Source organism: Aminobacter sp. P4_D5 (assembly GCF_056401815.1).
Map to the genome: position 1 here is coordinate 1 of NZ_JBFUIP010000001.1, position 57,671 is coordinate 57,671.

Consider the following 57,671-nt stretch of genomic DNA (forward strand, 5'->3'; position numbering starts at 1 on the left):
GAGCCGCCATAACCCAGGCCGGGATAGATGAAGTGGTAGCCGATGCGCGGGTCCGAGCCGATGCCCTTGCGCACCTCCTCGATGTCGGCGCCGAGCAGTTCGGCGAGGTTGGCCATCTCGTTCATGAAGCTGATCTTGGTCGCCAGCATGCAGTTGGCGGCATATTTGGTGAACTCGGCCGAGCGCACGTCCATCACGATCATCTTTTCGTGGTTGCGGTTGAACGGCGCGTAGAGTTCGCGCATCACCGCCTCGGAGGCTTCGCTCTGGGTGCCGATGATGACGCGGTCGGGCCTCATGCAATCGGCGACCGCCGAGCCTTCCTTGAGGAACTCCGGATTGGAGACGACGTCGAAGGAGAGATCCGCGCGGCCCCTTTGCTTGAGCACCTCGGCGATCTTCCGGGAGACCTTGTCGGCGGTACCGACCGGTACCGTCGACTTGGTGACGACGATCTTGGCACCGGCCATCTCGCGGCCGATCACTTCGGCGACCGACAACACATATTTGAGGTCGGCCGAGCCGTCCTCGCCCTGCGGCGTGCCGACCGCGATCATCTGGATTTCGCCATGCTTCACCGCCATCGCCGCATCGGTAGTGAAGACGATGCGSCCCGCSGCRTGGTTKTCGCGCACCARMGCTTCGAGRCCCGGCTCGAAGATCGGGATGAAACCCTGGTTCAGCCGCTCGACCTTGGCSGCGTCGACATCGACGCAGACCACGTCATGGCCGACCTCGGCCAAAACCGCAGCCTGCACAAGCCCGACATAGCCAATTCCAAATACCGTCAAGTTCATCCGGTCAAATCCTGTTGTTTGTGATGTTGCAAGTCCGGCGTCGGACTGCTCGTCGTTTGGAGATCACTGCAGCTTGCAGGCGACCGATTCCTTGAACTGGCAAGGCTCGCCGAGCGCGGTGAACGCCACCCGGTCGACGGCCATCGTCACCGGCTTGCCGGGATCGGAGAACGGCCCCATCCATTCCTTGAGCGTATCGGTGCCCCACAGGCTGAAGAATATCTTCTGCGGATGGCTGGGCAGTTGCGAGGCATCGGTCACCTCATGCACGAGTTTGCCGTTGACGTACCAGCGCAGCCGCTGCTTCTCCCAGACAAAGGCGTAGTCGTTGAATCCCTTGTCGGCGCCGCCTGTAACACCGACCAGTTTTTCGTCGTTCGACTTGCCGCCGACATATGCATTGACCTGTACCTTCGAGGGGTCCTTGGTCAGCACCTCGAAATCGATCTCGTCATGCGGCTGTTTATGCACCGGCCCGATATAGGTGAAAAAAGCCGCGTTGAGCCCGGAGCCGGTGCCGGTCTTCATGCGCGCCTCATAGGTGCCGTAGCCGAAGCGTGCCTTGGTCTGCACTTCGGCGCAGGAATAATCGCGGTTTTTGAACTGCTTCTTTTCGAAGCTCAGTATCAGCTTGCCGTCGGCGAGCTTGAGCTGGTTTTTCGACCAGGTGCAGTTCTGATGCTTGCCGTTGTCCCATCCATCGGAGACAAACCAGCGAGAACCGCTGAGGCTGTCGAAATTGTCGACGAATGACGCGCCAGTGGCATCCTGTGCGAGCGCACCACCTGTTGCACCAAGCAGACCGACGAGCGCGACCGACAGTTGCAAGGCGCCGAAGCGGCCAGCAACGTGATTTTTGTTCAAGTTCATAGCCAAGTCATCCTTGTGCCTGCATGCCTCCCGCCCGGGAACCACATCCTAACACCCGGCCAGGGTTGCGCCCGGCCGGCAACTTGTTCCTCCATCCTCCCTGAATCCGTTGCCGACGATCGCCGGGGCAAGATCGCTCCCGCGTCAACTTGCGCTGTCGGCTCCCCCAGTCGAGCGACCTTCGGCAGTAAACATGTCGACCGAATGACGAAGCCCTGAGACGAACTCGGTCTGCCTGCCCAGTTCCTCGATGCGACGAAGGCAGTTCTTGAGCGCTTCGGTCAGTTGGTCCATTTCAGCCGCCCGCCGCGACGACACCGCGTCATTGTCCATGGCTTCGACCAGGAAAGCCGCATTGGCCGAGACCGCCTCATAGCGGCTCCTGATGCCAGTTCTCTCCGCCTCGATCTCGGAAGCGAGTTGATCAAGCGAGCGCGCGAGCTGTTCGAAACGCACGCGATCCGTCCCCTGATCGCGGTCAGGGGTGCGGGTGCGGAATGCCAAGATCGATGTCATGCATGCTACTCCGCGTTTGGTAATCGAACGTCATTTCAGCCTAGCGCCCGCATGCTCGCCGACAACCGTCGTGCCAGGCATCAAATAGTGGTAGCGTGCATCGCCCGCTGAAGGCGCGCGTGACAATGCCCGGCGCAGCGGTTCGATCTTGTCCATGACCACACCACCCACGACACCGGCAAAATTCGCCGGAGAGCGAAGAGCAAACGTCGCTGCGTCGGCGAGCCCGCTGGCCGCCTTGAGGTCGAGGAAGCGACGCAGGCGATACTTGTCCCTGACATGGCGCTCGTGCCGGCGTAGCACCGGTTTGAACTCAGCCGCGATTTCTGGATTGCCCAGAAGCGAAAGATCTGTGTCGGCGAGCCGTCGCAAATCTTCAGTGCGATGTCGGCCACTGAGCGATTGCGGCCGCACGACCGCGCCGTAGCCACAGGACCGGATCAGCTTGAAGCGCGCGCCATGCAGCATCGCCCTGGCATAGAGCGCGTAGTCTTCGCCCAGGCGCAGCGATTCATCGTAGCTGAGGCCATGTTCCTCAAGCGTCGCGCGCCGGATCACGGGCTTGAGGAAGCCGAGTTCGCCGCGCTGGGCGCCGCGCCGAGAGATGTTGCCCTTGATGAACTGCACCGGGTCCAGGAACTCTGGAGCAGACACGAAGCTTGGCACCTTGCCCGAGAGAACGTCTCGGGCAGAGTTCGTTTGAACAAAGACGATGTTGTCGGCGATCATGTCCCAGTCGGAGCCGCTCAATAGCTTGTTGAACCTGCCCGGCAGGAAAAAATCATCTGCGTCGAGGATGCTTATCAACGGCGCCTTCGACTGCCTTATGGCCAGGTTGCGTGCGGATGAGGGGCCGCGATTGACTTCGAGCCTCAGCACCAAAAGCCGACCACTGCCATCCCCGGCGGCGCGCGCCACCGCTTCGGTCGCATCGGTCGAGGCATCGTCCACGACCACGACCTCAGCCACTTCGGGCTCACGCAGCGCCGAGGCAATAGAAGTCGCAATCGTCTCCGCCGCGTTGTGCGCGGCAATGATGACACAGACGTCGGTTCCGCTCACGTCGGTTGCCTTTCCGTCACAGTCCCGCCCCGGCCAGAGCTATATTGCACCTGCGAACATGGGAACCCCAACTTTTGTTACGGCGATTCACGTCCCGGCTCGCGGAAGAACGCTCCAGGTCGGGTCACCCCCAGCTCACCAAGGCGTGCAGCCAGATCCCGGTGATCACATCGCGGTGCCCCGATTTTCGCAACAAGCGCAATGCAAAGTACCCGCGTCAGCTCGGGCAACGATTAGCTAGCAGCGATGGTTGTGGAGGAGGTGGCGCGTGATTCCGCCAAGGTCCAATGTGCTCAGTGAGCGCTGCCTTTGGGCGTCAGGTCGTCGGCCGGCACGATCGTGCCGGCCTCTGCTGCAGCCTTCGCGCCATCCCGGCTTTCGAGAGGTTTAGGCGCGCTGCGAAGCACCATCGCAAGGACTGCCAGAAAGTATCCGACCTGCAGAATCACGGCGCAGATGACGATGCGCAGGAAGATCATGCTCCAGCTGGCAGCATCCAGATAAGACCACAGCGCAACGATCACGATCACAATCGCCAGACCGAGGATAAACTTGGGCAAGGTCATTGCGGTTGACCGCCTGCCTGGAGCAGCGKCGTCAGATTCGTCGTGAGTTTACTTGCCATGCCCCTAGCCCTCGCAAGCTTCCGCTAGCGCCCATTTCCCACATCTACCTTGGCACAGACGTATTGATGGCCGGTCAATCCGAGGAACGTCGTGCCATTATATTGGTCGGCCTGGAAGTCAGCAAGCCGAGCACGCTGTCGCAGCTTGCCGAGCAGGTGCTAACAAATGTTGCACTGCACAGAACTTCGAAACGGCGGGTTGCCCCATGCTTCCTGCAATAGAACTATTTCCGCACATTGGCCAAATTCGGCCATGCATTTCAACAATCGGCGTCATCTGCCGCGAAACGTAAGGCGCGGCGCCAATAAATACTGAATTTACTTAGGCAAAACCAACGCATATCCGCATATTCGCTTCTTCTGAAATACAGAACGCGATAGCCTCGAAACTGTCACCATGTCTTTTTCTTGTGCAACCTACGGTCGCCAATCACCCAGGAATTGGCATCATTGTTTCAAACGCCAAGAAATCGTGTTTTGCAGCGCAGCATACCCTGGCTATCTTTGCCCTGGGCGGGTMATTGACCAACTGGAGTAGCAGCATGAGGGATATTGCCAAGTCGACGAGCTTGGAATTTCCGCACGCGGCCATGGAATTTCCGCCGCTGGGTGGGGCAATCAAGCGCGGTTTCGACGTCGTTGGCGCCAGCGCCGGGCTCATCGTTCTCGGCCCGTTGTTCCTGATGATCGCCTTGCTGGTCAAGGTTTCCGATGGCGGGTCTGTGTTCTATGGCCATCGCAGGATCGGCCGCGCCGGCCGGATTTTCCATTGCCTCAAGTTCCGAACCATGGTGCGGGACGGCGATGCGGTTCTTGCCACGCATTTTCGCGACAATCCCGAGGCTAAGGCTGAATGGGAGGAGACGCGGAAACTGAAGGAAGACCCACGCGTCACACGCGTTGGTGCCGTGCTGCGCAGGCTCAGCCTTGATGAGCTGCCGCAGATCGTCAACATCCTGCTGGGTGACATGAGCATCGTCGGTCCACGCCCCGTCGTGCGCGACGAACTCGAATATTACGGCAAGGCGGTGGTGTTCTACTTCAAGTCGCGTCCGGGCCTGACGGGCCTGTGGCAAGTCAGCGGACGAAACGACGTCTCCTATGACAGCCGGGTGGCGTTCGACCGCCAGTATGTCGAGAACTGGTCGCTCGCCGGAGACATCCGCATCATCCTCAAGACGGTTCCGGCCGTCTGCATGTCGCGCGGCAGCTACTGAGCTTGCCGCAATCGAGGCTGCGCTTGAATGGGAGCGCAGCGTCTCCCCTCACCCGCAAACGCCCTTGGATTTCTTCGGCACAGGAACGGAGGACAGATTTGAGATTGCACCTCGCACACTTTCCCCGCAGCCGCGCAAGCCGGCTGCTGAACGGTATCGTTTGTCTTACGCTGGCCTTCTCGGCGTCGGAGGCGTTCGCCGACGATTACCAGCTCGGTACCCAGGACAAGCTGACCATCCGCGTCGTCGAATGGCAGACGGTCGAAGGCGCATTCCGCGACTGGTCGTCTGTCAGCGGCGATTACACGATTGGGCCTTCCGGCAAACTGTCGCTGCCCTTCGTCGGTGAAACGCCTGCATCGGGCAAAACCACAGCCGAGATCGCCGAGACGATCGGCAAGACGCTGCAGGAGAAATTCGGCCTTTCCGATCGGCCGGAGGCATCGGTCGAGGTCGCGCAATACCGCCCGTTCTACATCTCGGGCGACATCAAGACGCCGGGGCAATATCCCTACGCCCCGGAACTCACAGTGCTCAAGGCGATCAGCATCGCTGGCGGCATGCGCCGCGGCACCGAGGGTGCGCGTACCGAGCGCGACTTGATCACCGCCGAAGGTAGCCATGCCGTCCTCTCCGACGAACAGCTCCGCCTGATGGTGACCCGCGCGCGCATCGAGGCCGAACTCGCCGGCAACACTGTGGTCGAAGCGCCCAAGGACATCGCCTCCCTACCTGCGGTGCCCGGAATGGTCGCCGACGAGACCGCCATCATGGTGTCGCGCCAAAAGAAGATCACGCTCAGGCTGCAGGCTCTCGAAGACCTCAAGGGCCTGCTCGAACGCGAGATCGTCTCGCTGGGGCAGAAATCCGAAACGCAGAAGCGCCAGGTCGAACTTGCCCGTAAGGAACTCAGCGGCATCGACACGTTGGCGCAAAAAGGCCTGGTGGTGAACACGCGCCTGCTTTCAACCGAGCGCGCCATCGCCGAGATGGAAGGCAAGATCCTCGACCTCGACACGGCAATGCTTCGGGCCAAGCAGGACATCAGCAAGGCCGAACAGGAAGCCATCGACCTCAAGAACGACAACGAGTCCGAACTTGCCGTCCAACGCCAGAAAGTGGTGGCTGAACTCAATGCCGTGACGCTCAAGCTTGGGATGCAAAACGGCCTGATCTCGGAGGCGGGAGGCGTTGCGCCCTCAGCCGGAGGTGCCGAACAGGCACTTTCTTACGTGCTTGTCCGCAAGACTGGCGACAAGACCAAGGAAGTCGCAGCGACCGAGGATACTCCGGTGTTGCCCGGCGACGTCCTGAAGGTCGAGCGAGCAAGCGGCCCGCTCATCCAGTAGCGGCGGCAAAAATGCGGATCAGAAAGGCACTGCTGGTCGATCCAGGCCAAAACACGCTTTACGGTGCCTTCGCGGTCGCCGTGTCATTTTTCGTCTTCGCCTATTCGTTCCGCCTCGGCCAGGTTTCGATCCTGATGTATTACGCGGTCTGGCTGCCGCTGATCCTGGTCGACTATCGCTTCACGCTCGGGCGTCTCGCCCGTTCGCCGCAGCTCCTGGCTTTCGCGTTGATCGCGTGCCTTTCCTATTTCTGGTCCGACGCGCCAGATGTGACCAGCCGCGCTGCGCTGCAATATCTGTCGCATGTCGTTTGTGCCGTCATCGCTGCCCGCGTGATCGACGCCCGCACGCTGAGCATCGGCGCCATGGCCGGCATCGTCGTCGTGCTCACCTATTCTATTCTTGTCGGCAGCTCGGTCTACGACGCGCTCGACGGCACTTACAGTTTCGTTGGTGCCTTCGGCTCGAAAAACCAGCTTGGCTTTTACGCATCGCTGGGCGTGCTTCTCGGCTGCTACTTCGGGCTGTTCCTCACCCGCAGCCGCATCGCGCGTCTGCTTGCTCTCGGCGTCGTGCTCCTGTCGGCAGCGCTTCTGGTGATGTCCCACTCGGCAACCTCGATGCTGGCGACGCCCGCGACTGTTGCTTTGGTGATTGCGATTGCAGGTCTCGAAGCGTTCTCTCCCACGCATCGCAAGATCTTCTTTCTCGGAGGCTCCGTGCTCGCCTGTGCGGCAGTGCTCGCAGCACTCAATATCGGCGCCGTCGACATGGTGCTTGGCGCGTTCGGCAAAGACACGACTTTGACGGGACGTACCTATCTCTGGCAGCAAGGGCTGGACGCGGCATCTTACGCACCCTGGCTCGGCGTTGGCTACCAGGCCTATTGGGTGCAAGGCTTCTCCGAGGCGGAGCGGCTGTGGAACGAGTTCTACATCGCCTCGCGAACCGGTTTCCACTTCCACAACACCTATATCGAGGCGCTGGTGGAACTCGGCTATGTCGGTACAGCAGCGATCATCCTGCCTCTGCTTGCCGTGCTCCGGCTCTGCATATGGCGGCTTCTCAATGAAAGGGACTGGACCGAGCCGCTGCTGCAGACGGGCCTGCTGGCGCTGCTCGTCATCCGCTCCTTCTTCGAGGTCGACATCCTGCAGCCCTACGCGATCGGCTCGTTCCTGCTCTATTACTGCTGGGCTCGCGTCAAGGAACCGGCACCTAGGCGCATGGTTGCACAGTCGCCTGCATCGAAGCAGTTTTCTGGAGCCATTTGACGGACCTGCGCGACCGGGACCGCAGCTCTATCCTGATCTCTGAAGCAATCGACCCGGGCGTCGAAGTGACACCCGGGCCGATCTCTCATTCTAAAAGAGGCGCCTGCGCGGAAACTCCCGCGCAAGCGGTATCATGCCGACAAGCGGAATTTCGTCTCGTCGATCGCCGCTGCCATCAGCGTCTTGGTGTAGGTTTCGCGTGGCTCTCCAAAGATCTCCTCGGTCGGCCCCTCCTCGACGATCTTTCCCTGCTTCATCACGATGATGTAGTCGGCCATAGCCCTGACCACCGCCAGATCGTGGCTGATGAACAGGTAGGAAAGGTCGTGATCGGCCTGGAGCTTGCGCAACAGCTCGACGATCTGCTTCTGCACCGAGCGGTCGAGCGCCGACGTCGGCTCGTCAAGCACGACGACCTTCGGCTTGAGGATCATCGCTCGCGCGATCGCGATGCGCTGGCGCTGGCCGCCCGAGAATTCGTGCGGATAGCGGTTTCGCGTGTCAGGCGAGAGGCCGACCTCGAGCAGCGCTTCTACCGCCCGCTTGTCACGATCCTTGGACGACAGCGACGGCTCGTGCACGAGCAGCCCTTCGGTGATGATCTGCCCCACCGTCATGCGTGGAGAGAGCGAACCGAACGGGTCCTGGAAAACCAGCTGCAGCTCCCGGCGCAGCGGGCGCATCTCGGCACGATCGGCTTTTGACAGGTCCTTGTCGGCAAAGCGGATCATGCCCTCGCTTGGCAACAGCCTGAGCAAGGCGCGGCCGAGCGTCGACTTGCCCGACCCTGACTCGCCGACGATGCCGATCGTCTGGCCACGCTTCAGCGAGACCGATATGCGATCGACCGCCTTGAGCAGCATCGGCGGACCGGCAAGGAAGCCGCCGCCGATCTTGAACTCCACCTCGACATTGCGTCCTTCAAGCAGGATCGGCGCGGTGTCGGCGGGTGCTGCCTTGCGGCCGGTCGGTTCTGCGGCAAGCAGCATCTTGGTGTAGTCGTGATGCGGATTGGCAAACAGCTCGTCCGCGTTGCCCTCTTCCACCACCTCGCCGTAGCGCATGACGTAGACCCGGTCGGCAAAGCGCCGGACGATGCCAAGGTCATGAGTGATGAAGACGATGGCCATGCCGAGCTTGCGCTGCAACTCGGCCAGCAGCATCAGGATCTGCGCCTGGATCGTCACGTCGAGAGCGGTCGTCGGTTCGTCGGCGATCAGAATGTCCGGGTCGTTGGCAAGCGCCATGGCGATCATCACGCGCTGGCGCTGGCCGCCCGACATCTCGTGCGGATAAGACTTCAGGCGTCGCTCGGGGTCGGGAATCTTGACCAGTTCGAGCAGCCTGAGTGCTTCGGCGCGAGCCTCCGCACCGCTCAGCCCACGATGCCTGCGGATCGGCTCCATCAGCTGGTTGCCGATCGTATAGAGCGGATCGAGCGAGGTCATGGGCTCCTGGAAGATCATGCTGATCTTGCGGCCGCGGACCTTGTTGAGTTCCGATTTGCCGAGCGTCAGCAGGTTCTTGCCACGATAGTCGACGACGCCTGTGGCCTCGCCGTTGGATGCCAGCAGGCTCATCGCCGCCATCATCGTCTGGCTCTTGCCGGATCCGGACTCACCGACCACGGCAACCGTCTCGCCGGCATCGACGTGAATGTTGATGCCCTTGACCGCTTCGACGACGCCGTCGAGCGTACGGAAGCGGACGCGCAGGTCCTTGACCGAAAGGATTGTTTCTCCAGCCATCTCACCTGTCCTTCGGATCGAGTGCATCGCGAAGTCCGTCGCCGACGAAATTCAGCGCAAACAGCGTTGAGACCAGGAAGAATGCCGGGAATAACAGCAGCCAGTTGGCGGTGCCGATGTTCTTGGCGCCAGCGGAAATGAGCACGCCCCAGCTGGTCATCGGTTCCTGCACGCCGAGCCCCAGGAACGACAGGAAACTCTCCAGGATGATGACCTGCGGTACCAGCAAGGTCATATAGATGACCACCGGCCCGAGCAGGTTGGGGATGACGTGCCGCAGTACGATGCCGCGCGACCTGACGCCGAGCGCTTCCGCCGCCTGGACATACTCCTGCCTGCGGATCGACAATGCCTGGCCACGCACGATACGCGCCATGTCGAGCCACAGCACCGCTCCCACAGCTAAAAACATCAGCACGAAGTTTCGCCCGAAGAAGACGACAAGCATGATGACGAAGAAGATGAAAGGCAGTGAATAGAGCACATCGACGATGCGCATCATCACCTCGTCAGTCTTGCCGCCCAAGAAGCCAGCCGTCGCGCCATAGGTAACGCCGATGACCACCGCGACGATACCGGCCAGAAGGCCGATCGCCAGCGAGATGCGGCCTGCCATCAAGGTTCGCGACAGCAAGTCACGACCGACATTGTCTGTGCCAAACAGGAAATACTGTTGTTTGATCGAGGCACTCATCACCGCCGTCAAACCATCGGGTGATGTGCTTTCCAGTTTGCCATCGTCGAAGGTATCGGAACGATCGAGATAGCGGATGTTGCGGGCATCGAGCGGCTTTGCCGACGTCACGGTTATGAACACGCGCTCGCCTTCCTGCCGCCATTCCTTGACGTCGACACGCATCCGCCTGACGGCGTCACTCATCGCCTTTTCGATCATGTCGGGCTTCGGATAGGCAGAAATGCTCGGCGGGATTCTTACATAGTCGGGATAGATCGTTGTGTATTGATGCGGCACGAAGAGCGGGCCAACAATGCACACTGTTGCCATCGCGATCAGATAGAAGAGGCTGAACATTGCAGCCTTGTTGGCCTTGAGGCGCGCCCAGGCGTCGCCCCAGAGCGAGCGCCCAACGACCGGTGCGGTAATGGCTATCTCAGTCATATCGCACCCTCGGGTCAAAGAAGGCGTAGAGGACATCGACGATCAGGTTGAAGGCGATCGTAAACAAGGCGATCACCACGACAGTACCCATCACCAGCGTATAGTCGCGGTTGAGTGCGGCATCAACGAAGTAACGACCCACGCCTGGAATGGCGAAAATGGTCTCGACGATGATCGAACCCGTCAGAAGTGCCGCCGCCGCCGGGCCAGCATAGGACACGATGGGCAGGACAGCGCCTCTGAGCGCGTGCTTGATCACCACAGACCAGTCGGAAAGGCCAAGCGCTCTAGCGGTGCGGATGTGATTGGAATGCAGCGACTCTATCATCGAGCCCCGCATCAGGCGCGCCACGATGGCAATCTGCGGCAGTGACAGGGTTAGGATAGGGCCGATCTTGTTGATCAACGCACCATCGCCCCAGCCGCCGATCGGCAAGAGCTTCCAGGCCAAGCCAAAGGTCAACTGGATGATTGGCGCAATAACGAAGGTAGGAATTGTGCTGCCTGCCGTCGCCACAGCGATGACCGTGTAGTCGCCCCACTTGTTCTGGTTGAGGGCTGCAATCACGCCAAGCACGGTTCCAACTGCAAGAGCCAGCAGCAGCGCGGAAAGGCCGAGCTGAATGGAAATTGGCAGGCCCTTGGCGAAGAGCTCGCCGACGGTAAAATCAGGCAGATTGTAGCTCGGCCCGAGACTGCCATGCAGCAAGTTGTTGAGGTAATTAAGATATTGTCTCCAGAGCGGATCACCGAGGCCGAATTGAGCTTCGAGATTAGCCTTGATTTCCGGACTGAGCCCGCGCTCCTGGTTGAAAGGGCCACCGGGAGCAACACGCATCAGGAAGAACGCCAGCGTTACGATGACGAATAGCGTTGGGATGGCGGTCAGCAACCGCCTTAGTACATAGAGCAGCATCTTATGTCCGCCTTCTTTAAGAAAAGCCGCCGCCCCAACGCGGGGCGGCGGTTCGGCTGGACTTAGTTCTTGCTCATGAACCGGCTCGGATGGCGGTCCATCTGATTGTCCTCAAAGCCTGCAAGCTTCGGGGAAACGATGTTGTGGTAGTTGTAATAGAGCAGCGGAATGTTGCCGACGTTGTCAACGAGCTCCTTTTCGGCCTCGCTGAGCAGCTTGAAGCGCTCTTCAGGCTTGCCACCGGCGGCGGTTGCAGCCTTCATCAACTCCTCAAACTTCGCATCGTTGAAGTTCGAGTAGTTGTGACCGTCAGCCTTGAGAGAAATCTCAAGGAACGTTTCTGGATCGCTGTAATCGGCGATCCAGCCCGCGCGAGCGACGTCGAAGTCGCCCTTCTGCTCAAGATGGCCGTAATGGGTCTTGGTGTCGGTGTTCAGGAGCGTTACTTCGATACCCAGCGGCTTGAGTTGCTCCTGGATAGCGACCGCCGTGTTCTTGTGGTTCTCCGAGGTATTGTAGCGGATTTCCATCTTCAGCGGCTTGTCAGGACCATAGCCGAGCTTTTCGAGAACCTTCTTGGCTTCATCTTCGCGATCAATCTGCGATTTGTCCGCGAATGCAGCCGGCGACGTCGTGTAACCTTGAATACCCGGAGGAACCATCGAATAGGCCGCGGACATGGAATTGCTCCAAACCTTCTCGGCCAGGAAATCACGATCAATGGCCATCGAGACTGCGTTGCGCAATTCGACGTTGTCCCACGGCGCCTTGTCAGTCTTGATCGCGTAGTAATAGGTCCCAAGATAAGGGGCGACGCGAACCTGATCACCAAACTTCGCCTTCAGATCGGCAAGCTGCTCAGTGGGGAGATCGTCATAGCTGTCGAGCTCGCCAGCCTCAAAACGCTTCATAGCCGACGAACGGTCCTCTGTAGGAATATAGTTTACCGTATCGATCTTGACGTTCGCAGCGTCGTAGAATTTCGGGTTCTTGACCAGTTTGATATGGTCATTCGGAACCCATTCAGCCAACGTGTAAGCGCCATTGGATACGAGATTGCCCGGCTTGACCCAATCAGCGCCCAGCTTCTCGATCGATGCCCTGTTGACCGGGTAGGTCGACTGATGAGTCAGGACTTCAAGAAAATAGGGAGTCGGCGCTATCAGCTTGATTTCGAGCGTGTTTGCGTCGATCGCTTTTACACCCAGCTCTTCCGGCTTCTTGCTGCCAGCATTCACTTCCTTTGCGTTGACGACCTTCTGGAGCATCGACGCATATTCCGCCGCGGTCTTGGGGTCCTGGAGGCGCTGGAACGCATACACGAAATCCTCGGCTGTCACCGGGCTGCCATCGGACCAGGTCGCGCCCTGGCGCAGCTTGAAGGTGTAAACGGTGCCATCGTCTGAAACGGTCCAGCTCTCGGCGGCTCCCGGAATAACTTCAGACTTGGCATCTTCCGTCACCAAACCCAGGAACATGTCACGCAGGATGTGGGCTTCGTAGACAGTCGAGGTCTTGTGTGGATCAAGCGATTCCGGCTCCGCCGCACTACCGCGATTGTAGACGACCTCGGCAAAGGCCGGCATCGAAATCGCGCCTGTAGCCAATGCAAGCGTCGTTGCGAACACTGTCGCTTTCAGCATGTTCTTCAGCATGTTTTCCTTCTCCCAAATAGGCGTGTTCCCCGTAAACACGGCCTCGCCTGGTTAGCGCCCGAATGCCGGATTTTTCCGGTTTCGTTGAGCGAGCCGGCAGCTCCCTACCGCCAGCGGTGGCTGAGACTAGACACGACTTTTTTTATTTTCAACACGACTCGTGCTCACCTAAAGTCAACTTGAGCGAGTTCAAACTAAGCTCCCGATAAAGTAATCGAGCGGGGCCAAGATGATACGGTCTTTTTCGAGGTCGCGTAAAGCTCCGGGAAACGCCATTGGGCTTAGGCCGCCAAGCCCTGCCGGCACCGGCCAGGAAGCGGGTTTTTCGGCAAAATTGAAAACGCAGAGCAGCCGCTCGTCCTGCGACTCCCGCACGAAAGCGAGCACGTCGCMCTTTGCCTCCAACAGCGCAATCGAGCCATGGATGAGTGGCGGAAGCGTCTTTCTAATAGCGAGTATGGCACGGTAGCGAGCCTGCACGGATTCCGCTTCCTGTTGTTGCCGATCGGCCGCGAGGGCACGATGCTCGGCCGGAATCGGCAGCCACGGCTTGCCGTCCGTGAAGCCGCCCTGTTCTGCCTGGGCTTCCCACACCATCGGCGTGCGGCAGCCGTCGCGGCCCTTGTAGCCCGGCCAGAAGCGAATGCCGTAGGGATCGCGCAAATCCTCAAAGGCCAACTCGGCTTCGCCAAAGCCGAGCTCTTCGCCTTGATAGATACAGATCGAGCCGCGCAAGCACGCAAGCAGGGCAATCGAGAATTTCGCCACCGCCTCGGGGTCGCCTCCGGGCCTCGTCCAGCGCGTCACATGGCGGATCACGTCGTGATTGGAAAAGGCCCAGCAGACCCAGCCGTCGGTCACGGCCGCCTCGAAATCGGCAATACATTTGCCGACATGTTCGGCCGAGAATTTCGGACCAAGCAGGTCGAATGTGTAGCACATATCGAGCTTGTCGCCGCCCGACGTGTAGGCCGCCACCGTCTGCAGCGAGCGCGCGCCATCGCCGACTTCGCCTACCGAAGCGCGCGCTCCATATTCATCGAGCAACGAGCGGAAGCGCTTGAGAAATTCAAGATTTTCCGGCTGCGTCTTGTCGAAGAGATGATCCTGATATTCGTAGGGATTGGGGTCTTCGTTTTCGCCGGCAATACTCTTCGGCAAGGGCGGGTTGTCGCGCAGCCACTTGTCGTGAACGTAGAAATTGACGGTGTCGAGCCGGAAGCCGTCGACGCCGCGGTCGAGCCAGAAACGCACCGTCTCCAGCAGTGCGTCCTGGACTTCGAGATTGTGGAAGTTGAGGTCGGGCTGCGAGGCCAGGAAGTTGTGCTGATAATATTGCCTGCGTGTCGAATCCCACTCCCAGCCCGGCCCGCCGAAGATCGACATCCAGTTGTTTGGGGCGGTGCCGTCGGGTTTTGGCTGCGCCCAGACATACCAGTCGGCCTTGGGATTGTCGCGGCTGGCACGGCTCTCCAGAAACCAGGGGTGCTTGTCCGAAGAATGCGACAGCACTTGGTCGATGATGATCTTGAGCCCGAGACGATGGGCTTCGCTGATCAGCGCATCGAAGTCGGCAAGCGTGCCGAACATCGGATCGACATCGCAATAATCCGAGACATCGTAGCCCATATCGGCCATCGGTGACTTGAAGAAGGGCGACAGCCAGACGGCATCGACACCCAGCGAAGCGATGTACGACAGGCGTTGCGTTATCCCGGCAAGGTCGCCGCTACCGTCGCCTGTCGTGTCCTGAAATGAGCGCGGATAGACCTGATAGATCACACAGCCGCGCCACCAGTCGGTTGCCGACGTTGCTCCGTCTTTCGGCGTCATGACGACTCTCCTTGGCTGTCATTCGCAGGGCGTTCGATCGCAAACAAGACGCAGCGCGCTGGCACGGCGAAGCGGTCATTCGCCGGCCCATGCTCATCGAATTCCGATTGCCACAGGAAGCCGGGACGAGCGGGCAGCCTAAAACCCGCGTCGCGTCGTGAGCCATTGATCATCACCGCCAGCCGCCCGCCAGAAGCGTCGCCGTTTGCGACGAGCATCGTCAGGCGATGCCGGTCGGGCTCATGCCAGTTGGCGTCCGACATCGGTCGGCCAGCCTCGGTCAGCCATTCGACATCCGATACGGCTTGGCCATCGCGGGGTGCACCTGTGAAAAACTCCAGTTGCGCCAGCGCCGGGACCGCTCGCCTGAGCCTGGACAGACCGGCGACGAAGTCTTCGAGCGCTGTGTCGCGATCGGCCCAGTCGAGCCAGGTCAGTTCGTTGTCTTGCGCATAGGCGTTGTTGTTGCCGCGCTGGCTGCGGCCGAATTCATCGCCTGCGGTCAGCATTATCGTGCCGCGCGAGGCAAACAGCGTGGCCAGCATGGCGCGCACATCGCGGTCACGGTTGGCCACAATGTCCGGGTCCCGGCTTTCGCCCTCGACGCCATTGTTCCAGGAGAAATTCTCATTGTGGCCGTCGTGGTTGTGCTCGCCATTGGCCTCGTTGTGCTTGCGCTCGTAGCGAACGATATCGGCCACGGTCATGCCGTCATGGGCGGCGATGAAATTGACGGTTCGCGTCCGCGCATCGCCGCCAAAGATGTCAGATGACCCAGCCAACCGTGTTGCCAGCGCTCCAACCATTGCACGGTCTCCGCGCCAGAATCGTCTGACGTCGTCGCGGTAGCGGTCGTTCCACTCGAGGAATTCTTGCGGAAAGCCACCGAGCCGATAGCCATTGTGGCCGATATCCCAGGGTTCGGCGATCAGGATTCGGTCGCCGATGATCTTGTCGTTTTGCATCGCCTGCAGCAGCGGCGCATTGGCGGTGAACGCGCCACCGACCCGGCCCAGCACTGGCGCCAGATCGAAGCGAAAACCGTCAACGCCGGCATGCACGACGAAGTGCCTGAGACTGTCGAGGATCAGCTCCTGTACCGCCGGATGGTCGCAGGCGAGCGTGTTGCCAGTTCCGGTATCGTTGGCATAGCGGCCGGGATCGCCTACCGCCTCGCGATAATAGGCGCGATTGTCGAGGCCGCGCAGGGAGAGCGTCGGGCCAAGCTCGTCGCTCTCGGCCGTGTGGTTGAAGACGAGATCGAGGATGACGCCAATACCGGCCTCGTGCAGCGCGGCGGTGGTATGGTGCAGGTCGTTGATGCCGTCGGGCGCCAGCCGCGGATCGAGCGCCATGAAGGACACAGGATTGTAGCCCCAGGCATTGCGCAGCCCGAGCGACGGCAGATGGCGCTCGTCCATCGTCGCCGTCACCGGCATGAGCTCGACGGCCGACACGCCGAGCTTCAAGAGGTGCTCGATGACGACAGGCTCGGCCAGCGCGCGGATAGTTCCACGAAGCTTCTTTGGAACAGACGGATGGCCCATCGAAAAAGCCCGCACCTGAACTTCGTAGATCAGCCCACCTTGCCGGAAGTTCGGTGGCGTAGACGGCACGGCCTGAAGCGTGGTCGCCACCGCTTTCGGCATCAGTTGGGCAGTGTCGCCGGCCTGCCCGCGTGGTGCAGCCAACCGGCCATCGTATCGATAGGCACGGTCGATGCGTTTTGCGTAGGGATCGACCAGCAGCTTGTCGGGATCGAACCAAAGCCCCTCGTCTGGCGCGTATCGCCCGTCGGCGCGGAAGCCATAACAGGCTCCTTCGCCCAATCCGGCAACCGACAGCACGAAGACACCCTCGCCTTCGCGCTGCAACTCCAGCCTGTCGGTTTCGGTCTTGCCCTCGGCGTCGAAGACCGACACCCACATGCGTTCGGCGGAACTCGACCAGGCAGCGAAACGGATGCCGCTGTCGGTAATTGTCGCGCCCAGCGCAGTGTTGGCGCGACGCGAGTTCATTGGAAAGCGACAGCGAGGCAGTCCAATCTCCCCCCTTGCGGGGGAGACGTCCGGCGGGACAGAGGGGGGTGCGAGAAAACACACCCGATCCAGGATTGGCGGCCTTGTCGCCTTTGGAAGGTGCGCACTTCGCGGATCGCAGGCGCCCTACGTTGCCCCCCTCTGTCCTGCCGGACATCTCCCCCGCAAGGGGGGAGATCAGCCGTCATCCCCAATCTCACGTAATCACGCTCGGCTTGTCGCGACCGGTGTGGCTGCGGATGCCGGCAATGTCTTCGGCCGCCTGGATCAGGTCGGCAAGCGCTGCCTGCGTGTCGAGGCCATGCCGCGCCGGATCGGCCTCGTAGCGCTCGATATAGACGCGCAGCGTAGCACCTGACGTGCCCGTGCCGGACAGACGGAAGACGACGCGCGAGCCGCCCTCGAAGAGCACGCGGATGCCCTGGTTCTTGCTCACTGATCCGTCGACCGGGTCGTGGTAAGCGAAGTCGTCGGCGCTGGCGATCTTCATGCCACGCACGTTCGTGCCCGGCAGCGAGCCAAGCTTCGCCCTCAGCTCATCGACCAGCGCGTTGGCGCGATCGGTCTCGACTTCTTCATAGTCGTGGCGCGAATAATAGTTCTGGCCGTAGGTCGCCCAATGCTTGGCGACAATGTCCTTGGCGCTTTCGCCGCGCACGGCAAGGATGTTGAGCCATAGCAGCACCGCCCACAGCCCGTCTTTTTCGCGGACATGGTCTGAGCCGGTACCGGCACTCTCCTCGCCGCAGATCGTCGCCATGCCGGCGTCGAGCAGGTTGCCGAAGAACTTCCAGCCGGTCGGCGTCTCGTACATGCCGACGCCGAGTTTTTCAGCGACCCGGTCGGCGGCGCCGCTTGTCGGCATCGAACGGGCAATGCCCTTGAGGCCCGACTTGTAGCCCGGCGCGAGATGGGCGTTTGCAGCCAGCATCGCCAGCGAATCCGAAGGCGTGATGAAAATGCCGCGCCCGATGATCAGGTTGCGGTCGCCGTCACCATCGGAGGCCGCCCCAAAATCCGGCGCGTTGGGGCCCATCATCTCGTCATAAAGGTGCTTGGCGTGGACCAGATTGGGGTCTGGATGATGGCCGCCGAAATCCTCGAGCGGTACGAAATTGCGCGCGGTTCCGTTGGCAGCGCCAAGCCGCTTTTCCAGGATTTCCTTGGCATAGGGACCGGTCACGGCATGCATGGCATCGAAGCGCATGCGGAAGCCCGATTTGAACAGGGCGCGCAGCGCGTCGAAATCGAACAGCGTCTCCATCAGCTCGGCATAGTCAGTCACCGGGTCGACGATTTCGACCTTGATGCCGCCAACCTCGAAGGTGCCCAGGCGGTCTATATCGACCGGTGCGACATCGGCGATCTTGTAGCTCGAGATGACCTTGCTGTGGGCGTAGATCGCATCCGTCATCTTCTCCGGCGCCGGGCCGCCGTTTTCGGCATTGTATTTGATGCCGAAATCTTCGTGCGGGCCGCCGGGATTGTGGCTGGCCGACAAGATGATGCCGCCAAAAGCCTTGCGCTTGCGGATCAGGTGGGAGGCCGCCGGCGTCGACAGGATGCCGCCCTGCCCCACCACCACGCGGCCGAAGCCGTTAGCCACCGCCATGGCGATGACCTTCTGGATCACCTCGCGATTGTAGAAGCGGCCGTCGCCGCCGACCACCAGCGTCTTGCCGGCAAAACCTTCAAGCGAATCAAACACCGACTGGATGAAGTTCTCGGCATAGTTCGGCTGCTGGAAGACGGGCACCTTCTTGCGCAGGCCCGAAGTGCCGGGCTTCTGGTCGTCATAAGGCGAGGTAGAGACTGTACGAATCATCAGGCATCCCTTTTGGAGAGAAGCTTGCGGTAAAGTGCGGCATATTTCTGGGCGCTTCGATCCCAGGAAACATCCGATTTCATGCCCTGCCGTTGCAGCGAGGTCCAGCCGGCCGGATCTGCATAAAGTGCGTTGGCGCGAAGAATAGCATGCTGGAAAGCGCCAGCATCTTCCGGCGTGAACTGGAAGCCGGTGGCGACACCAGCCGCCACCGCCGCTTCATTTGCATCGATGACGGTATCGGCAAGCCCACCGGTGCGGGCGACGATGGGCACGCAGCCATAACGCAGGCCGTAGAGCTGGGTCAGGCCGCAGGGCTCGAAACGTGACGGAATCAATATGCCGTCGGCACCGCCTTGCAGCAGGTGCGACAGCCCCTCGTCATAGCCTATGACGACGCCGACCCGGCCACGATGCCGCGCCGCGGCCGCCAAAAGCGCGCCTTCCAGCCCGGCATCGCCAGAGCCCAGGATTGCCAGGCGTGCGCCGGAGGCGATAACCGGATCGATGATGGACGCCAGGATGTCGATGCCCTTCTGCCAAGTCAGGCGGCTGACGACGCAATAGATCGGGCCATCTTCACGATCGAGCGTCATGCGCTCCTCGATCGCGCGTTTGTTGACCTTGCGCCCCTTCAAGGTCTTGGCGGTGTAGGTCGCGGCGAGATGCTTGTCGGTCTCGGGGTTCCAGATATCGTCGTCGATGCCGTTGACGATACCGTGCAATTCGTCGGCCCGCAGGTTGATCAGCCCGTCAAGGCCCATGCCGAAGGCCGGCGACCTGATCTCCTGGGCATAGCTCGGGCTTACCGTGGTGACCGCCCAAGCGGCCTGAAGGCCTGCCTTGAGGAAGCCCACGCCGCCATAATATTCGACGCCGTCGAGCGCCATCGCCTGCTGTGGCAAGCCCAGTCCATTGAATATGCTCACGCCAAACTGACCCTGGAACGCCAGGTTGTGCACCGTCATCACCGAGGGCACATTCGCCGCCTCGCCGTAGCGCATGTAGGCAAGCGTCATCGCCGACTGCCAGTCATGCGCATGCACGATATCGGGCCTGTAGTCCTTGATTGCACCCGCGGCGATGTCGGCGCCGACACGACCCAGCGCCGCAAAGCGCCGCCAGTTGTCCTGCCAGTCCGCACCTGTGGCGTCACCATAGGGACCACCTGGCCGGTCAAACAGATGCGGCGCGTCGAGTACCAGCATATCGAGGCCCGCGACCTCGGCGGCGTGCAATGCCGCCTTGCCGCCCTGCAATGCCGTGTATTGATGGAGCGCCTTTTTCTTCTTCAGCCCAGCCATCACCACGGGATAACCCGGCACGAGACTGCGCGTCCGGACCCCTAGCCCAGCGAGCGCCACTGGCAGTGCGCCGGTCACGTCGGCCAGCCCGCCGGTCTTGATCAGCGGAAAAATCTCGGGCGTGACCGAAAGCACCTGCACCAATTACAACTCCAGCCTGTTGATCATGTCCTGGGTGATCAGGCAGATGCCCTTTTCCGAGACGCGGAAACGCTTGGCGTCGAGCTTGGGATCCTCGCCGACGACCAGCCCCTCGGGGATGTGTACGCCGTGATCGATGACCACGCGATTAAGCCTGGCGTAGCGACCGACATGGCAGGCCGGCAGCATCACCACATCCTCCAGCGTCGCGTAGGAGTTGATCCGCGCGCCGGTGAAAATCAGGCTGCGCTTGAGCGAAGCGCCCGAAACGATGCAATCGCCCGAGACGAGCGACGACACCGCCGAGCCGCGCCGACCGTCCTCGTCGTGGACGAATTTGGCCGGCGGCGTCAGTTCGGAATAGGTCCATATCGGCCAGTCTCGATCGTAGAGGTCGAGTTCGGGCGTAATATCAGTCAGGTCGATATTGGCCTCCCAATAGGCGTCGACAGTTCCGACATCGCGCCAATAGGCCTCGCCTTCCGTACTCGAGCGCACGCAGGATTTGGCGAAGCGATGCGCCACCGCTTTGCCGTGCTGGACGATGTAAGGGATGATGTCCTTGCCAAAGTCGCGGCTCGATTCAGGCTCGGCGGCGTCGCGGCGCAACTGTTCCATCAGGAACTTGGTCTTGAAGACATAGATGCCCATCGAAGCGAGCGCATAGTCGGGCTTGTCGGGAATGCCGGGCGGATCGGCCGGCTTTTCGATGAAGGAGATGATGTTGTCCTTCTTGTCGACATGCATCACGCCGAAGCCTGACGCCTCGAGGCGCGGCACTTCGAGGCAGCCGACGGTGACGTCAGCCCCCGCGTCGACGTGCTGTCGCAGCATCAGCTCGTAATCCATCTTGTAGATGTGATCGCCGGCGAGGATGACCATGTATTCAGGGCCATATGCCTCGATAATATCGATGTTCTGGTAAACCGCGTCGGCGGTACCCTCATACCACTGCGTCTCGGAGACACGCTGGCTCGCCGGCAGGATGTCGAAACTCTCATTGCGCTCGGGCCGCAGAAAGTTCCAGCCGCGCTGCAGGTGGCGGATCAGCGAATGCGCCTTGTACTGGGTGGCGACACCTAAACGGCGGATGCCCGAGTTGAGAGCGTTGGACAGCGCGAAATCGATGATGCGCGTCTTGCCGCCGAAATAGACAGCAGGCTTGGCGCGCCGGTCGGTCAGTTCCTTGAGTCGGCTGCCGCGCCCCCCCGCCAGAACATAGGCCATGGCATCGCGCGCCAGCGGCTGGTTTCTCTTGATTTCCATGGCACCCTCCCTGCTCAGTCCGCCACAAATTCAAGCATGATCGTCGCCAGCGGCGGCAGAAGCAGCGTCGCGGCTGCCCCTCCTCCATCCGTCGGCCGTGCGGTGACCACGCCGCTGTTTCCCTTGCCCGACCCGCCATAATCCAGCGCGTCGGAGTTGAAGATTTCCCGCCAGGTACCGGCTTTGGCCAGCGGCACGCGATAGTTTTCGCGCATGATCGGCGTGAAGCTTGAAATGACGGCAATAGGGGCAGCACCCGGCGCCTTGCGCAGCCAGGCAAAGACCGAGTTCGCCGCGTCATCGACGATCAGCCACTCAAAACCCTCGGGTTCGCAATCACGCGCGTGAAGTGCCGGGCGCGAGCGGTAGAGAGAGTTGAGATCGCGCACCAACGTCTGCACGCCTCGATGCGGTGGGTAGTCGAGCAGGTTCCAGTCGAGCGCCTTCGCTTCGTTCCACTCGGCGCGCTGGGCGAACTCCTGGCCCATGAACAAAAGCTTCTTGCCGGGGTAGCCCCACATGAATCCGTAGTAGGCGCGCAGTGTCGCGAACTTCTGCCAGTCGTCGCCGGCCATCTTGCTGAGCAGCGTGCCTTTGCCGTGCACGACCTCGTCGTGGGACAGCGGCAGGACGAAATTCTCGCTGAAGGCGTAAATCAGCCCGAATGTGATCTCGCCGTGGTGATGTTTACGATGGATCGGCTCTTTCGAAAGATACTCCAGCGTGTCGTGCATGAAGCCCATATTCCATTTGAAGCCGAAGCCGAGCCCGCCCTCATGCACCGGTTGCGATACCTTGGGCCACGACGTTGACTCCTCGGCAATCGTCATCACGCCGGGATGCGTGCCATAGACGGCGACATTCATCTTCTGCAGGAAACGGACCGACTCCAGGTTCTCGCGGCCGCCAAACTCGTTGGGGATCCACTCGCCTTCCTTGCGCGAGTAGTCGAGGTAAAGCATCGACGCCACCGCATCCACGCGCAGGCCATCGACATGGTATTTCTCGGCCCAGAACAGCGCGTTGTTGACCAGGAAGGACACCACCTCGCGTCGGCCGAAATTGTAGATCGCGGTGCTCCAGTCGGGGTGGAAACCCTGGCGCGGGTCGGCATGCTCATAGAGTGCCGTGCCATCGAAATGCGCAAGCCCGTGCTCGTCGACCGGGAAATGCGCTGGCACCCAGTCGAGGATGACGCTGATGCCGGCTTGATGGGCGCCGTCGACAAAACGGGCAAAGCCATCGGGGTCGCCAAAGCGGGCCGACGGCGCATAGAGCCCCGTTGTCTGGTAGCCCCATGAGGGATCGTAGGGGTGCTCGGAGATCGGCAGGAACTCGATATGGGTGAACCCAGTCTCGGCGACATAGGGGATCAGCCTGTCGGCCATCTCGTCCCATGACAGGAAGCCGCCATCATCACGCCGCTGCCACGAGCCGGCATGGACCTCGTATATGCTGATCGGCTGGCGGCGATGGTCGGCCGCTCTCCAGTAAGCGCGGTGCGCATCGTCGGCCCATTCATGCGCCTGGGGCCTGTCGGTGACCGATGCAGTTGCCGGCCGAAGCTCGGAGCGGATGGCGTAAGGATCTGCCTTCAGCGGCAGCCTGACACCACGGGCACCGATCAGCTCGAACTTGTAGGGCCGGCCGGGGCCGATATCGGGAATGAAAATTTCCCAGATGCCAATGTCCTGGCGCAACCGCATAGAATGGCGACGGCCGTCCCAGTCGTTGAAATCGCCAACGACCGAGACGCGATGGGCATTGGGCGCCCACACCGCAAAATGAACGCCATCGACGCCCTCATGCGAAATCAGATGCGCCCCGAGCTTGTCGAACAGCCGGAGATGCGAACCCTCGGCGATGAAATAATCATCCATCGGTCCAAGCACCGGGCCGAAACTGTAGGGATCGATAAGCCACCAGTCGCCGCCGGCGTTGTGGGCGTACAGCCTGATCGGCTGGCGCTTGCGGATTGTCAGCTTGCCTTCGAAGAAACCGACATCGTTGCGTCGTGCAAGCTCGCCGCAGGCTTTGCCGTCCAGCGTATGTGCCGTGACGGTTTCGGCATGGGGCACGAAACAGCGCGCGAGGAAGCCCTTGCCCAATTGCTGAAGCCCCAGAACCGCGAACGGATCGCCATGGGTTCCGTTGACGATCGCCTCAACATCGCTGTCCGCCGCTCTTTCAAGCTCCGGTTTCGTTTCGGCGGCGGCGCCGGGCTTCAGCATGTTGCGGTGTCCCCTCCCAGGGTTCTTCGTGAGGTCAGTTCATGCAATCACATCAGGCCGGTACGTTCCAGATTTCTTTGGCATATTGTCGAATGGTGCGGTCGGAAGAAAACCAGCCGACTCGCGCGACATTGCGGATAGCACGCGCATACCACTCCGGGCTGTCGCGCCAGACCGCATCAACCTGCCGCTGGGCGGCCGCGTAAGCATCGAAGTCTGCCGCGACCATGAACCAGTCGTGCTGGTAAAGCCCGTCCATCAGCTCACGGTAGCGCGTGGGATCGTCGGGCGAAAACACGCCGGACGAAATCGCCGCCACCGCCTGCTTGAGTTCTGGCGAACCGTCGATCACCGCGCCCGGCTGATATCCGCCGCTGCGCCGCTGCTCGACCTCCTCGGTGGTCAGGCCGAAGATGAAGATGTTGTCGTCGCCGACATGTTCCTTGATCTCGACATTSGCGCCGTCGAGCGTGCCGATGGTGAGCGCGCCGTTGAGCGCGAACTTCATGTTGCCGGTGCCCGAAGCYTCCATGCCSGCGGTYGAAATCTGCTCCGAAAGGTCAGCTGCCGGCATCAAGATTTCGGCGGCGCTGACATTGTAGTTCGGCACGAAGACGACTTTGAGCAGTCCGCGCACCGACGGGTCGCGGTTGATCACCTTGGCGACGTCGTTGGCCAGTTTGATGATCAGCTTGGCGTTGTGATAGCTCGGTGCCGCCTTGCCGCCGAAGAATTTTACGCGCGGGATCCACTCGCGTTCGGGATGCGAGCGGATCTGGTCGTAGAGCGCCACCGCCTCGATGATGTTCAGAAGCTGGCGCTTGTATTCGTGGATGCGCTTGATCTGAATATCGAACAGCGCCGACGGATCGACCTTGATGCCCAATCGCTCGGCGACGAGATTAGCAAGCCGCTCCTTGTTGGCGCGTTTGACAGCTGCAAACTTCTCCCGGAACGCCGCATCCCCAGCAAACGCGTCGAGCTCCCGTATCGCCTCGATGTCGTCGAGGAAGCGGTCGCCGATAGCTTCCCGCGCGAGGCCGGTCAGGCCGGGATTGCACTGGATCAGCCAGCGGCGCGGCGTGATGCCGTTGGTCTTGTTGTTGATGCGTTCGGGATAAAGGCTGTGGAGATCGGCGAACACCGTCTCCTTCATCAGTTCGGTGTGCAAAGCCGAGACGCCATTGACGCTGTGCGAGCCGACAAAGGCCAGATTGCCCATGCGCACGCGCCGCTCGCCGTTTTCCTGGATCAGCGAGATGCGGGTGATCTGTTCGCCGGTGAAGCGGCCGGTCGCCCGCGCTTCCAGCAGCACTTCGGCGTTGATCGCGTAGACGATCTGCATGTGGCGGGGCAATAGCCGCTCGAACAGCGGCACCGGCCAGCTTTCCAGCGCCTCCGGCAGCAGCGTGTGGTTGGTGTAGGCGAAGGTGCTTTTGGCGATGCCCCAGGCCGTATCGAAATCGAGCCCGTGCACGTCCATCAACAAACGCATGAGTTCAGGCACAGCCACAGCCGGGTGTGTGTCGTTGAGATGGATCGCCGCCTTGTCGGGCAAGGAATTCAGGTCGCCATATTGGCTCAGATGCCGTTGAAGGATGTCCTGTAGCGAAGCGGTGGAGAAAAAATACTCCTGGCGCAGCCGAAGCTCCTGGCCTGCCGGGGTGGCGTCGGCCGGATAGAGCACGCGCGACAGCGCATCGGCCTTGTTGCTCTCGGCGAGCGCACCGATGTGGTCGCCGGCGTTGAACTTGTCGAGCAGGATCGGGTCGAGCGGCATGCCGGACCACAGGCGCAGCGTGTTGACGCGCGCTCCGCGCCAGCCGACTACTGGCGTGTCGTAGGCAACGGCCAGCACGCGGTCGGTGGGCTTCCAGACGTGGCGCTCAAGCCGCCCGTCCTTGGCGGTGACGGATTCGACCGATCCGCCGAAGCCGACCTCAAAAGCACGTTCGCGGCGCTCGAATTCCCACGGATTTCCGTGTTCCAGCCAGGTTTCCGGCAGCTCGACCTGCCAGCCGTCATGGATCTCCTGGCGGAACATGCCGTTGGCATATCGAATGCCGTAGCCATGGGCGGGAATGTCGACGGTCGCCATGCTTTCCATGAAGCAGGCAGCGAGACGGCCAAGRCCGCCATTGCCAAGCGCCGCGTCGGGCTCCAGCTTGGCGATGACATCGAACTCGACGCCGAGCGAGGCGAGCGCCTCGCGCATCGCTTCCATCAGGCCGAGATTGGAAAACGCATCGCGCATCAGGCGGCCGATCAGGAATTCCAGAGAGAGGTAATAGACCCGCTTGGCGCTCTGGTCATAGGCCTCCTTGGTCGAAGAAATCCATTCGTCGACGATGCGGTCGCGCACGACCTTGATCGACGCTGTCAGCCAGTCATATTCCGTGGCAACCGTGGCGTCCTTGCCGAGCCGGTATTTCAGCGCGCTCAGAATTTCGGCTGCAAGTGCCTCAGGACTGGTGTCGCCAAGCGGCTGGGGGATATTCGGGGTCACTGCGCGGGTCATGTCGCCTCTCGCATCCTGTTCGGCCACCTAGATGTTTCCTCCCTCGCCGACACCTATCCTCCCGCACTCATGTTAGCCATTAAGAATGCGATCTCAATCGATTTAAACCTCCGCGTCAATATCGCGCGACGCGGAGACTCAGGGTTGTAGCCAACCACTCAGGCGGCGGCGAGCGCCGCCTCCGGCGGGGCCTTGGCTCCGGTCATGAAGGCCACGGCATCCGACATCGTGTATTCCTTTGGATCGATGACGGTGAGCCTGCGGCCGAGCCGGTGGATATGGATCCGGTCAGCCACTTCGAACACATGCGGCATGTTGTGCGAGATCAACACGATCGGCAGCCCGCGCCGCTTCACGTCGAGGATCAGTTCCAGCACGCGACGGGATTCCTTGACACCCAAGGCGGCCGTCGGCTCATCCATGATGACGACCTTGGAGCCGAAGGTGGCGGCGCGCGCCACTGCCACGCCCTGGCGCTGGCCGCCAGACAGTGTCTCGACCGACTGGCTGATGTTCTGGATGGTCATCAGCCCAAGTTCCGTCAGTTTATCGCGGGCGCGCTTTTCCATGGTCGTTCGGTCGAGCATGCGGAACCAGTTGCCCAGGATACCTGGCTTCCTGATCTCGCGGCCAAGAAACATGTTATCGGCGATCGACAGGGCCGGCGACAAAGCAAGGTTCTGGTAGACCGTCTCGATGCCGGCATCCCGGGCTTCCATCGGCGCCTTGAAGTTGATCACCTTGCCTTCGAGACGGATTTCGCCTTCGTCGGGCGTCATCGCGCCTGAGATTGCCTTGATGAGCGAGGATTTGCCGGCACCGTTGTCGCCGATCACGGCGAGGATTTCGCCAGGATAGAGGTCGAAATCGGCCTGGTCGAGGGCGGTAACGCGGCCATAACGCTTGACCAGGCCGCGGGCGGTGAGAAGTGGTTCGGTCGACATTAGCCTGCAACCTTTCTGATCCACTGGTCGATGGCGACAGCGATGATGATGAGCGCGCCGATCAACAGATAGGTCCATTGCGGGTCGGTGCCGATCAGCCGCAGGCCGAGCTGGAACACGCCGACAATCAGCGCCCCAAACAGCATGCCGAGGATCGAGCCACGCCCGCCGAACAGCGAGACACCGCCGATCACTACCGCAGTGATGGATTCGATGTTGGCGAATTGGCCAGCGGTCGGTGAAACCGAGCCGATGCGTCCGATGAGCACCCAGCCGCCGAGCGCGCAGATGAGCCCGGAGATGACGTAGACTGAGATAAGTACCCTGTTGACGCGCACGCCGGAAAGCTGGGCCGCCTCGGGATCGTCGCCGATGGCGTAGACATGCCGTCCCCAGGCGGTGTGGTTCAAGATGTACCAAAGCACCATGACCAACAGCACCATGGCGATCACGCCATAGGTGAGCACGGCATTGCCGAGCTTGAGCGTCGTGCCGAACAATTTGAGGATGGGTGCCTGGGCGTCGATATCCTGGGCTCGGATCGTCTCATTCGCCGAATAGAGGAAGTTCGAGGCCAGCACGATCTGCCACATGCCGAGCGTCACGATGAACGGCGGCAGCTTCATGTAGGCGACCAGCACGCCGTTGACCCAGCCGCAGAAGGCGCCGACGGCAAAGCCGCACAGGATCGCCAGCGACGGCGGCAAGCCGTAGCGGAAGGTGAACTGCCCCATCACCACCGACGAAAGCACCATGATGGCACCGACCGAGAGATCGATGCCGGCGGTCAGGATGACCAGCGTCTGTGCCGCACCGATGATGCCGGTGATGGCGACCTGCTGCAGGATCAGCGTCATCGAGAACGCAGAGAAGAACTTGCCGCCGACGAGGATGCCGAAGGCGATCAGCGAGGCGACGAGCACGATCAGCGGCACCGCCGCCGGATTTGAATGCAGGAAGTGCTGGACCTTTTCTACCGGCGAGCGGGTGTGGGTGTCGAAGCTTGCCACTGACGTGTCGCTGCCCGAGAGAACCTTCTCGAACTCCTGCGGTCGCCCGGCGTTTGCCGATGCGTCAGACATGTCGATTTCCTCCCAATGAGGGATTTTTATCCCTCTTGTAGGAAGGGCGACCAAGGGGCCGCCCTTCGTCTGAAGAGAGTGTCACGCCGTCAGGCGCTCAGATCAACCCCAGCACTTCTCAAGGCCAGACTTGACGTCGATGGATTCAACACCGGCAGCCGGCTTGTCAGTCACCAGCGACACACCGGTGTCGAAGAAGGCCTTGCCTTCGGTCGGCTTGGGCTTTTCGCCGGTGTCGGCAAACTTCTTGATCGCCTCGATGCCGAGGGCAGCCATGGCCAGCGGATATTGCTGCGAGGTTGCGCCGATGACACCGGCCTCGACGTTCTTGACGCCCGGGCAGCCGCCGTCGACCGAAACGATCAGCACGTTCTTTTCCATGCCCACTGCCTTGAGCGCTTCATAGGCACCGGCAGCGGCAGGTTCGTTGATGGTGTGCACGACATTGACGCTGGGATCCTTCTGGAGAAGGTTTTCCATCGCCTTGCGGCCGCCCTCTTCATTGCCGTTGGTGACATCATGGCCAACGATGCGCGGATCGACTTCGTCACCGATCTTGTTGGGGTCCTTCACGTCGATGCCGAAGCCCATCATGAAGCCCTGGTCGCGCAAAACGTCGACGGTCGGCTGCGACGGGGTCAAATCGAGGAAGGCAATCTTTGCGTCCTTGGCCTTGTCGCCAAGGGTCGCGGCTGCCCACTGGCCGATCAGCTTGCCGGCGAGCAGATTGTCGGTAGCGAAGGTCGCGTCAGCAGCTTCAGCCGGCTCAAGCGGGGTGTCGAGCGCGATCACCAGAATGCCCGCATCGCGCGCCTTCTTGATCGCCGGGACGATACCCTTTGTGTCGGATGCGGTGATCAGGATGCCCTTGGCGCCGTCAGCAATGCAGGTCTCGATCGCCGCGACCTGGCTTTCGCTGTCGCCGTCGATCTTGCCGGCGTAGCTCTTGAGGCTGACGCCGATCTCCTTTGCCTTGGCGGAAGCGCCTTCCTTCATCTTGACGAAGAAGGGATTGGTGTCGGTCTTCGTGATCAGGCATGCGCCAACATCGGCAGCCGAAGCGGGCGCTGCAAAACCGGCAAGTGCTGCAACCGCCGCACCAAAGACGGTCGTCTTCAGAACTGAAAACTTCATCGGGTACTCCTCCCAAAATCAAACCATGCGGTCCCCTCCACCGGGCACCGCCCCGGACACTCATGCACTCTTCCCAGTCGAGTATCCGGCATCAACGAAACACCAAACGCAACCATGAGTCAATAATTAAATCACTCTTATTTATTATTGACAGGATTGCAGTCGGCCCGCATTCTGTCCCAAAACGACAAGATGGAAATTACGGGGAGGAAGCCGGTGGAGGCCGGGAGTGTGAGGCACGGTTCGCCAGATGCTGCGGAGAGCCCGCAGCCGCGCGGCACCAACCAAAGTGGCATGCGCGATCACAACGAGCGGCTGGTGCTGTCGCTGGTGCGGCAAAGCGGTGCGCTGGCCAAATCCGACATCGCGCGGATGACTGGCCTGTCAGCCCAGACGGTCTCTGTCATCATGCGCGAGCTGGAGGTTGAAGGCCTCTTGCTCCGACAAGCGCCGGTGCGCGGCAAGATCGGCCAGCCATCCATCCCGATGGCGCTCAATCCCGATGGCGCCTATTTCATCGGCCTCAAGATCGGACGACGCAGCGCCGAGCTCGTGCTCATCGATTTCTTGGGCAAGACACGCGCGATGCTGCAGAACTCCTATCGCTACCCTACCCCGCGCGACACCATCGACTTCGTCAAAACGGGCATCGCCCAGATGCGCGCAACGCTGAAGCGCGAGCAGGACCAGCGCATCGCAGGCCTCGGCGTCGCCATGCCGTTCGAGCTGTGGAACTGGGTCGACACAGCGGGCGCACCGCGCGAGATCATGGACGAATGGCGCAACCGCGACATTCGCGCTGACCTGCAGGCGCTGTTCGGGTTCCCCGTCTATCTGCAGAACGATGCGACCTCGGCCTGTGGTGCAGAGCTGGTGTTCGGCGACATCGGCACGCTGCGCGACTTCGTCTATTTCTACATCGGCGCCTTTGCCGGCGGCGGCGTGGTGCTCAACGGCAGGCTCTATGGCGGCCCAACGGGGAACGCCGGCGCATTAGGCTCGATGCCCGTCCCCGGCCCCGGCGGCAGGCCGACACAACTTATCGACGTCGCGTCGATCGCGGTGCTCGAAAAGGCGCTGAACGCCAAAGGCATCGAAGCCGCCTATCTCTGGACCTCGCCGGAAGAATGGGGCGATCTCGGCCCGGAGCTGGATGCGTGGATCGCAACGGCATCGGATGCGCTCGCCTACGCCATCGTCGCGTCGGCATCGGTCATCGATTTCGAATGTGCCGTCATCGACGGCTGGATGCCTTCGACGATCCGTGCCCGCCTCGTCGAAGCGGTACAAGCCGCGATCGGCAATATCGACATCGAAGGTCTGCGCATGCCGAGCGTCCGCGAAGGCACTGTCGGCATCCACGCCCGCGCCCTGGGCGGCGCCAGCCTGCCGCTGTCCGAACGCTTCCTCATCGGCTCGTCCGCACCGTCACGAGGGGTCTAAGCGTGCTCATCGGTATTCCAGCCTTACTCGGTCCGGACCTGTTGTTCACCCTGCGCGCCATGGGGCACGGCGATGAGATCGCCATTGTCGACGGCAATTATCCCGCCCTTGAACACGGCAGGCGGGTTATCCGTGCCGACGGGCTCGACCTGATCCCGGTGCTCGACGCCGTGCTGCAGGTGCTGCCAGTGGACGACTTCGTTCCTCAGGCGATTTTCCGGTCGTCGGTCAAAGGCGATCCAGCCTTGTCCGACCCGGTGCACGAAGAGATCGAAGCAGTCTGCGCCGCGCGCGCGCCCGGCTTCGCGGTCGTGCCGCTGGCCGGCAATATGTTTTATGAACGGGTGAAAGCGGCGCACACGATCATTGCCACCAGCGAGCCGAGGCTCTACGGCAATGTCATCATCCGCAAGGGCGTCATTTATCCAAAGGGAACCGGCAAGCCATGATCCTGTGCTGCGGCGAGGCGCTCATCGACATGCTGCCAAGGCAAAGCCAGGCCGGCGAACCGGCCTTTGCGCCCTATGCCGGGGGTGCGATCTTCAACTCGGCAATTGCACTGGGGCGGCTTGCCGTGCCGGTCGAGTTCTTTTCCGGGCTCTCCTCCGATCTGTTTGGCCAGCAAATCCGCGAGGTCCTTGCGGCCAGCAATGCCGGCTCCCGCTATGCCGATGTCTCGGCGCGGCCGACAACGCTTGCCTTCGTGCGCCTCACCGACGGACACGCTACTTACACCTTCTACGACGAGAACACCGCCGGGCGCATGCTCACCGAAGCCGACCTGCCGGCTCTTGGCGATGACATCGACGCCATGCTGTTCGGCGCGATCAGCCTGATCCCCGAGCCGTGCGGCTCTACCTATGAAGCGCTGATGAAGCGTGAGCACGAAAGCCGCGTGATGATGTTCGACCCCAACATCCGGCCGGGTTTCATCCAGGACAAGCAGGCCCACCTCGAACGAATGTGGCGCATGCTTGCCATGGCCGACATCGTCAAGCTCTCCGACGAGGATCTGTCGTGGTTCGGCGAGACCGGCGACCATGACGAGATTGCAGCGCGCTGGCTCCGCAAGGGACCGAAGCTGGTCATCATCACCAAAGGCAGCAAAGGTGCTACCGCCTACTCCGACAAGCACACGGTTTCGGTGACGTCGGAAAAGGTCGCTGTGGTCGACACTGTCGGCGCCGGCGACACGTTCAATGCAGGCGTGCTTGCCGCGTTGCATGAACAGAATGTTTTGACCAAGGGCGCCATTGCCGAGCTGTCTAAAACAGCCATCGAAAAGGCGCTGTCGCTCGGTGCGCGTGCCGCTGCGGTCACAGTTTCGCGCGCGGGTGCAAACCCGCCATGGCGGCGTGAATTGGCCTAAATCAGGCGCTTTCGGGCGAAATGGCCGATCACTTTATGTTTCGCTTCGCCAAGCCGGCTCAGCAGCCTGCTCGCGAAATCCCATGTTTTCCGCCAATTTGAGCGCGAAATCGCGTCAACCGAAAGTAACAAGAACCGCAGGCGCGCCATGGATGCCGCAGGGCGCTCGTCTTTTTCGCTTTCGGCAACTCTGCTATCAGCGGCCCGAAGAAAACGATTGGGTTTTGGGGCCATAATGCAGTTCATCGATCTCGGCGCACAGCGCGAAAGAATCCGCGACCGTCTGAAGGCGGCAATTGACAAGGTCGTCGACGACGGCCGCTACATCCTCGGCCCGGAAGTCACCGAATTCGAAAACCAGCTGGCGAAGTATGTCGGCGTCAAGCATGTCGTGGCCTGCGCCAACGGCACCGACGCCCTGCTGCTGCCGCTGCTCGCCTCGGGCATCGGCCCGGGCGACGCGGTCTTCGTTCCGAGCTTCACCTTCGCTGCGACCGCCGAGGTGGTTGCGCTCGCCAAGGCCGAGCCGGTGTTCGTCGACATCGAGCCCGACACCTACAACATCGACATCAACAGCCTCGAAGCTGCCATCGCCATGATCAAGGCAGAAGGCCGTCTCAAGCCCAAGGCGATCATCCCCGTCGATCTGTTCGGCATCGCCGCCGACTATGCGGCGATCGATGCCATCGCCAAGCGCGAGAACCTTTTGGTCATCGAAGACGCCGCCCAGTCGATCGGCGGCTCGCAGGACGGCAAGATGTGCGGCGCGTACGGTCATGTCGCCGCCACCAGCTTCTATCCAGCCAAGCCGCTCGGCTGCTACGGCGACGGCGGTGCGATGTTCACCAACGACGACGCGTTCGCAGCCCGCCTTCGCTCCTTTGCCTTCCACGGCAAGGGCGAGACCCAGTACGACAACATCCATGTCGGCCTGAACTCGCGCCTCGACACGCTGCAGGCGGCGATCCTGATCGAGAAGCTCGCCATCCTCGAAGACGAGATGCAGGCACGCGCGGTCGTGGCCAAGCGTTATGCCGATGGCCTCGGCGACGTGGTGAAGGCCTCTCGCGCTCCCACCGGTGGTCGCTCGGCATGGGCCCAGTACGCCATCGAGACCGCAGATCGCGACGGCTTGAAGAAGCACCTGCAGGAGCAGGGCATTCCGTCGGTCATCTATTATGTGAAGCCGCTGCATGTGCAGGTGGCCTACAGCCACTACCCCCGCACCCCGGGTGGCCTGCCCGTATCGGACGCGGTGCCGGGCACCATCCTGTGCCTGCCGATGCATCCTTATCTCAGCGAAGCCGACCAGGACCGGATCATCACCACGATCCGCAACTATGTCGGCTCCAACTCGGCCAAGATCGCGGCCGAGTAAGCAGCGAACTTCTGATCAGAAGATGAAGGCCGGGTCGATGATCCGGCCGCTCGAGACAAAATGCGGGTTGGCGAAATCCGCATCGTCCGCCTGGTTGCGCTTGCCATAAACAAGCGGCTTGCCGTCCAGCGTGTGAGTGCTCCCGCCCGCGGCGCGCAGCACCGCATCGCCCGCCGCCGTATCCCATTCCATCGTCCTGCCGAAGCGCGGGTAAAGGTCCGCCTCGCCAGCCGCCACCAGGCAGAATTTCAGCGACGATCCGACCGAAACGATTTCGGCGGCCGAAACCTTCTTGATGAAGGCATCGGTCTCGGGCGTGCGGTGCGAACGGCTGGCAACGATGGTCAGCGGCTCGCGGCCCTCGCGCACATGAATGCGATGACGCTCAGAGACCGCCTTGCCGTCGCGTGCCTCGAAGGCTTCCGCGCGACCTGGGCGACCGGAAAAGAAGCGCCCCGTGCATGGCGCATAAACCACGCCGATCTCAGGCGCGCCGTCCCTGATCAGCGCGATATTGACCGTGAAATCGGTGTGGCGCCGGACGAATTCCTTGGTGCCGTCGAGCGGATCGACAAGGAAAAACGCGCGGCCAAGCTCAGGCGGAACCACGCCTTCGGCTGTCTCCTCCTCAGCAACGCAGGGTACGTCGGGATAGGCCGCACGCAGGCCTTCGAGTATCACGCGCTCGGCGGCACGATCGGCCTGAGTGACCGGTGAGGCATCTGCCTTGTCCGACACGACGATCCCCGAGTGGAAGACCTCCATGACCGTGCGCCCCGCGTCGAGCGCCAGGCGTTCGAGCAGTTCGAGGATCGCCTCGTCAGATGCCGCCGCCGTCGTCGTACTGATGCTCTGCAAAGTCTCGCTCATTCAGCCAGTTCTCGACCGTCTCGACCATCTCTTCGGGCGTCTTGCCCAGAGTCTGAAGATGAATCTCAGGTTTTTCCGGCATTTCATAGGGTGAATCGACGCCAGTGAAATTCTTGATCGCACCGGAGAGTGCACGCGCATAGAGCCCCTTGGGATCGCGCTTGGCACATTCCTCGAAGGGCGTGTCAACAAAGACCTCGACGAACTCGCCCTGCCCCATCATTTCGCGCGCCATTCGGCGCTCGGCACGGAAGGGCGAAATGAACGACACGATGACGATCAGGCCGGCGTCGGCCATCAGCTTGGCGACTTCGGCGACCCGACGGATATTTTCGACCCGGTCTTCGTCGGTGAAGCCGAGATCCCGGTTGAGGCCGTGGCGGACATTGTCGCCATCGAGCACGTAGGTATGGCGGCCGGCCGCGTGCAGCTTCTTTTCCAGAAGGTTGGCGACCGTCGACTTGCCGGAGCCTGACAGGCCGGTGAACCAGAGTACCGAAGGCCGCTGGTTCTTGAGGTCCGCACGCGCCTTGGACGTCACGTCGAGCGACTGCCAGTGGATGTTCTCCGAGCGGCGCAGCGCATGCACGATCATGCCGGCACCGACGGTGGCATTGCTGATGCGGTCGATCAGGATGAAAGCGCCGGTCGTGCGGTTGTCGGCAAAGCTGTCGAAGGCAACCGGCGACTGGGTCGAGATGTTGCAGACGCCGACCTCGTTCATCTCCAGCGACTTCGCCGCCTCATGGGCAAAATCATTGACGTTGATGCGGTATTTGAGATCGGTGACCGTGGCACTCGCCTGGTCGGTCTCGGTGCGCAGGATATAGGAGCGGCCGGGCAACAGCGCGGCCTCGTCGAACCACACGACGTTGGCTGCGAACTGGTCGGCGACATGCGGCCGCGCGTCGGGCGTCACCAGCACATTGCCGCGCGACACCTCGACCTCGTCATCCAGCACCAGCGTGATCGCCTGGCCGGCAACCGCCGTGCGCAGGTCGCCGCCATGGGCAACGATGCGCTTGACCCTCGAGGGTTTGCCCGACTTGGCGACGACGACCTCGTCGCCCTGCGAGATCGAGCCGGAAGCTATGGTTCCGGCAAAGCCGCGAAAATCGAGATTGGGCCGGTTCACATATTGCACCGGAAAGCGGAACGGACGTGCGACCGCCTCTTCCTCGACCACCACGGTTTCGAGATGCTCGATCAGCGTCGGGCCGGAATACCAGCCCATCTTGTCAGAGCGTCGCGTGACGTTGTCGCCAAAACGCGCCGACATCGGAATCGGCACGATCGACTTGAAGCCCAGGCTCTCGGCAAAGGCAGCATATTCGGCAGTGATGCGCTCGAACACCTTCTGGTCGAAGCCAACGAGATCGATCTTGTTGATCGCAACGACGATGTTCTTGATGCCGAGCAGCGAGGCGATGATCGAGTGGCGCCGCGTCTGGCGCAGCACGCCCTGGCGCGCATCGACAAGGACGATGGCCAGATCTGCCGTCGAGGCACCGGTCGCCATGTTGCGCGTGTATTGCTCGTGGCCCGGCGTATCGGCGACGATGAACTTGCGCTTGGGGGTGGCGAAGAAGCGGTAGGCGACATCGATGGTGATGCCCTGCTCGCGCTCGGCCTCCAGACCGTCGACAAGAAGCGCGAAATCGACATCCTCGCCTGTCGTGCCGTGCTTGCGCGAGTCGCGCTCGAGCGCTGCAAGCTGGTCCTCGAAAATCTGCTTGGTGTCGGACAACAGGCGACCGATCAGCGTCGACTTGCCGTCATCGACCGAGCCGCAGGTCAAGAAGCGCAAAAGCGATTTCTGCTCTTGCGCAGCGAGGTAGTCGCGGACGCTTTCGGCGGCCTCGATCGTGGTGGCCATGGCGTGGCGCATGCTCAGAAATACCCTTCGCGCTTCTTCTTTTCCATCGAACCGGATTCGTCTCGGTCGATGAGACGTCCCTGCCGCTCCGAAGTACGAGCGGTCAGCATCTCGCTGACGATGTCTTCGAGGGTCGCGGCATCGGATTCGATCGCGCCGGTCAGCGGGTAGCAGCCGAGCGTGCGGAAGCGCACCAGCTTGTTTTCCACCACCTCGCCGGGATGCAGCTTCATGCGGTCGTCGTCGCGCAGGATCAGCATGCCATCGCGCTCGACCACCGGCCGGTGCTTGGCGAAATACAGCGGCACGATGGGGATGTTTTCCTGCAGGATGTACTGCCAGATATCGAGTTCGGTCCAATTGGACAGCGGGAAGACGCGGATCGATTCACCCGGGGAAACGCGCGTATTGAAGATCTTCCACATCTCCGGGCGCTGGTTCTTCGGGTCCCAGGCGTGCTGAGCGTTGCGGAACGAGAAGATGCGCTCCTTGGCACGCGATTTCTCCTCGTCGCGCCGCGCGCCACCAAACGCCGCGTCGAAGCCATATTTGTCGAGCGCCTGGCGCAGGCCGACAGTCTTCATCACATGCGTATGAGTGTTCGAACCGTGATCGAATGGGTTGATGTTGTCGCGGACACCGTCCGGGTTGACGTGGACGAGCAGGTCGAAGCCGAGCTCGCGCGCCATGGCATCGCGGAACTCGATCATCTCGCGGAATTTCCACGTCGTGTCGACATGGAGGAACGGAAACGGCGGCTTGGCCGGATAGAACGCCTTCATCGCCAGATGCAGCAGGACCGAGGAATCCTTTCCCACGGAATAGAGCATCACAGGCTTGGTAAAAGTGGCCGCGACCTCACGAAAAATGTGGATCGCCTCCGCCTCGAGACGGTCCAGGTGAGTCAGTCTGGCAAGCATTGAGAGCCTTCGGAAATCGTTCCTGGTCGCGGCTTTGGCGCCGAAATGACCTGTTGGGCGCAGTGTCCCCACAAACGGGCGGCGTCTCAAGCAGCGCAAGACCAAATTTGGCGGCCGGCTAAGTCAGTTTTGCCCCCCGCGCCACGTCTTCGGGAATGCAATTCCACCGCGTCTCCAAAGAGGGTTCGAAGCGTGGATAGAGACGCCCGTTTTTCCACGCCCTTTCGGACGGCCGTATCATTGCACCAAAGCCAACCACAGGAGCCGGCCTTGGAACAAACGACCAATCTGAAAATGCCTTTCATCATGCCCTCGCAGGCACAGAAACACGTCACCCACAACGAGGCGCTGCTGGCGCTGGATGTTGTGGTGCAGCTTTGTGTGCTCGACCGGCATCTGGCCGCACCGCCAGCCCTGCCAGTCGAAGGTGACCGCTACATCGTTGCTACGGCAGCGACGGGCGCCTGGACCGGCAAGAGCGGCCAGATCGCGGCCTGGCAGGACGGTGCCTGGGCTTTCCATGTCCCTGTCAGGGGCTGGCTTGCCTGGGTGGCTGATGAACAACGCATCTTCGCCCATGACGGCACAGGCTGGCAGGATGCGGTGGCGCTCGGCATCAATCCGGCTGCCATGGTCGGTATCAACACCACTGCCGATACCACCAACCGGCTGTCGGTGAAGAGCCAGGCCGTGCTGTTCGACAATCTGGGCGCGGGACAGCAGGTCAAGATCAACAAGGCGGCAGCCGGCGACAATGCCTCACTGCTGTTTCAGACAGGCTATTCGGGTCGGGCCGAGTTCGGCCTCGCCGGCGACGACGACTGGCACGTCAAGGTCTCGCCCGATGGTTCCGCCTGGATGGAGGCGCTGAAAGTCCGCCGCACCGACGGGCGGGTGCTGTTGCAGCCAGGCCTGGCATTGACCGACCAGAACCAGGCAGTCGCCAAACACCATGTCCGCGAGATGCTCATCGCCAACCGGACATATCATGTCCGTACGGACGGGTCCGATGCCAACACCGGGCTCGCGAACACGGCAGGCGGCGCGTTCGTAACAGTCCAGAAGGCGCTCAACGTCGCAGCGGGCCTCGACTTTGCCGGCTTCACCGTTACCATCCAGATCGGCGACGGCACCTATACCGACGCGCTGACCATTCCGGTTACCGTGGGCCAGACGAGTGCTGCAGGTCTGATCATCGCCGGCAACAGCGGCGCGCCCGCCAACGTCATCGTCTCCACCACCTCGTCCAGCGCGATTAGCGCGCCAGCGGGCACGCGTTGTCTGATCAAGGATCTGGAGATCAGGACAACCACCAGCGGCCTTGGCCTGAATACCGATGGCGGCACGATCCAGTTCCAGAATGTCAGGTTCGGCGGCTGCGCCCAGGGCCACATCATGTGCCAGAACAACGGCGCGGCAACCGCCACAGGCAACTACGCGATTTCGGGCGCATCGCCCGTTCATTGGAACGTGCGCAGCGGTGGGGTGGTCAACACCGAGGCCCGCACGATTACGCTGACCGGCACGCCGGCCTTCGCCACCGCCTTCGCGTCTTGTCAGAACGGCCATGTCACGTGCGGCGGCACGACCTTCGCAGGTGCGGCCACTGGCGCCCGCTGCAACACCATCCTCAACGGCGTGATCAACACCGCCGGGGGCGGTGCTGCCTATCTGCCGGGCAATGCCGCAGGCAGTACCGCAACCGGAGGTCAGTATGCCTGACCGGTCGCTTCGTTACTGGACGCGGTAATACCTGCCGTACCAATCGACGAAGCGGACCAGCCCCTCCTCAATCGGCGTGTGTGGAAGCTCGCCGATCAATGCTTCGAGGTCGCTCACATCGGCCCAGGTGCTCAGCACGTCGCCCGGCTGCAACGGCATGAAATTCTTCACCGCCTCGCGGCCAGTCGCGCGTTCGAGAATGCGGATCATCTCCATCAGATGTTCCTTGCGGCGGTTGCCGATGTTCATCACCCTGTGCGGCGCCCAGCTGCCCGATGCACCGCCCGCAGCGATGTCATAGTCTGGATCGGCCTTGGGCGGCAGGTCGATCAGGCGCACGATCCCTTCGACGATGTCGTCGATGTAGGTGAAGTCGCGGTACATGTCGCCGCCATTGTAGATGTCGATGGTCTCACCGGCGAAGATGGCGCGGGTGAACTTGTAATAGGCCATGTCGGGCCGCCCGAAGGGGCCGTAGACGGTGAAGAACCGCAAGCCGGTCGCCGGTACCCCGAACAGATGGCTGTAGGTATGCGCCATCAACTCGTTGGCCTTCTTGGTTGCCGCATAAAGGCTGACCGGATGGTCGACGCCGTCGCGCGGCGAATAAGGCTGCTTCTTGTTGCCGCCATAGACCGAGCTCGACGAGGCATAGATCAGGTGCTTCGGTGGCCTCGCGCGGCAATTCTCGAGGATATTGAGGAAGCCGGTGATGTTGGCGTCGACGTAAGCCTGTGGGTGGTCGAGCGAATAACGCACGCCTGCCTGGGCGGCGAGATGGATGACGATCTCGGGGCGGCATCCGAAAGCCGATTTTACCGCCGCCGCATCGGCAAGATCGGCCTGGATGAAGCGGAAATCGCCATGTTCGGCAAGCATTTCAAGACGCGAGCGCTTGAGCGAGGTGTCGTAATAGTCGGTCACGCTGTCGAAACCGACGACATCATAGCCCTCGGCCAAGAGCCGTCGTGCAACGTGAAAACCGATAAAGCCGGCCGTACCCGTGACAAGAACAGTCATAATTTCCGCACCATTCAAATGCAAAACGCCCCGGCCTTTTTAAAGCCGGGGCGTTGCTAAAACCAGTGCTCGGTTGCGGACCGATCAGCCCTTCTTGGGCAGCAGCGCCCAGATGGCCGGAACGGCGGCAGCGGCAAGTGCCACCTTGATCAGGTCCGGCACGATGAACGGCACGACGCCAAACTGCCAGGACTTCTCAGCACCGATGAGCAGCGAAAGCCACGAGAAGCCGAGTGCCATCATGACGATTTCGGCGACGAGCATGGCGCCAAGCATCTTGACGATGCTGCGGCCCCAGCCGCGGTCGACGGCCCAGCCAACGATTGCCGCCATGGCAACGAAGCCCAGGAGATAGCCGCCGGTCGAGCCGAGCATATAGGCAATGCCGAGGCCCTTTTCAGGCGTGCTCTGGAACACCGGATAACCCATGGCGCCCTGCGCCATATAGAGCAGCAGCGTCGCCACGCCGAGGCGGAGGCCGTAGGCTGCGCCGATGCCGAGCACGACGAGCGTCTGCAGCGACATGTCGACTGGTCCGAGCACGACCTTGGTCTTGGCCGAAGCGATGAGAAGCATCGAACCCGCGACAGCCAGCAGGAGCTGGGTCGCCAGGCGCATCGCACCCTTTTCGGGCAGCGCCGCGGAAACGAGCGCGGTGGAACTGGATGCAACGGCCATGTAAATCCCCTTGTGGTATGCGCGCCGAGGCACGCCAGATGTTGTTTTCCCTATATTGTCTTCCGTGCTAAGCGGCAAACGAATTTGCCGTTTGCTCTTCGGACCCACAGATATCGGCTGGCCATGTCTCTTGATTTCGACAAACGCTTCGAACCCGCCTACGGCCAGCCTGTCGCTGTCGCGGATAGCATCGTGCGGGTCACCGCCAACAATCCGAGCGCCTTCACCTTCCACGGCACCAACAGCTATATCATCGGCCACGACACGCTTGCGATCCTCGATCCCGGCCCTGACGATGATGCCCATCTCGAGGCGCTGGTCCGCGCCATTGCTGGCCGTCCGGTCAGCCACATATTCGTCAGCCACACCCATCGCGACCACTCGCCCCTCGCCGCCCGATTGAAGGCGCTGACCGGGGCTATGACCGTCGCCGAAGGGCCGCATCGCTCGGCGCGCCCGCTGCGAATCGGCGAAGTTGCCCCGCTCGACGCCAGCAGTGATACCGATTTCGTTCCCGACGTGGTCGTCGGCGATGGCCAGGTCATCGATGGCGACGGCTGGCGCATGCGCGCGGTGCTGACACCGGGCCATGCGGCGAATCACGCGGCGTTTGCGCTCGAAGGCACTGGCATCCTGTTTTCGGCCGACCACGTCATGGCATGGTCGACCTCGATCGTTGCACCGCCCGACGGGGCGATGTCAGACTACATGGCCTCGCTCGAAAAACTCATCAAACGGGACGACCAACTCTACCTGCCCGGCCATGGCGGCCCGGTCTTGGCACCGCAAAAATTCGTGCGCGGGCTGAAGGCGCACCGCGAAATGCGTGAACGGGCGATCATGGAGCGCCTGATCGCCGGCGACCGCACGATTCCCGATATCGTGCGGGCGATCTATCGTGACACCGACCCCAGGCTTTATGGTGCAGCCGGCCTGTCGGTGCTCGCCCATCTCGAAGATCTAGTCGGGCGCGGCGAGGTGCTCAGCAGGGAAGCGCCGGCGATCGACAGCATCTATTCCCCAGTCAAATAGCCTATTGCTCCGGCGTCGTGCTCGTCGCTGTTCCGGCCTGATTGGCGATCTCCTGATCGAGTTCGGTCAGGAAACCGATGATGCGCTCGGCATTGTCGCCGAGGTCATGGCGGCCGTAGCGCGAGGCGGAGCGCATGTCGACGAAGGTCGAGTCGCCGTCATCCACCAGCCGGATCACCACGTCGGAGGGCAAAGCGAGAATGTAGGTGCGCGCAACAGCTTCGATGTCGACCTCGCCAATTGCCTGGTCGACGGCGGGTGGCGGCACGACGATCTCCCAGCCTTGCGGCGCCAAAACTGCATTCACGCTGTCAAGAACGCGGTCGAGCGACAGGTCGTAGCGCCGGCCGGCAACCAGCGGGTAAGCCTGTGCTTGCAACGCGCGTTCCCCTGCCGTCGACGGCTCCAGCCGATTCATGGCCGGCGTGCGCAACGACATCGCCGCCGTTAATGCGGGCGGGTCTTCGACATCGGTCGAGATGTCGCGGAGCATGGGCATGGTGGCGATCTGGTAAGCTATGAAACCAAAGGGCGCGAGCACGGCCAGCCCCAGCAAGGCGCCGACAGTCAGGTCGTGTCCACCCCGGTCGCCGAATTTCCACAACCGCGAAAATGCAAGACCCGAGAGCAGCAACGCCAAGGCGGCCAGCAATGCGACAATGCCGAGAACCCAGAAAAAGGCAGTGGTGTCGACAAGACCGCGACGATGGCCGAGCACGGCGGTGATCAGCAAAACGGCCGAGAAGGATGCCATGCCCCGAGACAGGCCAGCCGCGCGCGCGGTGCGCTGCTCAACATATCGCGTCTGAAACTCAACCATAAAACCCGTTACCCACCCTGCACCCAGCATCGCCGTCCCCACGGCATAGATCGCGACTGAATCAAACTAGAGCGTTTCCTTCGAGGGTTGAAGCGGAAAGGCGGCATGCGCCGCCGTCCCGCACATGAACCTGCTCAGGCGCCGGTGTCGGTGGGCAGCCGATAATCCTTGAATGTCTCGCGCAAAGCCATCTTCTGGATCTTGCCGGTTGCTGTGTGAGGGATCTCGTCGACGAAGGCGACATCGTCCGGCATCCACCACTTGGCGACTTTGCCGTTGAGGAAAGCCAAAATGTCGGTCTTGTCAGGCTCCCTGCCCTGCTTGCGCACGATCACCATCAGCGGGCGCTCGTCCCAGCGCGAATGCTTGATGGCTATCACCGCGGCCTCCTGGACGTCGGGATGACCGATGGCGAGATTTTCGAGTTCGATGCTGGAAATCCACTCGCCGCCCGACTTGATCACGTCCTTGGAACGATCGGTGATCTGCATGTAGCCGTTGGTGTCGATATGGGCGACATCGCCGGTGTCGAACCAGTCGTCGGCGTCGAACTGCCCGGCGCTGGCGCCGCCGAAATAGGAGGCTGAAACCGCTGGACCGCGCACCTTGAGCCGACCGAAGGTCTTGCCATCCCAGGGCAGTTCGTTGTTGTCGTCGTCGGTGATCTTCATCTCGACGCCGAACGGCGTATAGCCCTGCTTCTGCTGGATGTTCAGCCGGTCACTGCCTTCGAGATCGTCATATTCCGGCTTGATGGAGCACAATGTGCCGAGCGGCGACATCTCGGTCATGCCCCAGGCGTGGATGACCTCGACGCCATAGTTGCGCTCGAACTTCTCAGTCACTGTACGTGGGCAGGCTGAGCCGCCGATCACCACCTTGTTGAGATGCGGCAATTTCTTGCCGGTCTCTTCGAGATGCTGCAGCAGCATCAGCCAGACCGTCGGCACAGCGGCCGTGAAGGTCACGCGTTCGGTGTCGAGCATTTCGTAGATCGAAGCTCCATCCATCTTGCCGCCCGGCATGACGAGTTTCGCGCCGACCATCGGCGTGCTCTGGGCTAGCCCCCAGGCATTGGCGTGGAACATCGGCACAACAGGCATGACGACGTCGCGGACCGAAATGCCCATCGCGTCTGGCATCACCGCGATCATGGCATGCAGCACGTTGGAACGGTGGCTGTAGACGACGCCCTTGGGATCGCCCGTCGTGCCTGAGGTGTAGCACATGCCGGCCGCCGCATGCTCGTCCAGCGCTTTCCAGGCATAGTCGCCATCGGCCTCGGCCAGCCACTCCTCGTAGGCCACGACATTGGGCAGCGCCGTTTGCGGCAAGTGGGCGGCGTCGGTCAGCACGATGATGCGCTTGAGCGACGGCACCTGCGGCGCGATCTTTTCCACCAGCGGCACAAAGGTCAGGTCGACGAACAGCGCCTGATCCTGCGCGTCGTTCATGATCCAGACCAGTTGCTCGGGGAAAAGGCGCGGGTTGAGCGTGTGGTAGACCCCACCCATGCCCATGATGCCGTACCACGCTTCCATGTGGCGGGCCGAATTCCAGGCAAGCGTGGCGATACGGTCGCCAACCCGGTAGCCGTCGCGCTCCAGCCGTTGCGCAATTTTTAGCGACCGTAGGCGCAACTCGGCATAGTTGGTCCGGACAATGGGCCCCTCGATCGACCTCGACACGATCTCGCGATGCGGGTGCTGGCGTGCAGCGTGGTCAATGATCTTGTGGCACAGCAGCGGCCATTCCTGCATCAGTCCAAGCATGTGGATCCTCCCAGATCATATCTGGCCATTCTGGTCGCAATACCTGTTTTGTCCAGCCTGACCAAAGTTCAGCCGAGCCGGCAAACCGCGGCGGCCATATTGCGGCCACGGTCGCGGTTAACCTTTATTACCGGCTGGTGTGGTGGGTAGAGTAATGTGAGGGATCACATGGATACGCAGCCGCGCGCGGAGGATGAAGTCCTGCCGCAGCATGAAACGCAATCTGAAGAGCATGTTGCCCCCAAGGAAGCCGATGCCGCTTCCGGCGTCCTGATGGCTGCCGACGAGGCCGATGGCGCTGACGAGCCAATCGTCGAAGCCACCGACGACCTTGAGCTGTCGGCGGAAGAACTGCTCGACGAAGCGGTCGGCACCGAGCCTGAAGCCCTGCTCGAGGACCTGCCCGAAACGGAAGCCGCCGAAGGGCAGGAGCGCGTCGCGGAAGAGACCGCCGACGAGCCGGCGTCTGTCGAACTTTCGGCCGATGAACTCCCCATCGAGGCTGTCGAGCGAATACAAGTCGAGGTTCCGGCCATGGCACCCAGCAACGTTTCGGAGGCTGAGTTTACCCAGATGGTCGACGACGCTTTGGAAGCTGTAGGCGGCATCCTTCTGTTCAAGATGCGCCTCGATGAAGACGGAGACGACAAGCATGTCGCCGCCGCTTCGATCGGCGATGGTGCCCGACGTCAGTTCCTGCTGCTTTCGCTTCCCGTCAGCGGCGGCAAGCTCAAGGTGGAATCGGCCTCGCGCAGCACCAACCCTCTGGCCAAGCTCGCCGTAGCCTATGTCGGGGTGGTCGAAGCGTTCCATGCCGCTGCCTGAGCCATTGCAGCGCCTTGCGCGTCCAAAAGGGCGCGCAATATCTTAGTTCGTCGTGCCGTCCGTGCCATCGTCGTCAACATCGTCGAGCCGCACGAAGGCGTAGCCTTTTTCCTTGAGCTTCAGTAGCCCCTTGACTAGGCCGCCGCCGGCAGCGTGCGTGGGTTGGTTGATGTGCGCGATGATGACGTCGCCGTCCTTGGCTGAAGAAACGCGACGTTCGGTTTCGCGCGCGCCAAGCAACGAACCGCCGTCGCCATTGATCGAATAGCCGGCGATCCTGAAGCCAAGCCCACGGATCAGCGCTATGGAGGTCGGGCTGTATTGCGCGGTCGCACCGCGAAACCATTTTGGCGCCCGTCCGCCGTGATCGGTCAGCGCCAGCGCGCCGGCCTCGACCTCGGCCAGAACAGCCTCGGCACTGCCAGCACTTTTCAGCCCATAGATGCTGCGGGGCGTATCGACAGCCGGAATGTGCCTGGCGCCGTGGTTTTCGAGCTCGAACAGCTCTGGATGCGCCTTCATGATCGCCAAGGCTTCGGCGTTCCGCTTCAGCCACATACCGGTGACGAAGATCGTCGCCGGTATCTTGTTGTCGACGAGCGCGGAGAGGACGCGTGCATCGGTCTTGCCGCCGCATGCATCGAGCGTCAGTGCGACGCGTGGGCTGGATTCGCCGGACGGCTTGAGATGCAATCGGGGTTCGAGCAACGCAGCCGAAGCTGAAGAACTCACCAGCGCCGCAAGGCCGACGCCAATCAAAAACCTGCCAAGCATACGCATGCGAATTTCCGGGTATTGCTGTCTCGAACTGCGGCCACTGGCGCCTCAAATCTGGCGCCATGATGACGGCTGAGGCTATTTTGCCGTGGCGCCGGCCAGAACCCTGGCACGCAATACCCTACGCGAGTTGCCTACGTAGGGTATATTTTGTACCCTACGCTAAAGATTGGTGTAGGGTATTGTCATGCGCTTTCCGCTCTCTGCTCACACTGCGTATCAGGACCTTCTCGAAGCCCACCGAATGCGCGACGTGAAGTCCATCGCCGGGTCTCCATTCCTCAAGGAGCTTCCTCAGGGCAAATATTGGTACGCCCGGCAAAGAATTGGTGACAAGCCGGTCGATCGCTACATCGGCCCTGACAGTGAAGACCTTCGTCAGCGCATTGCACGCATGCGGGAGGATATCGAAGACGACAAGAGCTTTGAACGGCACTGTGCGTTGCTGGTCGCTCAGCTGCGTGCTGCCGGACTCGTTACTGTTGATCGCCAAACCGGTAGCATCCTGAACGCGATGGCGAAAGTTGGCGTGTTTCGCCTCGGTGGAACGCTTGTTGGGACACACGCGTTCCGCCTCTACGGTGCCGAACTGGGATTTGCCTTTTCAGGCACACTCGCAGTTACACAGGACGTCGACATCGCCGCATTCGAAAACCTCAAACTGGCGATCGACGACAAGGTCGATCCATCTCTCGCTGAAACGTTCAAATCCCTGTCTTTGGAACCTGCTCCCGGCCTGGCCCCGAAAGGAAGGTCCACGCGGTGGCGCTTGAAAGGCGGCGGAGCGATGGTCGACTTCCTGGCCCCTCGCATGCAAAGCAAAAGCGAGATCGTCAGGCTAGAACCGCTGAACGTCTACGCGCAGACGCTTCCGTTCCTGAACTTCCTGATCGCTGAGCCGATACCAGCCGTGGCGTTATATCGGAGCGGCGTGCTGGTTCAGATACCGAAACCCGAACGTTATGCCGTACACAAGCTTATTGTCGCCCAAAGGCGAACCGGGCCAGGCTTGGCCAAAGTCGCAAAAGACCTGGCCCAAGCCGAAAGGCTGATCCGCGTCCTGGTGGAGGATCGCCCACAGGAACTGGCAATTGCTTATGAGACCGCTCTGGGCAACGGAACGAAGTGGCGCGAAGCCATCAACGCATCGCTAAAGCAGCGGCCCGAAATCGGCCGCCTGCTTTGCCAGGTCACCTGATGCCGCTGGTTATACCCAATTTGCGAAATGGGTATAACCAACCGCCTTCGCCTACCGCTTCGCCTTCACCGCGGCCTGTGCCGCCGCCAAACGTGCGATCGGCACGCGGAACGGCGAGCACGAGACATAGTCGAGGCCGACGCTTTCGCAGAAGTGGATCGAAGCCGGGTCGCCGCCGTGTTCGCCGCAGATGCCGAGCTTGATCTCAGGCCGCGTCGCCCTGCCCTTTTCCGCAGCGATCTTCACCAGTTCGCCCACGCCCTCGATGTCGAGCGAGACGAACGGGTCCTGCTCGATGATGCCCTTCTGGCGATAGGTCTCGAGGAAGGACGCCGCATCGTCGCGCGAGATGCCGAAGGTCGTCTGCGTCAGGTCGTTGGTGCCGAAGGAGAAGAATTCGGCCGCCTCGGCAATGACATGCGCGCGGATCGCCGCACGCGGCAGCTCGATCATCGTGCCGACGAGATAGTCGATGTTGACGCCTGTTTCCTGCATGACGCTTTTGGCAACCGCATCGATGCGGGCCTTGACGTAGTCGAGTTCCTTCATCAGGCCGACCAGCGGCACCATGATTTCGGGCACCACAGGGCTTCCGGTCTTCTTGCCGGCTTCGACCGCCGCCTCGAAGATGGCGCGCGCCTGCATCTCGGCGATCTCCGGATAGGAGACGGCGAGACGGCAGCCGCGATGGCCAAGCATCGGGTTGAACTCGTGCAGCGCTTCGGTGCGTTGGCGCAGCTTGTCGGCCGGCACGTTCATCGCGGCGGCGACYTCGGCGATYTCSTCCTCGGTSTKSGGYAGGAAYTCGTGCAGCGGCGGGTCGAGCAGGCGRATSGTCACCGGCAGGCCSGCCATGATCTCAAACAGTTCGATGAAATCCGAACGCTGCATCGGCAACAGCTTGTCGAGGGCCGTGCGCCTGTCCTTTTCGATGTCGGCGAGGATCATCTCGCGCATGGCAACGATGCGATCGCCATCGAAGAACATGTGCTCGGTACGGCAAAGGCCGATGCCTTCGGCACCGAACGAACGCGCCATGCGCGCATCTGCCGGCGTTTCGGCATTGGTGCGCACCTTCATGCGGCGCGCCGCATCGGCCCATTCCATGATCGCAGCGAAATCACCGGAAAGTTCCGGCTGCAGCATCGGCACCGTGCCCTTCAGCACCTGTCCGGTGGAGCCGTCGATGGTGATGATGTCGCCCTTGCGGAAAGTGTGGCCCATGGTGATCAGCGTGCCCGCGCGGTAGTCGACGCGCAGCGATCCGGCACCCGACACGCAAGGCTTGCCCATGCCACGCGCAACCACCGCCGCGTGGCTGGTCATGCCACCGCGCGTCGTCAGGATGCCTTCGGAGGCATGCATGCCGTGGATGTCCTCGGGGCTGGTCTCGATGCGCACCAGGATGACCTTGCGCCCGGCCGACTTCAGTTCCTCGGCCTCGTCGGACGAGAACACGATCTCGCCAGTAGCAGCACCTGGCGACGCCGGCAGGCCGACCGCGATGACCTCGCGCTGCGCCTTGGGGTCGATGGTCGGGTGCAGCAGCTGGTCGAGCGAGGACGGGTCGATCCGGCAGATCGCCTCGTCCTTGGTGATCAGCCCCTCGCCAGCCATCTCGGCGGCGATCCTGAGCGCTGCCTTGGCAGTGCGCTTGCCCGAACGTGTCTGCAGCATCCACAGCTTGCCGCGCTCGATGGTGAATTCGAGATCCTGCATGTCGCGGTAGTGCTGTTCGAGGCGATTGGAGATCGCAACGAACGTGTTGAACGCCTCCGGCATCAGCTTCTGCAGCGAGGGCTTGTCTGAGCCAGCGGCAATGCGTGCTGCTTCGGTGATGTTCTGCGGCGTGCGGATGCCGGCAACCACGTCCTCGCCCTGCGCGTTCACCAGGAACTCGCCATAGAGCATCTTGTCGCCGGTCGATGGATTGCGGGTGAAGGCAACGCCGGTGGCCGACGTATCGCCCATGTTGCCGAACACCATGGCCTGCACATTGACCGCAGTGCCCCAGCTCTCGGGAATATCGTGCAGGCGGCGATAGGTGATCGCGCGATGGTTCATCCAGCTTGAGAACACCGCGCCGATGGCGCCCCATAACTGCTCGTGCGGATCCTGCGGGAACGAGCGTCCAAGCTCCTCTTCGACCTTGGCCTTGTACAGCGCGATGACCGCCTGCCACTGCGTGGCGGTGAACTCGGTGTCGAGTTCGTAGCCCAGACGCGCCTTTTCCTCCTCAAGCAGTTCCTCGAACACTTCGTGATCGAGCCCGAGAACGACATCGGAATACATGGTGATGAAGCGGCGGTAGCTGTCATAGGCAAAACGCGCATCGCCGGCATCGATAGCCAGCGCCTCGACGGTAACATCGTTGAGGCCGAGATTGAGCACTGTGTCCATCATGCCCGGCATCGAGGCGCGTGCGCCCGAGCGCACCGAAACCAGCAGCAGGCTTTTGGGATCGCCGAAACGACGGCCGGTGATCGCACCTATATGGTCGAGTGCCGAGCGAACATCGGCTTCCAGCGTTTCAGGATAGCTGCTGCCATTGCCATAATACCAGTTGCAGGCAGCCGTGGTGATGGTGAAGCCGGGCGGAACCGGCAGGCCGAGACTGCACATCTCGGCGAGATTCGCCCCCTTGCCACCGAGCAGGTTGCGGTCGCTCGCGCGCCCCTCCGCTGCACCGTCGCCAAACCTGTAAACCCACTTGGTCATGCCGTCTCCTCGCCGACTGAGTGTGGAGCAAGACGGTGGCTGCCGCCCGCTTCTGGGCCGAGCGATATGATGCTGCGCTGCGAAAGGCAAGGCGCAGTTCGGCCGGGCAATGACCTACAATCGATTAATGAACCGGCGCTACGACACGCTTGCGGGCCTTGGCAGGCTCATATAGAACATATCGAGAACAACTTTGGAGACGACAATGCGCAAGACCGGCAAGCTCGACTATATCGAAATGGCTGCGGTTGGCGGCACGCTCGACCATGTCAAATCCTTCTACAGCGCGGCCTTTGGCTGGACCTTCACCGACTACGGCCCCGACTATGCTGCATTCGCAGAAGGCCTCGACGGCGGGTTCCAGGCTCAAGTGCCAGCCAAGCCGCTGCCGATTCTCTATTCCGAAGCGCTGGAACAAACGCTTGCCGCGGTCGAAGAGGCCGGCGGTACGATCGTCAAACCGATCTTTTCTTTCCCCGGCGGGCGGCGTTTTCACTTCGTCGATCCAGGGGGCAACGAGCTCGCCGTCTGGGGCGAATAGTCAGCACATTCAGATAAGAAAAGCGGCAAAGGCGCGATTGTGCTTTTGCCGCGTACTGCATATAAGGCGGCGGTCGATTGACTCGCCTGCGGCTCATAGTTGTCAGCCAGCGGCTTGTTGGGGCGTCGCCAAGCGGTAAGGCATCGGTTTTTGGTACCGACATTCCCAGGTTCGAATCCTGGCGCCCCAGCCATATCTTTCCTGAAAATCTCCTTCGTTCTTCGCTGGCCGGCAGCAAAGTCGCCGACTATCAGGCGCACACCCAACCAATGCAAAAAAGGCCCCGGATTTCTCCGGAGCCTCTTCTCATTACGTCCCTAGCACGCCTCAGTGGTGAGCCGGTTCGGCCATCTGCTTGGCGTCGGGCTCCTCGACATGCGCGGCCAGGTCCTTGCGGGCGATGAAGGTATAAAACATCGGCACCACAAACAGGGTGAAGACCGTTCCGACGAGCACGCCGCAGAAGATCACCAGGCCCATCGAGTAACGCGCGGCAGCGCCAGCACCCGAAGCGAGGATCAGAGGCACGACGCCGAGCGCCATGGCGGCCGTTGTCATCAGGATCGGACGCAGGCGAACCTTGGCCGAAGCGATGATCGCCTCACGCCGCGACAGGCCGTGTTCCTCGCGCTGCTGGTTGGCGAATTCGACCAGCAGAATGCCGTGCTTGGTGATCAGTCCTATCAGTGTGATCAGGCCGACCTGGGTGTAGATGTTCAGCGTCCCGAGCCCGAGATTGAGYGGCACGATGGCACCGAAGATCGCTAGCGGCACCGACATCATGATGATGAGCGGGTCGCGGAAGCTCTCGAACTGTGCTGCCAGAACCAGGTAGATCACCACGATCGCCAGCGCAAAGGCGATCAGGATGGTATTTCCCTGTTCGCTTTCCAGACGCGATTGGCCGGAATAGTCGATGAAGAAGCCGGCCGGCAGCAGCGGCCGGGCGATATCCTCGATCGTCTTCAAGCCGTCGCCGGTGGTCACGCCGGGCACAGGCAGCGCCGAAATCGTCGCCGAGTTGAGCTGGTTGAACTGCTCGATCGAAGCAGGTGACGAGTTTGTCTTGATCGTCACCACAGCCGACAGAGGCACCATCTGGCCGTTGACGCTGCGGACGTAGAACTCGCCGAGCTTTTCAGGGTTGCCGCGATACTGATCAGGCACCTGCATGATGATGTCGTAGCTGTTGGAATCGCGATCGAACTGGGCGATCGAACCACCACCCACAAGCAGGCTCAGCGTCATGCCGATGTCGCGCACCGACAGGTTGAGCGCTGCGGCCCGGTCGCGGTCGATGGTCACCGTCACCTGCGGCGCGTCGAAGGACAGCGAGTTCTGCACGACGATGAAGCGACCCGAGGCCTGGGCCTTTGCCTTGATTTGCTCAGCCACCTCGAAGACCTGGCTCGGATCGCCTGTCGACTGGACGACGACCGAAATCGGCAGGCCGCCGCCGGCACCCGGCAAGGACGGAGGCGCAAAGACCAGTGCTTCAACGCCGCTGACCTTGGACAGGCGCGCCTGGATATCCGCCTGAATCTCCTTTTGCGAACGCGAACGGTCGGACCAATCCTTGAGTGCCCAAACGGAGAAGCCCGAATTGGTGGCGCCGCCCATGCCGACGATGGAGAAGTTGGTCTTCAGCTCAGGCAGATCCTTGGTCAGATCGCGGATCTGGTCGGTGTAGAGACTTGTATATTCGGATGTTGCGTAGCGCGGCGCAGTCACCAGCGCGAACAATGCGCCGGAATCTTCTTCAGGCGCCAGCTCATTCGACGTCTTGAAGAACATGAAGGCGGTGACCGAAACAAGCGCGATGACGATCAGCAACGTCACGGGACGATAGTTGAGCGAGCCCGACACCAGCCGCTCGTAGCGGTTGGCGATGCGCTCGAACGTACGGTCGACGAACTTTGCAAACCGGCTGTGGTTGCCGGCCTTCAACATCCGCGCCGACATCATCGGGGTGATCGTCACGGCGATGAAGCCGGAGAGGATGACAGCGCCGGCAAGCGTGACCGCAAACTCGCGGAACAGCGACCCGGTCAGGCCTCCGGTGAACATGAGCGGGGCGAACACCGCAGCGAGCGTGATGGTCATGGCGACCACCGGGCCGAAGATCTCGCGCATGCCCTTGAATGCCGCCTGCATCGGCGACATGCCGTCTTCGATGTGTCGATGGATATTTTCCACCACCACGATGGCGTCGTCGACCACCAGGCCGATCGCCAGAACCATGGCCAGCAGCGACAGCAGGTTGATCGAATAGCCCATCATCAACAGGATGAAACAGACACCGATCAGCGACAGCGGAATGGTCACCACCGGCATCAGCACCGAGCGGAACGAGCCGAGGAACAGCAAGATCACGACGATGACGATCGCGACCGCCTCGGCGATGGTCTTGAACACCTCGTCGATCGACGCGCTGATCGTCTCGGTCGAGTCATAGACCATGGTGATGGTCATACCTTGCGGCAAACTCGCGCTGATCGCCGGCAACTCCTTGATCACCGCAGCAGCGGTGGTCAGCGGGTTGGCCGAAGGTGTCGGGAAGATGCCGATGAAGGTGCCCGGCTCGCCGTTGAAATTGACGACGGTATCGGTGCTTTCGGCCGCCAGCTCCACGCGGGCCACGTCACGCAACCTGACGACATCGCCATTGCTGGACTTGAGCGGCAGCTCGCCAAAGGCCTCTGGCGTCTGCAGCGTCGACTTCATGGTGATCGAATAGGCAACGTATTCGTTCTTGGTCTTGCCCGGTGCGGACAGGAAGTTGGACGCATTGATCGCCTGAAGAACCTCAGGGGCCGTCAGACCGCGCGCTGCGAGCTTGATCGGATYGATCCATACCCGCATCGAGTATTTGGCCGCACCCAGGACCTGCACCTCGGCCACGCCCTCGATGGTCGAGACGCGTGGACGGATGACGCGCTCGATATACTCGGTCAGTTGCTCGGCGGTCATGTTGGGGTTCTGCATCGCCAGATACATGATGGCGAACTGCATGCCCGTGCCCTTGACGATCGTCGGATCCTCGGCGTCGGTCGGCAGTTGCCCGCGCACCTGCTGGACCTTGGACATGACCTCGGTCAGCGCCGTATCCGGATTGGAGCCAAGCTCCATCTGTACGGTCACGGTGCTCGACGAAGGGCTGCTCTGCGAGGTGACGTAGTCAATGTTCTCGGTGGTCGCCACCGCAGCAGCGATCGGTGCTGTGATGAAGCCCTGGATGAGGTCCGCACTCGCGCCCGGATAAACGGTGGAGATGGTGATCACCGTCTCCTCGACCTTCGGATATTGCCGGACAGACAGGTTGAACAGCCCCTGGAAACCCAGGAGCAGGATCATGAGCGCTACGACCGTCGAAAGGACGGGACGGCGGATGAAGATGTCAGAGAAACTCATTTGGCAGCTGCCTTCGCATCGGTCGAGGCAACGGGAGAGACCGTGTTGTCGACCTTGACCGGGGTGCCGTTGGAGAGCCTGTTTTGTCCGGCAACGACGAGTTCGTCACCGAAGGAAACACCTTGCGTTATCTCGACGCGGCCTTCCGAACGACGGCCAACCTTGACGAAGATCTGCTTGACCACGAGCGCTGGCTCGGCCTGTTCCTTGGCCGGCGCGGCGGCTGCTCCGGAAGCTTCGGCCGTCTCTGCAGGTTTCACCACATAGACAAAATCACCGTAGAGGCTGGTGGTCAGGGCTGTCAGCGGTACGGCTACGACACCGTCTTCCTCGGGAAGCACGACACGCACGCGCACGAACTGGCCCGGGCTCAGCTTGCCATCGGGGTTGTCGATTTTCGCGCGGACAGAAACGAGGCGGCTTTGCGGGTCGACCTTCGGATCGATGCCGACCACCGAACCAATGAACGGCATTTCGGCGTCAGTGACACCGAAACGCACAGGCTGGCCGATCTTCAAAAGGCCAAGCTGCTGCTCGGGAATGGCGAAATCCGCCCGCATCGTGTCGATGTCCTGAAGCGTCGCCACGATGGTCCCTGGCTGGAGATATTGACCGACGTCGACCTTCGGAATGCCGATCGTGCCGGAGAACGGCGCGCGCAATTGCTTCTGGTCGAGCACCGCCTGCAGCTTCTCGACTTGCGAGGCCGAGGTGGACGCAGCCGCGCTAGCCGAGTCGCGTACGACATCGGAGCCGACACCGCGCTGCTGCAAGGCAACTGCCCTTTCAAACAACTGCTTGTCGAGCGCTGCCTGCGTCTTGGCGGCGGCCAGGTCTGCCTGCTGCACGCTGTCGTCGAGCTGAATGAGCACGTCGCCCTTGTTCACGCGCTGGTTTGCCGTGAACTTGATCTCCTTGACGATGCCAGTTGTTTCGACCGTGAGGTCGACACCTTGGGATGCAGCGACCGTGCCGATCGTTTCGATGCCGGGCGTCCAGGCAGCGGGCTCGACCTTGGCGGTCGCCACTGTGACTGATGCGACAGGCATGTTGGCGAAGAATTGCTGGATTGCATTGTCGCGGAACATGTTGAAACCAACGATGCCGCCGCAAACGACGACGAGCAATACGATCGCGATGATGAGACGCTTAATCAAAGGAGATCCCCAATCGGTAAGGAATCGGCACCAGGGCGGGCCGCAATGCACATGTTGGACTTTTTTCTTGGAAAGCCCAAGCGCGAGGGGCTTACTGTACCGGCTGGACGGTATTGTCAATCCACGATAATGTGATGCGAACGGAGACACCACCAATGTCGGGCCACAGACCAAGCTCTCGCGAAAAAATCCTCGCCGCCGCCGCGGAACTGGCGGATATCGTCGGCCCGGGCCACCTGTCGCTCGATGCTGTCGCCCAGCGCGCCGGCGTCTCCAAAGGCGGGCTCCTTTACAACTTCCCCACCAAAGCGAAGCTGATGCAGGCCCTGGTTCAGGACTATCTCAAAAGCTTCGAGGACGCGCTCGCGGCAAAGGCGGCCAGCAAAAGCAGTGATACGCCCGACAGCAGCCTTGCCGCCTACATCGAACTGTCCGCCGAGGAATGTGGACAGAAGCAGCCATCCGCGGCAGGCGTACTCGCGGCCCTTGCCGAAGACCCGGATTTCCTCAATCCCGTCAGGGATTTCAAGCGCCATCTGCTCGACCGCCTGAAGGCGGAAACGCCCGACCAAGCCAAGCTGATCGTGGCGTTTCTGGTCATAGAGGGGCTGCGTAGCATGAAGCTTTTCGACATGGACATACTCCATGAAGATGAACGCAACATGGCGATCTCTTATCTGCTCGCCGAAGCGGCTGTATGACAGGTCACAGATAACGTCATCAACCCGCGTTCACGATTTTCTCACTATACGTTGGGCAATTTTTGTGAGATTCAACCGCAGCATAAAACATCGTGCATTCGAACGCATGGCCATGCTGCCCAATGATCATGCGCTAATTTAGCGGTACACCCTTTAAGTGAGCCACTACATGACTTCGCCTTTGCCCGTCACGTTCGTCGTGACAGTGGATGTCGAAGCTGGGCCTCGTCGGAAATCGGCGCATGCACAGCTTTCAGCAATTGCCTGGCCTTTCGCCTTCGTCGAAGGGCTGACGCCACAATCCGCTGAAACCATTGACCTTTATGATCCGAAGCGAAACCGCAGGCGCTCGAAGCGCCCGCTTGCCCCGGCTGAAGTGGCGGCCTATGCCAGTCACCGCAAGGCGATGCGCGCATTCCTGGATACGGATGCAGCGATAGGACTGATCCTGGAGGACGACTTCCGCCTGCTCGAACCAGCCGCTTTCGCAGCGCGCGTCTCAGCACTCCAGACAGCGCCGGTCGAATGGGACATTCTCAAGCTCTTCGACTTCCAGGAGCGCCCGGTTGTGGAATCGGTTGGCGTAGCGGACATCTCGATCGTGTCGCATGGCAGCCCGACTGCTGGCATGGTCGGCTACCTGATCACACGGCGTGGCGCGGAGCGCATGCTCAGCCGGCCGACCGTCTACCGGCAGATCGACGAGGACATCAAGTTCTTCTGGGAACTGGACCTGCGGGTGCTGTCGGTTCAACCCAATCTCGTCACCGATGTCAGCCATGAGCTTGGCGGCAGCATGATCGAGGCGGAGCGCACGGAGATCAAGCAGCAGCGGCATTGGACGGTGTCGGTCAAAGGGCTAGGCCAGACAGTGCTGCGCCAGTTCAACTATCGCCGCTACCGCAAGCACTACGGCCTCAAGCTCAAAAACCCTTGAACCGCGGGGCTTAGCTCGCCTCGCGCAGGGCCTCGGCCGCCTGGAGGTCGACCGACACGAGCTGGCTCACGCCCTGCTCAGCCATAGTCACGCCAAACAGGCGGTTCATCCGCGCCATGGTGATCGGGTTGTGGGTGATGACGACAAAACGCGTCTCGGTCGACGCCGCCATCTCGTCCATCAGGTTGCAGAAGCGCTCGACATTGTGGTCGTCGAGCGGTGCATCGACCTCGTCGAGCACGCAGATCGGCGCCGGGTTGGTCAGGAACACGGCGAAGATCAGCGCCATTGCCGTCAGCGCCTGTTCGCCGCCTGACAAAAGCGTCATCGTCTGCGGCTTCTTGCCGGGCGGGCGGGCGAGGATTTCAAGTCCGGCTTCGAGCGGATCCTCCGACTCGATGAGCTGAAGCTCGGCAGTGCCGCCGCCGAACAGATGGGTGAACAGGCGCCTGAAATGGCCGTTGACCAGGTCGAACGCCGCCAGCAGGCGCTCGCGGCCCTCGCGGTTCAGCCCCTGGATGCCTTGCCGGAGCTTGCGGATCGCTTCGATGATGTCCTCGCGCTCGGAGACGATTGCCTCCAGGCGGTCGGACAATACCTTTTGTTCTTCTTCGGCGCGCAGATTGACTGCGCCGAGCCGCTCGCGCTCGATCTTGAGGCGCTCCAGCGTCCTTTCGATCTCGCCGGGATCGGGCATCGGGCCATCGGCTTCGAGACCGGTGTGGCGAATGACCAGATGCGGCGGCGTATTCAGCACTTCCTGGATGCGCGCCTCGACCTCGCGACGGCGCTCGTCGGCGGCAGTCAGGCGTTCTTCGGCACGGGCCCTCGCCTCGCGCGCTTCGGCGAGCCCCTGGATCGCGACAGTCGCAGCCTTGTCGAGCACCGCCTGCTTATTTTCCGCATCCTGAAGTCGGTCGGACACTTCCTTGCGCAGAGCCTCGGCTTGCGTCAGTTGCGACATCAGCGCCCGGCGGCGGGCATCGAGTTCGTCGGGCGCCTCAGCCAGCAGCTCGCGCTCGGCAGCAGCCTCCTCGCGCC

The 57,671-nt window shown here is 61.6% G+C and carries 46 protein-coding genes and 1 tRNA gene (1 of these 47 running past the window's edge); 15 read left to right on the forward strand and 32 right to left on the reverse strand.

The features are described from left to right. The 5 genes from AC1DWF_RS00005 to AC1DWF_RS00025 form a co-directional block, all read right to left on the reverse strand. Positions 1 to 797 (reverse strand): UDP-glucose dehydrogenase family protein (locus tag AC1DWF_RS00005; protein ID WP_476841369.1); only part of this gene is annotated, 797 nt, incomplete at its 3' end. Positions 798 to 860: 63 nt separating this feature from the next. Further along, a complete protein-coding gene (exoK, locus tag AC1DWF_RS00010) occupies positions 861 to 1,667 on the reverse strand; it encodes an endo-1,3-1,4-beta-glycanase ExoK (RefSeq protein ID WP_476786999.1) in 807 nt (268 codons plus the stop codon). A 144-nt stretch (positions 1,668 to 1,811) separates the two neighbouring features. Beyond that, on the reverse strand, positions 1,812 to 2,183 hold the full coding sequence (locus AC1DWF_RS00015; protein WP_476786998.1) for a hypothetical protein: 372 nt from the start codon (positions 2,181 to 2,183) through the stop codon (positions 1,812 to 1,814). Positions 2,184 to 2,213: 30 nt separating this feature from the next. Then, complete coding sequence (locus AC1DWF_RS00020; protein ID WP_476787506.1) at positions 2,214 to 3,245, reverse strand: glycosyltransferase family 2 protein; 1,032 nt, start codon at positions 3,243 to 3,245, stop codon at positions 2,214 to 2,216. Positions 3,246 to 3,538: 293 nt separating this feature from the next. Continuing rightward, the gene (locus AC1DWF_RS00025; protein ID WP_476787174.1) at positions 3,539 to 3,811 is read right to left on the reverse strand and encodes an exopolysaccharide production repressor protein; all 273 of its coding nucleotides are present in this window, start codon (positions 3,809 to 3,811) and stop codon (positions 3,539 to 3,541) included. Positions 3,812 to 4,412: 601 nt separating this feature from the next. On the opposite strand from AC1DWF_RS00025, the gene AC1DWF_RS00030 reads away from it, so the two are divergent. The 3 genes from AC1DWF_RS00030 to AC1DWF_RS00040 all read left to right on the forward strand — a co-directional run bounded on the left by AC1DWF_RS00030 (position 4,413) and on the right by AC1DWF_RS00040 (position 7,710). Further along, positions 4,413 to 5,087 (forward strand): sugar transferase, encoded by a 675-nt coding sequence (locus AC1DWF_RS00030; protein WP_476786190.1) that lies wholly within the window; start codon positions 4,413 to 4,415, stop codon positions 5,085 to 5,087. Positions 5,088 to 5,191: 104 nt separating this feature from the next. Beyond that, the gene (locus AC1DWF_RS00035) at positions 5,192 to 6,436 is read left to right on the forward strand and encodes a polysaccharide biosynthesis/export family protein (RefSeq protein ID WP_476786189.1); all 1,245 of its coding nucleotides are present in this window, start codon (positions 5,192 to 5,194) and stop codon (positions 6,434 to 6,436) included. Between the two features lie 11 nt (positions 6,437 to 6,447). Next, the gene (locus AC1DWF_RS00040) at positions 6,448 to 7,710 is read left to right on the forward strand and encodes an O-antigen ligase family protein (protein ID WP_476786188.1); all 1,263 of its coding nucleotides are present in this window, start codon (positions 6,448 to 6,450) and stop codon (positions 7,708 to 7,710) included. Between the two features lie 131 nt (positions 7,711 to 7,841). Here AC1DWF_RS00040 and AC1DWF_RS00045 read toward each other — a convergent pair whose 3' ends face one another. The 14 genes from AC1DWF_RS00045 to AC1DWF_RS00110 form a co-directional block, all read right to left on the reverse strand. Continuing rightward, positions 7,842 to 9,458, reverse strand: coding sequence for an ABC transporter ATP-binding protein (locus AC1DWF_RS00045; protein WP_476787507.1), 1,617 nt, complete (start codon positions 9,456 to 9,458; stop codon positions 7,842 to 7,844). A 1-nt stretch (position 9,459) separates the two neighbouring features. Beyond that, positions 9,460 to 10,578 (reverse strand): ABC transporter permease, encoded by a 1,119-nt coding sequence (locus tag AC1DWF_RS00050; protein WP_476784170.1) that lies wholly within the window; start codon positions 10,576 to 10,578, stop codon positions 9,460 to 9,462. Beyond that, positions 10,571 to 11,494, reverse strand: a complete 924-nt coding sequence (locus tag AC1DWF_RS00055) for an ABC transporter permease subunit (RefSeq protein WP_476784171.1) — start codon at positions 11,492 to 11,494, stop codon at positions 10,571 to 10,573. The genes AC1DWF_RS00050 and AC1DWF_RS00055 overlap by 8 nt, the downstream gene beginning before the upstream one ends. A 62-nt stretch (positions 11,495 to 11,556) precedes the next feature. After that, positions 11,557 to 13,149: a peptide ABC transporter substrate-binding protein gene (locus AC1DWF_RS00060; protein WP_476787508.1), complete on the reverse strand. Its 1,593-nt coding sequence runs from the start codon at positions 13,147 to 13,149 to the stop codon at positions 11,557 to 11,559. A 189-nt stretch (positions 13,150 to 13,338) separates the two neighbouring features. After that, positions 13,339 to 14,982 carry a beta-galactosidase BglA gene (bglA, locus tag AC1DWF_RS00065; protein ID WP_476841370.1) on the reverse strand — a complete coding sequence of 548 codons (1,644 nt, stop codon included), beginning with the start codon at positions 14,980 to 14,982 and terminating at the stop codon, positions 13,339 to 13,341. Then, positions 14,979 to 17,000 carry a glycogen debranching protein GlgX gene (gene glgX, locus AC1DWF_RS00070; RefSeq protein WP_476787509.1) on the reverse strand — a complete coding sequence of 674 codons (2,022 nt, stop codon included), beginning with the start codon at positions 16,998 to 17,000 and terminating at the stop codon, positions 14,979 to 14,981. Before glgX ends, bglA begins: the two co-directional genes overlap by 4 nt. 217 nt (positions 17,001 to 17,217) lie before the next feature. Next, positions 17,218 to 18,846, reverse strand: a complete 1,629-nt coding sequence (locus AC1DWF_RS00075; protein ID WP_476783499.1) for an alpha-D-glucose phosphate-specific phosphoglucomutase — start codon at positions 18,844 to 18,846, stop codon at positions 17,218 to 17,220. Further along, positions 18,846 to 20,291: a glycogen synthase GlgA gene (gene glgA / locus AC1DWF_RS00080; RefSeq protein ID WP_476783501.1), complete on the reverse strand. Its 1,446-nt coding sequence runs from the start codon at positions 20,289 to 20,291 to the stop codon at positions 18,846 to 18,848. Before glgA ends, AC1DWF_RS00075 begins: the two co-directional genes overlap by 1 nt. Before the next feature lie 3 nt (positions 20,292 to 20,294). Beyond that, a complete protein-coding gene (gene glgC, locus AC1DWF_RS00085) occupies positions 20,295 to 21,557 on the reverse strand; it encodes a glucose-1-phosphate adenylyltransferase (RefSeq protein ID WP_476783498.1) in 1,263 nt (420 codons plus the stop codon). Between the two features lie 14 nt (positions 21,558 to 21,571). Next, positions 21,572 to 23,788 (reverse strand): 1,4-alpha-glucan branching protein GlgB, encoded by a 2,217-nt coding sequence (glgB, locus tag AC1DWF_RS00090; protein ID WP_476783497.1) that lies wholly within the window; start codon positions 23,786 to 23,788, stop codon positions 21,572 to 21,574. A gap of 52 nt (positions 23,789 to 23,840) precedes the next feature. After that, positions 23,841 to 26,306 (reverse strand): glycogen/starch/alpha-glucan phosphorylase, encoded by a 2,466-nt coding sequence (locus tag AC1DWF_RS00095; protein ID WP_476787510.1) that lies wholly within the window; start codon positions 26,304 to 26,306, stop codon positions 23,841 to 23,843. A gap of 158 nt (positions 26,307 to 26,464) precedes the next feature. Next, positions 26,465 to 27,250, reverse strand: a complete 786-nt coding sequence (locus AC1DWF_RS00100; protein WP_476783496.1) for an ATP-binding cassette domain-containing protein — start codon at positions 27,248 to 27,250, stop codon at positions 26,465 to 26,467. Continuing rightward, positions 27,250 to 28,332, reverse strand: a complete 1,083-nt coding sequence (locus AC1DWF_RS00105; RefSeq protein ID WP_476783495.1) for an ABC transporter permease — start codon at positions 28,330 to 28,332, stop codon at positions 27,250 to 27,252. The genes AC1DWF_RS00100 and AC1DWF_RS00105 overlap by 1 nt, the downstream gene beginning before the upstream one ends. Before the next feature lie 102 nt (positions 28,333 to 28,434). Next, positions 28,435 to 29,466 (reverse strand): substrate-binding domain-containing protein, encoded by a 1,032-nt coding sequence (locus tag AC1DWF_RS00110; protein ID WP_476787511.1) that lies wholly within the window; start codon positions 29,464 to 29,466, stop codon positions 28,435 to 28,437. Between the two features lie 192 nt (positions 29,467 to 29,658). On the opposite strand from AC1DWF_RS00110, the gene AC1DWF_RS00115 reads away from it, so the two are divergent. Genes AC1DWF_RS00115 through AC1DWF_RS00125 form a run of 3 tightly spaced genes read left to right on the forward strand, consistent with a single transcriptional unit; the run spans position 29,659 to position 32,278 of the window. Continuing rightward, positions 29,659 to 30,909, forward strand: a complete 1,251-nt coding sequence (locus AC1DWF_RS00115; RefSeq protein WP_476787512.1) for an ROK family transcriptional regulator — start codon at positions 29,659 to 29,661, stop codon at positions 30,907 to 30,909. Between the two features lie 2 nt (positions 30,910 to 30,911). After that, the gene (locus AC1DWF_RS00120; protein WP_476783643.1) at positions 30,912 to 31,358 is read left to right on the forward strand and encodes an RbsD/FucU family protein; all 447 of its coding nucleotides are present in this window, start codon (positions 30,912 to 30,914) and stop codon (positions 31,356 to 31,358) included. Then, positions 31,355 to 32,278 (forward strand): carbohydrate kinase family protein, encoded by a 924-nt coding sequence (locus AC1DWF_RS00125; RefSeq protein WP_476783644.1) that lies wholly within the window; start codon positions 31,355 to 31,357, stop codon positions 32,276 to 32,278. Before AC1DWF_RS00120 ends, AC1DWF_RS00125 begins: the two co-directional genes overlap by 4 nt. Here the strand turns inward: AC1DWF_RS00125 and AC1DWF_RS00130 are convergent. Continuing rightward, positions 32,275 to 32,511 (reverse strand): hypothetical protein, encoded by a 237-nt coding sequence (locus AC1DWF_RS00130; protein ID WP_476783645.1) that lies wholly within the window; start codon positions 32,509 to 32,511, stop codon positions 32,275 to 32,277. The genes AC1DWF_RS00125 and AC1DWF_RS00130 overlap by 4 nt on opposite strands. Position 32,512: 1 nt before the next feature. Between AC1DWF_RS00130 and AC1DWF_RS00135 the strand changes: the two genes are divergently transcribed. Beyond that, complete coding sequence (locus AC1DWF_RS00135; protein WP_476787513.1) at positions 32,513 to 33,655, forward strand: DegT/DnrJ/EryC1/StrS family aminotransferase; 1,143 nt, start codon at positions 32,513 to 32,515, stop codon at positions 33,653 to 33,655. Between the two features lie 15 nt (positions 33,656 to 33,670). Here the strand turns inward: AC1DWF_RS00135 and cysQ are convergent, their stop codons facing one another. Genes cysQ through cysD form a run of 3 tightly spaced genes read right to left on the reverse strand, consistent with a single transcriptional unit; the run spans position 33,671 to position 37,321 of the window. Further along, positions 33,671 to 34,525: a 3'(2'),5'-bisphosphate nucleotidase CysQ gene (cysQ, locus tag AC1DWF_RS00140; protein WP_476787514.1), complete on the reverse strand. Its 855-nt coding sequence runs from the start codon at positions 34,523 to 34,525 to the stop codon at positions 33,671 to 33,673. Continuing rightward, positions 34,476 to 36,413 (reverse strand): sulfate adenylyltransferase subunit CysN, encoded by a 1,938-nt coding sequence (gene cysN / locus AC1DWF_RS00145; RefSeq protein WP_476787515.1) that lies wholly within the window; start codon positions 36,411 to 36,413, stop codon positions 34,476 to 34,478. Before cysN ends, cysQ begins: the two co-directional genes overlap by 50 nt. A 2-nt stretch (positions 36,414 to 36,415) precedes the next feature. Next, positions 36,416 to 37,321 carry a sulfate adenylyltransferase subunit CysD gene (cysD, locus tag AC1DWF_RS00150; RefSeq protein WP_476783649.1) on the reverse strand — a complete coding sequence of 302 codons (906 nt, stop codon included), beginning with the start codon at positions 37,319 to 37,321 and terminating at the stop codon, positions 36,416 to 36,418. A gap of 270 nt (positions 37,322 to 37,591) precedes the next feature. Here cysD and AC1DWF_RS00155 point away from each other — a divergent pair, with 270 nt between their 5' ends. Next, complete coding sequence (locus tag AC1DWF_RS00155; RefSeq protein ID WP_476783650.1) at positions 37,592 to 39,043, forward strand: DUF2793 domain-containing protein; 1,452 nt, start codon at positions 37,592 to 37,594, stop codon at positions 39,041 to 39,043. 12 nt (positions 39,044 to 39,055) lie between these two features. On the opposite strand, the gene AC1DWF_RS00160 is transcribed toward AC1DWF_RS00155, so the two are convergent. Further along, complete coding sequence (locus AC1DWF_RS00160; RefSeq protein WP_476787516.1) at positions 39,056 to 40,063, reverse strand: NAD-dependent epimerase; 1,008 nt, start codon at positions 40,061 to 40,063, stop codon at positions 39,056 to 39,058. Between the two features lie 84 nt (positions 40,064 to 40,147). Further along, a complete protein-coding gene (locus AC1DWF_RS00165; RefSeq protein WP_476782759.1) occupies positions 40,148 to 40,741 on the reverse strand; it encodes a biotin transporter BioY in 594 nt (197 codons plus the stop codon). A 123-nt stretch (positions 40,742 to 40,864) separates the two neighbouring features. On the opposite strand from AC1DWF_RS00165, the gene AC1DWF_RS00170 reads away from it, so the two are divergent. After that, positions 40,865 to 41,773, forward strand: coding sequence for an MBL fold metallo-hydrolase (locus AC1DWF_RS00170; RefSeq protein WP_476782758.1), 909 nt, complete (start codon positions 40,865 to 40,867; stop codon positions 41,771 to 41,773). 1 nt (position 41,774) lies between these two features. Here the strand turns inward: AC1DWF_RS00170 and AC1DWF_RS00175 are convergent, their stop codons facing one another. Continuing rightward, positions 41,775 to 42,593, reverse strand: coding sequence for a DUF1499 domain-containing protein (locus AC1DWF_RS00175; RefSeq protein WP_476782757.1), 819 nt, complete (start codon positions 42,591 to 42,593; stop codon positions 41,775 to 41,777). 134 nt (positions 42,594 to 42,727) lie between these two features. After that, positions 42,728 to 44,365 carry a long-chain-fatty-acid--CoA ligase gene (locus tag AC1DWF_RS00180; RefSeq protein WP_476782756.1) on the reverse strand — a complete coding sequence of 546 codons (1,638 nt, stop codon included), beginning with the start codon at positions 44,363 to 44,365 and terminating at the stop codon, positions 42,728 to 42,730. Positions 44,366 to 44,533: 168 nt separating this feature from the next. Here AC1DWF_RS00180 and AC1DWF_RS00185 point away from each other — a divergent pair, with 168 nt between their 5' ends. After that, positions 44,534 to 45,190 carry a hypothetical protein gene (locus AC1DWF_RS00185; protein ID WP_476782755.1) on the forward strand — a complete coding sequence of 219 codons (657 nt, stop codon included), beginning with the start codon at positions 44,534 to 44,536 and terminating at the stop codon, positions 45,188 to 45,190. A gap of 42 nt (positions 45,191 to 45,232) precedes the next feature. On the opposite strand, the gene AC1DWF_RS00190 is transcribed toward AC1DWF_RS00185, so the two are convergent. Beyond that, a complete protein-coding gene (locus tag AC1DWF_RS00190) occupies positions 45,233 to 45,970 on the reverse strand; it encodes a polysaccharide deacetylase family protein (RefSeq protein ID WP_476782754.1) in 738 nt (245 codons plus the stop codon). 184 nt (positions 45,971 to 46,154) lie between these two features. Between AC1DWF_RS00190 and AC1DWF_RS00195 the strand changes: the two genes are divergently transcribed. Next, positions 46,155 to 47,165 carry a nucleotidyltransferase family protein gene (locus AC1DWF_RS00195; RefSeq protein ID WP_476787517.1) on the forward strand — a complete coding sequence of 337 codons (1,011 nt, stop codon included), beginning with the start codon at positions 46,155 to 46,157 and terminating at the stop codon, positions 47,163 to 47,165. A gap of 51 nt (positions 47,166 to 47,216) precedes the next feature. On the opposite strand, the gene ppdK is transcribed toward AC1DWF_RS00195, so the two are convergent. Continuing rightward, positions 47,217 to 49,883: a pyruvate, phosphate dikinase gene (gene ppdK, locus AC1DWF_RS00200; RefSeq protein WP_476841371.1), complete on the reverse strand. Its 2,667-nt coding sequence runs from the start codon at positions 49,881 to 49,883 to the stop codon at positions 47,217 to 47,219. 205 nt (positions 49,884 to 50,088) lie between these two features. On the opposite strand from ppdK, the gene AC1DWF_RS00205 reads away from it, so the two are divergent. Further along, complete coding sequence (locus AC1DWF_RS00205) at positions 50,089 to 50,424, forward strand: VOC family protein (protein ID WP_476782751.1); 336 nt, start codon at positions 50,089 to 50,091, stop codon at positions 50,422 to 50,424. A 118-nt stretch (positions 50,425 to 50,542) separates the two neighbouring features. Beyond that, positions 50,543 to 50,617 (forward strand) — tRNA-Gln (locus AC1DWF_RS00210). A 134-nt stretch (positions 50,618 to 50,751) separates the two neighbouring features. Here AC1DWF_RS00210 and AC1DWF_RS00215 read toward each other — a convergent pair. Beyond that, entirely contained in the window at positions 50,752 to 53,835 is a 3,084-nt protein-coding gene (locus tag AC1DWF_RS00215; protein WP_476841372.1) for an efflux RND transporter permease subunit, read from the reverse strand. Then, on the reverse strand, positions 53,832 to 54,992 hold the full coding sequence (locus AC1DWF_RS00220; RefSeq protein WP_476782749.1) for an efflux RND transporter periplasmic adaptor subunit: 1,161 nt from the start codon (positions 54,990 to 54,992) through the stop codon (positions 53,832 to 53,834). Before AC1DWF_RS00220 ends, AC1DWF_RS00215 begins: the two co-directional genes overlap by 4 nt. A 155-nt stretch (positions 54,993 to 55,147) precedes the next feature. Here AC1DWF_RS00220 and AC1DWF_RS00225 point away from each other — a divergent pair, with 155 nt between their 5' ends. Next, positions 55,148 to 55,693, forward strand: a complete 546-nt coding sequence (locus AC1DWF_RS00225) for a TetR/AcrR family transcriptional regulator (protein ID WP_476787518.1) — start codon at positions 55,148 to 55,150, stop codon at positions 55,691 to 55,693. Positions 55,694 to 55,862: 169 nt separating this feature from the next. After that, on the forward strand, positions 55,863 to 56,630 hold the full coding sequence (locus tag AC1DWF_RS00230; protein WP_476782747.1) for a glycosyltransferase family 25 protein: 768 nt from the start codon (positions 55,863 to 55,865) through the stop codon (positions 56,628 to 56,630). A 10-nt stretch (positions 56,631 to 56,640) separates the two neighbouring features. Here AC1DWF_RS00230 and smc read toward each other — a convergent pair whose 3' ends face one another. Further along, positions 56,641 to 57,671, reverse strand: partial view of a chromosome segregation protein SMC gene (smc, locus tag AC1DWF_RS00235; protein ID WP_476841373.1) — the end only. The gene runs 2,428 nt beyond the window's last position; only the last 1,031 of its 3,459 coding nucleotides appear in the window; its start codon lies beyond the right edge, outside the window — the gene reads right to left on this strand; it ends in the stop codon at positions 56,641 to 56,643.

What these genes read in the sequence shown, in the direction of transcription:
- cysN (WP_476787515.1), bottom strand. Translation starts at nt 36,413, where the DNA reads ATGCGCCACGCCATGGCCACCACGATCGAGGCCGCCGAAAGCGTCCGC.
- AC1DWF_RS00015 (WP_476786998.1), bottom strand. Translation starts at nt 2,183, where the DNA reads ATGACATCGATCTTGGCATTCCGCACCCGCACCCCTGACCGCGATCAG.
- AC1DWF_RS00135 (WP_476787513.1), top strand. Translation starts at nt 32,513, where the DNA reads ATGCAGTTCATCGATCTCGGCGCACAGCGCGAAAGAATCCGCGACCGT.
- AC1DWF_RS00185 (WP_476782755.1), top strand. Translation starts at nt 44,534, where the DNA reads ATGGATACGCAGCCGCGCGCGGAGGATGAAGTCCTGCCGCAGCATGAA.
- glgC (WP_476783498.1), bottom strand. Translation starts at nt 21,557, where the DNA reads ATGGAAATCAAGAGAAACCAGCCGCTGGCGCGCGATGCCATGGCCTAT.
- AC1DWF_RS00040 (WP_476786188.1), top strand. Translation starts at nt 6,448, where the DNA reads ATGCGGATCAGAAAGGCACTGCTGGTCGATCCAGGCCAAAACACGCTT.
- AC1DWF_RS00180 (WP_476782756.1), bottom strand. Translation starts at nt 44,365, where the DNA reads ATGCTTGGACTGATGCAGGAATGGCCGCTGCTGTGCCACAAGATCATT.
- AC1DWF_RS00110 (WP_476787511.1), bottom strand. Translation starts at nt 29,466, where the DNA reads ATGAAGTTTTCAGTTCTGAAGACGACCGTCTTTGGTGCGGCGGTTGCA.
- AC1DWF_RS00105 (WP_476783495.1), bottom strand. Translation starts at nt 28,332, where the DNA reads ATGTCTGACGCATCGGCAAACGCCGGGCGACCGCAGGAGTTCGAGAAG.
- AC1DWF_RS00050 (WP_476784170.1), bottom strand. Translation starts at nt 10,578, where the DNA reads ATGACTGAGATAGCCATTACCGCACCGGTCGTTGGGCGCTCGCTCTGG.
- AC1DWF_RS00190 (WP_476782754.1), bottom strand. Translation starts at nt 45,970, where the DNA reads ATGCGTATGCTTGGCAGGTTTTTGATTGGCGTCGGCCTTGCGGCGCTG.
- AC1DWF_RS00160 (WP_476787516.1), bottom strand. Translation starts at nt 40,063, where the DNA reads ATGACTGTTCTTGTCACGGGTACGGCCGGCTTTATCGGTTTTCACGTT.
- AC1DWF_RS00055 (WP_476784171.1), bottom strand. Translation starts at nt 11,494, where the DNA reads ATGCTGCTCTATGTACTAAGGCGGTTGCTGACCGCCATCCCAACGCTA.
- AC1DWF_RS00205 (WP_476782751.1), top strand. Translation starts at nt 50,089, where the DNA reads ATGCGCAAGACCGGCAAGCTCGACTATATCGAAATGGCTGCGGTTGGC.
- AC1DWF_RS00045 (WP_476787507.1), bottom strand. Translation starts at nt 9,458, where the DNA reads ATGGCTGGAGAAACAATCCTTTCGGTCAAGGACCTGCGCGTCCGCTTC.
- AC1DWF_RS00225 (WP_476787518.1), top strand. Translation starts at nt 55,148, where the DNA reads ATGTCGGGCCACAGACCAAGCTCTCGCGAAAAAATCCTCGCCGCCGCC.
- AC1DWF_RS00170 (WP_476782758.1), top strand. Translation starts at nt 40,865, where the DNA reads ATGTCTCTTGATTTCGACAAACGCTTCGAACCCGCCTACGGCCAGCCT.
- glgX (WP_476787509.1), bottom strand. Translation starts at nt 17,000, where the DNA reads ATGAACTCGCGTCGCGCCAACACTGCGCTGGGCGCGACAATTACCGAC.
- AC1DWF_RS00030 (WP_476786190.1), top strand. Translation starts at nt 4,413, where the DNA reads ATGAGGGATATTGCCAAGTCGACGAGCTTGGAATTTCCGCACGCGGCC.
- AC1DWF_RS00165 (WP_476782759.1), bottom strand. Translation starts at nt 40,741, where the DNA reads ATGGCCGTTGCATCCAGTTCCACCGCGCTCGTTTCCGCGGCGCTGCCC.
- exoK (WP_476786999.1), bottom strand. Translation starts at nt 1,667, where the DNA reads ATGAACTTGAACAAAAATCACGTTGCTGGCCGCTTCGGCGCCTTGCAA.
- AC1DWF_RS00230 (WP_476782747.1), top strand. Translation starts at nt 55,863, where the DNA reads ATGACTTCGCCTTTGCCCGTCACGTTCGTCGTGACAGTGGATGTCGAA.
- AC1DWF_RS00175 (WP_476782757.1), bottom strand. Translation starts at nt 42,593, where the DNA reads ATGGTTGAGTTTCAGACGCGATATGTTGAGCAGCGCACCGCGCGCGCG.
- glgB (WP_476783497.1), bottom strand. Translation starts at nt 23,788, where the DNA reads ATGCTGAAGCCCGGCGCCGCCGCCGAAACGAAACCGGAGCTTGAAAGA.
- AC1DWF_RS00125 (WP_476783644.1), top strand. Translation starts at nt 31,355, where the DNA reads ATGATCCTGTGCTGCGGCGAGGCGCTCATCGACATGCTGCCAAGGCAA.
- AC1DWF_RS00195 (WP_476787517.1), top strand. Translation starts at nt 46,155, where the DNA reads ATGCGCTTTCCGCTCTCTGCTCACACTGCGTATCAGGACCTTCTCGAA.
- AC1DWF_RS00075 (WP_476783499.1), bottom strand. Translation starts at nt 18,846, where the DNA reads ATGATTCGTACAGTCTCTACCTCGCCTTATGACGACCAGAAGCCCGGC.
- AC1DWF_RS00115 (WP_476787512.1), top strand. Translation starts at nt 29,659, where the DNA reads ATGGAAATTACGGGGAGGAAGCCGGTGGAGGCCGGGAGTGTGAGGCAC.
- AC1DWF_RS00130 (WP_476783645.1), bottom strand. Translation starts at nt 32,511, where the DNA reads ATGGCCCCAAAACCCAATCGTTTTCTTCGGGCCGCTGATAGCAGAGTT.
- AC1DWF_RS00100 (WP_476783496.1), bottom strand. Translation starts at nt 27,250, where the DNA reads ATGTCGACCGAACCACTTCTCACCGCCCGCGGCCTGGTCAAGCGTTAT.
- AC1DWF_RS00060 (WP_476787508.1), bottom strand. Translation starts at nt 13,149, where the DNA reads ATGCTGAAGAACATGCTGAAAGCGACAGTGTTCGCAACGACGCTTGCA.
- AC1DWF_RS00025 (WP_476787174.1), bottom strand. Translation starts at nt 3,811, where the DNA reads ATGACCTTGCCCAAGTTTATCCTCGGTCTGGCGATTGTGATCGTGATC.
- cysD (WP_476783649.1), bottom strand. Translation starts at nt 37,321, where the DNA reads ATGCTTGCCAGACTGACTCACCTGGACCGTCTCGAGGCGGAGGCGATC.
- cysQ (WP_476787514.1), bottom strand. Translation starts at nt 34,525, where the DNA reads ATGAGCGAGACTTTGCAGAGCATCAGTACGACGACGGCGGCGGCATCT.